Here is a 57,181-nt window from a genome sequence, read left to right as displayed (position 1 = left end):
CGTTCGACGTTGACCGGATCCAGCGGGACGGCGTGGTCATAGGACAGCGATGAAGCATCCAGTGCGCCCACGCCGTTGCGCAGGATGCGGATCCGGTCGCCATCCAGGCCGCGGATCACCGGGCGACTAGCGCCGGGGCCGAACCAGGTCGAAGCGACGCCGGGCTGTTTGTTGAGGGTCTCGCCCAGGCTGCCTTGCTGTTGATGCAGCAGGTCGTCGCCTTGTAGCACCGTGTTGGGCGCGGCGAATTGGCGATTGCCCAAGGGGTTGGCTGTGATGACCTGAGGTTCTAGTTCCACGGCCTGGCTGGGCATGGAGGCCAGCCAGAGGGCGACAGCGAGGGGGGAGAGGCGCAGAGACATGTGACGCATGGGGGTGTGACGTTCCTTGGCAGAGAGCTTTATTGTTACAATATAACATCTCTATTGCAGCACAAGGGTTCACGCTTTGGCCAGTGCTTCGTGCAAATGCGACTCGCAACGCCGAATCAGCGCCGCCTGTCACTACACTCGTGTAAGGTGCGCATCTTTACCCGCGGGAGCACAGGCATGAGCACGGCCCAACACAACGCGCTGCACGGCAAGACGCTGGAGCAGATCCTCACCGAGCTGGTGGCCCACTACCAATGGCAAGGCCTGGCCGAGCGCATCGACATTCGTTGCTTCAAGAGCAACCCGACCATCAAGTCGAGCCTGACCTTCCTGCGCAAGACGCCCTGGGCGCGGGAGAAGGTCGAGCAGCTCTACGTGAAACTCCAGCGGGCTGGCTGATGCCGCGTCATCCCTGGCTGACTTTCGCCGCGTGGCTCGGCTGGACGGGCCTGGCGATACAGGTCTACCTGGTGCTGTGGGCCCGCTGGGAGGAGCAGGCTAGCCTGATCGGCGGTCTGGTGAATGTGTTTGGTTACTTCACGGTGCTGACCAATACCCTGGTCGCGACAGTGCTTAGCTATGCGGCGTTTGGCCGGGCGTCGAGTGCGCAGCGGTTCTTCCTTTCGCCCGTGGTGGGTTCCGGCATCACCGCGAGCATCGTGCTGGTCGCGCTCGCCTATAGCGTGCTGCTGCGCCATCTGTGGCAACCCCAGGGCTGGCAATGGGTGGCCGATGAATTGCTGCACGATGTGATGCCGCTGGTATGCGTGCTGTATTGGTGGCGTGAGGTGCCCAAGGGCAGCTTGCGGCTGTGGCACTTGGCGGCGTGGACCCTGTACCCAGCAATGTATTTTGCCTATGCCTTGTGGCGGGGGCGGGAAATCGGCGTTTATGCGTACCCGTTCATCGATGTCGCGACTCTTGGCTATGGGCAGGTGCTGCTCAATGCCTTGGGCGTGCTTGTGGGATTCTGGGGGATCGGGTTGGTGTTGGTCGGGGTGGATCGCTGGCGGGGGCGTCGGTTGACGCAGGCCTATTGAGGCAGTGTCGGCCCGTTCGCGCGTAACCCTGCTCCCACAGGTACAGCGGTGTTCCCTATAGCACCGAAGTACCTGCGCAACCGGGTTTACCTGCGAAGAGGACGCTACAGAGCAAGCCAGTTGTACCTGCAATGCATGAGCTGCAGAACATCATTCGTCATCGACACTGCCGTCCTGGCGCCAGTAGGCCGCAGCTTTCAGCGCATCGTCCTTCACACCTTTTTCCAGCAGCAATGCCTTGGCCTGGCGGGTCAGGGTTTTTTCCAACGCAACCCAGGCGTACAGCGCACCGGGCGGCAGCGCCAGTTGCTCGAGCATGGCCAACAGGTCGTCCTGGTGGCGATGCACCCAGATCACCTCGACGTGCGCCTTGCTCGGCAATGGCTGCTGCTCCTGCTCGTCTTCGATCTGGATCAGCGCCAGCACCCGGCGGCCAGCAGGCAATTCTTCGAGACGTCGACCGATGGCGGGGATCGCGGTTTCGTCGCCAATCAGCAGGTAGCTGTCGAATAGGTCCGGCACCACCATCGAGGCGCGTGGGCCGGCGATGTCCAGGGTTTGGCCCGGTGCAGCCTGCGCCGCCCAGGTGGACGCCGGGCCATCGCCGTGCAGCACGAAATCGATATCCAATTCATTGGCCACCAGGTCGATGCGTCGGGGCGTGTACTCGCGCATGGTCGGACGAGCGCCACCATCGCGACCGAGATTGCGGGCGTCGATGGCCTGTTGCTCTTCGGGGGAGAGGGCGAACAGCAGCTTGATGTGATCATCGCTGCCCATGCTGGTGAAGCCTTGCAGTTCTGGGCCGCCCAAGGTGATGCGGCGCATGCGCGGGGTCAGGTCGGTGACCCGCAGCACCTGCAGGCGGCGTTGGCGGATTTCATGGTTGACGCGATGGATGGTATCGCTCATGGGGAGTTCTCCGTAACAGCCTCGGTGGGGCCTGAGGCGATGGCCTTGGCAGTGTCGTTGAGCAGGGTGCGTACCCGCTCGATCTCCTCGAGCGTCCAGCGACCGCTATGCATGTGCAGGGCGTGACGCAGGTTACCGACTGCTTCGTGGATCTCTGGCGGGCGATCGTGCCCACGCAGGGCGCGTTTGCTGACTTCGATGCGCATACGCACGCCATCGAGCGCCACCGCCTGCTCGGCCAAGGCCTCACGCCCCGCTTCGGTGATGACGTAGAGGCGCTTGCTGCCCTGGACCTGGCCGGTGATCAGCTCGGCTTCTTCGAGAAAATTCAGGGTCGGGTAGATGACCCCCGGGCTTGGGGTATAGCTGCCGTCGAACAGGCTTTCGATCTGGCGGATCAGGTCATAACCGTGACCGGGCTGCTCGGCCAGCATCGACAGCATCAACAGCTTCAGATCGCCAGGGGCGAAGACCCGCGGGCCACGCTCGCCCCGGGCGGGGCGGCGTTCGAAGGGGTCGTGTGGGACGTGGTCGCGCATGGAGAGACGGCTCCGTGTGTTTCGATATATCGAAAGATATTACTCAAGATATATCTAAACACAAGCGCCAAAATGCGGATGATTCTTATCTGTATTTTCGATGAGTCGTTGCATCACGGCGTATGCATCGCCACCTCCGGGGCCTTGCATTCGGTGGCGCTGCCCGGCTCCAGATACGGCATGAGAATCGGCGCCATCCCCTTGAGCACCTGCACCGGCAAGGCCGAGGTAAATGTGAACGCCTCGGCCGAACGCCCCGGGACGAAGGCGGTCAGGGTGCCGAAGTGGTTCTCGCCGAGGAAGAACACGAACGTGGCGGTACGGTTGAGCGAGCGCGAACCGATCAGGCGGCCCCCAGCACCGAAGCTTTCGATGCGGTTGTCGCCGGTGCCGGTCTTGCCGCCCATCACCAGCGACGTGCCGTCATGCAGCTTGAAGCTGCCGGAGATCCGCCGCGCTGTGCCGGCATCCACCACCTGCGACATCGCGCCCTTCAGGGCCCTGGCCACTTCCACGGGAAGGATCCGCTGGCCGCGGTCCGGGTCGCTGATCAGCTTGGTTTCGTAGGGGGTGTTGGCGGCAAAGTGCAGGGTGTCGATGCGCAAGGTCGGCAGGCGAACGCCGTCGTTCTGGATGATCCCGACCAGCTCGGAGAGTGCGGCCGGGCGATCACCGGAACTGCCAATGGCGGTGGCCAGCGACGGCACCAGATGATCGAACGGATAGCCCACGCGCTTCCAGCGTTGGTGAATATCCAGGAAGGCTTCGATCTCGACCATGGTCCGGATGCGGCTGTCGCGGGCGCCCTGATGGCGGCTCTTGAACAGCCAGCTGTAGACCTCCTGGCGCTCGAATCGGCTGGCGTTGACCATCTCGGTGAGCGAGGCACCGGGGTTCTTGAGCAGATAGCCCAGCAGCCACAGGTCCAACGGGTGCACTTTGGCGATGTAGCCCTGATCGGGCAGGTCGTACTTGCCGGGCCCATAGGCCTCGTACATCTCCGACAGACGACCATCGGTGAGCTTGGCCAGGGCCTTCTTGTCGTTGGCGCTATGGGCGCGGACGAAGGCGTTGAAGGTTTCCTGTCCGGCCTCCGGGAACAGGTAGCGGTGCACGGCGGCCAGGCGCTGCGGGGTGACGCGCATGCTGTCGAGGAAGGTGTCCAGGCGCTGCTGGGAGGTCTTGCGCTGGTACTTTTTCCAGAACCGCATCAGGTAGTTGGTGCCTTCTTTGTCGGCAAAACGCGCCAGGTATTCCTGGCGCCGTGGGTCGGAATCGTCCTTGAGCAGCGGCTCGCGGTTGAACGGCTGCTGATAGGTGACATAGCGCACCAAGTCGCGCATCAGGCGGATGAACGGCAGGTTGATCGACTCGCGCAGGGCGATCTTGAGGGTCGGGTTTCGGCTGTTGTCTTCCTTGCGGAAGTTGTTGAACACGTGCATGCCGCCGCCGGTGAAGAAGGCTTCGCCGGTGTTGGCCGAGTACTTGCGCTCCAGTGCTGCGTCGAGCATGGCATCCAGGCTCTGGTCCTTGGGGTTCTGCATCAGCCATTCGAGCGACCATTGAGTGATGCGGTCGAGCTCGGCCACCGGGACCTTCTTGAGCTCCGCGGCAGGCTTGCCGGCGTACTTGTCGTGGAGTTCGGCGATGATTTCCAGGTAGGTGGTCAGTACCCGCAGCTTGGCTGTGGAGCCCAACTCCAGCTTGCTGCCTTCGTTGATATCGAAGGGCTGGTCGGTGCTGTCGGTCTGCACCCGTACCCGCGAGCCATCGGCGGTGCGCTCGAACAAGGTGAAGCTGTAGCGCACCTGGTCGGTGGTTTTGGTCGTGAGCAGGCGTTCGCCAATCAGGCCCATCTGGGCAGCGAACTCAGGGTCGGAAAGGTTTTTCAGGTACTGGCTGACCTGCATCTGCAAGTCGGCCTGCAAGGTGCTGGTGGCCGAGACGTCGAGACGGTCGAGGTCGTAAAGCGGCCGGTTGAGCATGGCTGCCAGGCGGTTGCGGGCCAGGCTGATACCCTTGTTGGTAATGATCGGCACGATGGTCGGCTGGGCCACCCAGTCGCGGTACACCGCCTTGCTGGCCAAGGCGGCATCGGCCAGGGGACGGTCGATCACACCATTGGCGGCGAGCACGCGAATGTGCGCGTCAGTGAGCTCGGCCAGCTCCACCCGGCCCTTGGTCAGGTAATGGGAGGGCCGGCGCTGGGCGATCATCAACGACAGTACCTGGCGCAAGGCCAGGCCGCGCGCTGCCATGGAGTCCGGGTCGGTGGCGGTACCGGCCAGCGCCTGGTTGACCTGGTCGAAATCGGCGCCATACCAGACCCGCAGCCCTTCGGCCATGCCGTGAACCTCACCGTGGCCCGGCACCGCCGACAGCGGCACGCTGTTGAGGTAGTCGCGCACGATGCGTTCACGCGCCACCGTGGTATCCGGCCCGCCTTGGTAGGCGCGCACGCTGGCGGAAATCATCTGGCGGATCTTCTCGGAGCCGGACACGGTCAAGCCGTCGGGGGAGTGGCGATACTTTTCCAACTGCGTGGCCAAGGTACTGCCGCCAGCCGACTGGCCGGGCAGGGCAAGGTACTTGGCCACCTGGCTGTAGGCGGCCTTGGCAAAGCGCGGCCAGTCCACCGCCGGGTTATTGCGTGGGTCTTGCGGGTCGAGCAGGTCGCGGTTTTCGATGAACAGCAGGCTTTTGACGATGATCGGCGGGATCGAGGCGAAATCCGGGTACAGGTGCTGCGGGTAGTTGTAGTGGTACAGATCCTGGCCGCGGCAGTCGGTAATCGACAGGCCGGCCTGGATCTTCTCCACGTAGGGAACGAACAGGCCGTGCTCAACGTAGTTCATCAGCGCCGGCGAGAAGCGCACTTGCTGGCTGATCAGGTAGTCGCGCTTGAGCAGTCGTGGCAGGAACTCGCCCAGTGCGCTGTAGCCCAGACGCTTGTCGAACGGGCCGTCGCCCGGGTAGATGATCGCATCGCTCGGGCCAGGCTCCAGGGAGTAGGTGAGGGTGCCGGCCAGACGGCTGAATTCCCTGGATTGCAGCTTGGAGGTGCGCATTTCGTCGTAGGCGGCGAAGCCGATGACGATGGCAGCGAGCAGCACGATGAGCACGATGAGCCGCCACCATAGGCGACGCTGGCGGGGAGTCTTTGGTAGTGGCGCTTCAGCCGGAGAGGTTTCGGGTGCTTCCGTTCTGGTTGGTTCCGATTGCCACAGTGCGCCCATAGTCTTCAATCCGGCCAGGTACTTTTCGTCTTGCTTGTCTGAAGCTTAGACGTTAGGCGGGGTTGGTGAAAAAATTGTAAGAAGCCTCGCAAGCTGGAGTCGGAATATCCGCCTTTGGTGCAGCTTCCATTCTGCGGCAATGTTGCTATGGTAGCCGCCCCATTCTCCTCGAGAGGGGGGCGAGAGGGATTTCTCTCTTCCGCGAAAGGGATTTTGGTCCAGAACTCTCTCCAAATTTCCCTGTTTATATAGTGAAAAGCCCTGCGGGCGGATTCCTATACTGCTCGACCCCTTCGTCCGCCGGATTCGGTGGACAGGCGGGCCCACAAGGCTCACTTGGCAAGACGACGCCACGCCCATCGGCTTGGCCGGCGCTGCACGAAGGTCATATCCAATAACAAAATGAGGTTGTATTGCTATGCCAGTCGGCAACCACCCTGCCCATGGTGAGACCGCCCAGGGCGGCCCACTCAAGCGCGAGCTGGGCGAACGGCACATCCGTCTGATGGCGCTGGGCGCCTGTATCGGTGTAGGCCTGTTCCTCGGTTCGGCCAAGGCCATCGAAATGGCCGGTCCTGCGATCATGCTTTCCTACATCATCGGTGGCCTGGCCATCCTGGTGATCATGCGCGCGCTCGGCGAAATGGCCGTTCACAACCCTGTCGCCGGCTCCTTCAGTCGCTATGCCCAGGATTACCTCGGCCCGCTGGCGGGCTTCTTGACCGGCTGGAACTACTGGTTCCTGTGGCTGGTAACCTGCGTGGCGGAAATCACGGCCGTGGCCATTTACATGGGCATCTGGTTCCCTGACGTACCCCGCTGGATCTGGGCCTTGGCAGCACTGGGCAGCATGGGGGCGATCAACCTGATCGCGGTCAAGGCGTTCGGCGAGTTCGAGTTCTGGTTTGCCCTGATCAAGATCGTCACGATCGTTGCCATGGTCCTGGGCGGCATCGGCATCATCGCCTTCGGCTTCGGCAACGATGGCGTGGCGATGGGCATCTCCAACCTGTGGAGCAACGGCGGCTTCATGCCCAACGGTGTGACCGGCGTGCTGATGTCGCTGCAGATGGTCATGTTCGCCTACCTGGGCGTCGAGATGATCGGCCTGACTGCCGGTGAAGCACGCAACCCGCAAAAGACCATTCCCCAAGCCATCGGCTCGGTGTTCTGGCGCATCCTGCTGTTCTATGTGGGCGCATTGTTCGTGATCCTGTCGATCTACCCGTGGAACGAAATCGGCAGCCAAGGCAGCCCGTTCGTGATGACCTTCGAGCGTCTGGGCATCAAGACTGCCGCTGGCATCATCAACTTCGTGGTGATCACTGCGGCGTTGTCCTCCTGTAACGGCGGCATCTTCAGCACTGGGCGCATGCTCTACAGCCTGGCGCAAAATGGTCAGGCTCCTGCGGCTTTCGCCCGTACCTCCAAGAGCGGCGTGCCGCGTAATGCGCTGCTGTTGTCGATCGGCGCGTTGCTGCTGGGCGTGCTGGCCAACTACCTGGTACCTGAGAAGGTGTTCGTCTGGGTGACTTCGATCGCCACCTTCGGTGCGATCTGGACCTGGGTGATGATCCTGCTGGCCCAGCTCAAGTTCCGCGCCGGTCTCTCCACCGCTGAGCGTCAGGGTCTGAAGTACCGCATGTGGCTGTGGCCGCTGAGCTCCTACCTGGCCTTGGCCTTCCTGGTGCTGGTGGTCGGCCTGATGGCCTACTTCGAGGACACTCGCGTGGCCCTGTACATCGGCCCGGCGTTCCTGGTGTTGCTGACAGTGCTGTACTACGCGTTCCGCCTGGCTCCGAAAGAGACGCAGGGCGTGACAAGTACCGCCTCCTGACGAACGAAGCCCCGGCCAGCGCCGGGGCTTTGTTTTTCGACTGTGCTGAGCGTCAATGACCTGTGGAACTGACCGTTGCCCTGTTGCTGGCTGGCAAACGCGCACGCCGCTGACGGCGAAGCAGACCTTCTGCCAATACCATCAGGCTCACGCCCAGCAGCGCCAGATCCTTGATCAGAAAGCTGCCGGCGCGGTTGAGCCAAGGGAAACCACCTGACGCGACCTCCCAGATCGGCACGGCAAGCATGATCGACAGCGTCGTGGCGAAGGTGAGCGCGCAAAGCCCTCCACCGGCAATGGCGGCTTTGGTCGACCATCGGCTGGCCAAGACCAGCACGGCGGCCAATATTTCCACTACCCCCAGCACGTAGGATGTCCCTGCCACGCCAAACACGGCATACAACCAGCTCAGCCAAGGTGTCTGGCTGATGAGCGGTTTGAGGGCTTGTACTTCGATCGATGTGAATTTGAGCAGGCCGATCATCAACATCGGCATGACAACGCCCAGCACGGCGATCTGCCTGGCGAGCGCCAGCAGGCGCTGAGACCTGGAGACCGAGCAGGTTTCTGGAAAGTTTGGATTGTTGGTCGACGACATGATGTGCACTCCTGAATGAGAGGCATCGAGCATGTCGGGCATTGATTAACGACTATTTAATGGGTGGGTAGGAGGCGGCTCGGCGCATTGTAGGACATTGCTCTAAATCACCCGATGTGCCTGGCCCAGCGCAGGCACATCAAATGGCAAGGCCTTCAGGCGGCGACCTCGGTGTGCGGCTCGAAACTGTCTGCCCGGGCCATCTGCCACATGCGCGAATAGAACTGCCCGTTCACCTCGCCGGTGAGCAATTCGCCCGGCTTGAGGAACACATGCATCTGCGAGAACAGTTTGATTTCGGTGGCGGAGATGCGCCGAACCAAGTGCTTGGCCTCCAGTTGCGCCGGATGCTCCAGGCCTGCCGCAGCCAGCATTTCGGCCAACGCGCGCAGCGTGTTGTGGTGGAAGTTGAGTACCCGCTGGGCTTTGTCCGGCACTACCAGGGCACGCTGACGCAGGGCATCCTGGGTGGCCACACCGGTGGGGCATTTGTTGGTGTGGCAGCTCTGGGACTGGATGCAGCCAATGGCGAACATGAAACCTCGGGCCGCATTGGCCCAGTCGGCGCCAATGGCCAGCACGCTGGCGATGTCGAAGGCGCTGACAATCTTGCCGCTGGCGCCGAGCTTGATCTTGTCGCGCAGGTTCAGCCCCACCAACGTGTTGTGCACGAACAGCAAGCCCTCGCGCAGCGGCACGCCCATATGGTCGGTGAACTCCACAGGTGCAGCACCTGTGCCGCCTTCCTTGCCGTCGACGACGATGAAGTCCGGCAGGATGCCGGTCTCGAGCATGGCCTTGGCGATGCCCATGAACTCCCAAGGGTGGCCTAGGCAGAACTTGAAGCCCACCGGCTTGCCGCCGGACAGCTCACGTAAGCGGGCGATGAACTGCATCATCTCGATGGGCGTGGAGAAGGCGCTGTGGCGTGAAGGCGAGATGCAGTCCTCACCCATCAGGACGCCGCGGGTCGCAGCAATCTCTTCGGTGACCTTGTGCTTGGGCAGGATGCCGCCATGGCCGGGCTTGGCGCCCTGGCTCATCTTGATCTCGATCATGCGCACTTGCGGGTTGCGCGCCTGCTCGGCGAAACGTTCGGGGTCGAATCGTCCGTCCGGGGTGCGGCAACCGAAGTAGCCTGAGCCCAGCTCCCAGACCAGGTCGCCGCCATTTTCGCGGTGGTAAGGGCTGATGCTGCCTTCGCCGGTGTCGTGGGCGAAGTTGCCCAGCTTGGCGCCCTGGTTCAGGGCGCGGATGGCGTTGGCGCTGAGCGAGCCGAAGCTCATGGCCGAGATATTGAAGATGGATGCCGAGTACGGCTGGCTGCACTGCGGGCCGCCGACCACCACGCGAAAGCTCGATGGGTCCGCCAAGGGCGCCGGGCGCATGGAATGGCCAATGAATTCGAAGCCCGATTCATAGACGTCGATCAGCGTACCGAAGGGTTTGTCGGACGCTTCGTTCTTGGCGCGGGCGTAGACCAGCGAGCGCTGGGCCCGGGAGAAGGGCAGGGCATCGCTGTCGGCTTCTAGCAGGTACTGGCGGATTTCCGGGCGAATGGCCTCGACCAAGTAGCGGATGTTGCCAAGGATCGGGTAGTTGCGCCGCACCGCGTGGCGCTGCTGCAGCAGGTCGAACAGGCCGATCAGGCTGAGCACGCCGGTGGTCAGGGTGAAGGGCCACAACCATTCGTGGTGCAGGAAGGGCAGGCTGGCCAAGGTGAACAGCACACAGGCGGCGAAAAAGGCATAGCGGCTGAGAAGTGACAGGCTCATACGGGGTCCTTGCGATGGCTCGGTCAGGCTCAGGGGCCTGGGTCAAACCCCGACCTTAGCCCCATTGCGTGGCGTATTGCCAGTCGATGGCCCGCTGTACACATGAAAGATTGGTCATGCTCAAGGGCCACTGCACGACCCTGCGCAGGCTTGGCCAGTTCTCACAAGGCTTTGTGGCATGCAATCGGCAGATGCCTGCGAAAGGGTGCGAAGCGGCTTCAGGGCCTGTCACGCAACAACTGCTGTCGCCAGCTCTCATGTTCTGTGGTCGGCGCTTCCAGCAGGAACTCATAACGCCCCGCCACCCGGGTCGCCACCGGCACGCCATCGCGGTACAGCAGCCGATTGCCACCCGCCGCGGCCACTTTGTTTCCTGGCAGCAACGTTCCCAGCAGGTTCAGCGGGTCGCAGGCGCTGACCATCACCCGCTCGCCTTGTGGCGTGCGCTTTCGTACCTGGCGCAGCAAACCGACCGCCTCGGGCAGGGCGAATTGCTCTCCGGCCAGCCCGGCGATGAAGCGTCCACCGCGGATCTCCCCGCGTGCCTCCAGGCGATGATAGCAACGCAGCAAATCACGCCAGGGCGGTAGCACGTCGCTTTCACGTTCCAGCAATCGCCAACAGATCACCCCGTATCGGCGCAGTAGCGTACGGGCGATGTGTTCCAGGCGCTGCTCTGGTTCCTGCGTCTGGCTGCTTCGGCGCAGCAGTGCCCAGCGCCCGGCGTGGGCCATGCTGCTCGAAAGCGGCGGATGGCCGCGGCGAATGTTGCGTGAACTGCGCTTGGCTGCGGGAGCGATCAGGCTGCGCAGGCCGGTGAAGCTGTCCGCACTGATCAGGCCTGCGCCCACCAATTGCTGCAGGGCTGTTTCGAGTTCGCTGGGTAGCAGATGCGTTTCTTGAGCCAGCTCATCGAAGAACAAAGCACCTTGTTCTTGGAGTGTCTGATACACACGTTGTGCCCTGGGGCTGAGTGTGTCGGGCGCCGGAGCGGGGGCCAGGCTGCGCCACAGACCGAGGTGCTCGCGGGGCAACAGTACCAGCGGTGTGCTCGACAGCGTGCTGGCGGAGACGGTCGATGCCAGTCGGCTCCAGGCCCACTGGCCGCTGCGACAGGCATCGTCTAGCCAGTGCGGGCTGTAGTCCTTGATGCGGGCAGGCAGCAGCTCCGCCTCCCAGGCTCCGGCCGCACTCGGAAAACCTTGCAATTGATCGAGCACCAGGGCCACTGCCTGCGGGCCTTGCACGCGCTCGCTGGTCGTCACGTGCTGCCAGTCGAACAGAAAGCGCATGAAGTCTTGCAGGGTGACCGGCTCGATCTCCCGGCGCAGGCGCTTGACCGTGTAGCGATGGATACGCGCGAGCAGATGCCGCTCGCACCACTGCTGGGTGTGCTGGCCAGGGCTGAAATGCCCGCGCAGTACGTAGCCTTCGACCTCCAGGCGGGCAAGGGCCTGTTCGATATCGCTGCTGGGCAGGCCCAGGGGCGCGGCGATTTGCGCCACGGTCAATGGGCCAAAACCGCTCAGACGCGAGCGCAGCAGTTCGGTCAGCGCGGTGTCTGGCTCGATCGGGTGGTCGAAGCCTGGCAACAGCTCGAATGCAGGCGCCAGGTGGGCGTGCGGATAACACGCAAGCACCAGGTTCTGGCGTTCGCGGGCAAGCCACAGGTTGTGCTCGCCGTGGTGCAGTCGGCAGGCGCGACCGGCGTCTGCCAATTGTCCAAGAAGGTCAGCCCACGATGCGTTGGCCTGCACCTCGGCCTGGCTGATGGCACCCAGGCTCATCAAGGCTTCGTGCATTTCATCGGCATTGCTTGGTTGCGGCCAGGCTTCGGCCTGCACGGCGGCGATGGCGTCGATGTCCAGCGCGCCCAGATCGTCGCTGCCCTGGACTTCGTTCCAGCGGCGGTTGAGCACCGCCTGGGTGCGGCGCTCCTCCAGAGGCGCATCGTCCAAGAAGGTGTAAGGCCGGGCATTGAGGATGGCCGAGGCCAGCGGTGATGGCGCGGGCAGATCGCGGGCAAGCAGGCGTATCTGCCCGCTTTCCATGCGCCGCAGCAGGGCCAGCCAGCCCTCGCTGTCCATGGCTTCGTGCAGGCAGTCGTCCAAGGTCTGCTGCACCAGCGGGTGATCGGGGATCTGCCGCTCGCCCGCGATGTTTTCGAGGCATGCAATCTGGTCGGGGAACACGGCGGCGATCAGGTCTTCGCTTTTCATCCGCTGGATCTGCGGCGCCACCTTGCGTCCACCGACATAGCGTGGCAAGGCCAGGGCCACGCCAGCGTTCCAGCGCCAGCGCACGCCGAACAGCGGTGCGTCGAGCAAGGCCTGGATCAGGATCGGCTCGGCGCTTGTGCTGGACAGATACCGCCAGACATCGTCCAGCGCGAAGCTATGGCTGGTCGACAGCGACAGCACGATGGCGTCTTCACTGGCCGCGGCCTGCAGTTCGAAGTTGAACGTGCGGCAGAAGCGCTTGCGCAGGGCCAGGCCCCATGCCCGGTTGATACGGCTGCCGTAGGGCGAATGGATGATCAGTTGGGTGCCGCCGGATTCGTCGAAGAAACGCTCCATGACTAGGGTTTGCTGGGAGGGCAGGGCGCCAAACACCTGCCAGGTGCGGCCGAGGTAGTCGAGCAGTTGGCTTGCGCAGGCTTCGTCCAGCGCTAAGGCGTCCTGGAGCCAGGCCAACACCGGGGCAAAGTCGCCGCCGCTGGCCTGCAGGCGTTCATCGATTCGCGCCTGCAGACGGGCAACGGCAGCGGACAGCTCATCGCTGCGCCCCGGTGCTTCACCGAGCCAGAATGGAATGGTCGGGGGCAGGCCGTGGGCGTCTTCGACCCGTACCCGACCAGGCTCGACCCGCAAGATGCGATAGGACGCGTTGCCTAGCTGGAAGATGTCGCCGGCGATGCTTTCCACCGCGAAGTCTTCATTGACGCTGCCGATGTTAAGCGACTGCGGCTCGAGCAACACCGCGTAGTCGGCGGTGTCCGGAATGGTCCCGCCACTGGTCAGGGCGGTCAGCTGGCTGCCCCGGCGTCCGCGCAAGGTGGCGCTGACCGCATCGCGGTGCAGGTAGGCACTGCGTATACCCTGGCGTCCGTTGTAGCCCTCGGCGAGCATGCGCAGCAATGCCTGGTAATGGTCCTGGTCCAGGGCGCTGTAAGGCGTGGCCTGGCGCAGGCAGTCGTAAAGCGCCAGTTCCGACCAGGGCTGGTTGGCCACTTCAGCGACGATCTGCTGGGCCAATACGTCCAGCGGCGCCTTGGGAATGTGCAGCTCATCGAGCTCGCCGTGATGAATGCTGTCGAGCAAGGCCACGCATTCGATCAGATCGTCTCGCGAGGTCGGGAACAGCCGCCCCTTGGGCACCCCTTCCACCTGGTGGCCGGAGCGCCCGACCCGTTGCAGGAAGGCTGAAATCGAGCCGGGCGAGGCGATCTGGCATACCAGCTCAACCTCGCCGATGTCGATGCCCAGCTCCAGCGAGGCGGTGGCCACCAGCACCTGCAGCTCGCCCGCCTTCAGACGCTGTTCGGCGGCGAGGCGGTACTCCTTGGCCAGGCTACCGTGGTGCGCGGCCACTGCAGTCTGACCCAGGCGTTCGCCCAGGTGACGGGTCAAGCGTTCGGCCAGGCGCCGGGTGTTGACGAAGACCAACGTGGTGCGGTGTTCGCGGGCGAGCGTGGCGATGCGGTCATAGACCAAATCCCACACATCGGTGGCCATCACTGCCCCCAGCGGGACCGGTGGCACTTCTATGGCAAGGTCGCGGCGGCGGGCATGGCCGACGTCGACGATAGCGCACGGGCGCTGGTGACCGACCAGAAACTGCGCCACCCGCTCCACGGGACGCTGCGTAGCGGATAGGCCGATGCGCCGCAGGGGGCGTCCACACAGCGCTTGCAGGCGCTCCAGGGTCAAGGCCAGATGGCAGCCGCGCTTGTTGCCGGCCAAGGCGTGGATCTCGTCGACGATGACCGTGTGCACGCTGGCCAGGCCCTCGCGGCCAGAGGCCGAGCCCAGCAGCACGTAGAGTGACTCGGGGGTGGTCACCAGGATGTGCGGCGCCTGCTTGCGCATGGCGGCGCGTTCCTTTTGCGGGGTGTCGCCGGTACGCACTTGGGTGGTGATGCGTGGCGCCTGTAGGCCTTGGTCCTGCAATGCCTGGCTGATGCCCGCCAGCGGTACGTCCAGGTTGAGACGGATGTCGTTGGACAGCGCCTTGAGCGGCGATACATAGACCACCTGGGTCTGCGCGGGCAGTTCACCGCCCTGCGCCAGGCCCTGGCAAAACAGCTCATCGAGCACGGCAAGGAAGGCGCTCAACGTCTTGCCCGAGCCGGTAGGGGCGGCGAGCAGCATCGACTGGCCGCCGTGGATCAGCGGCCAGGCCCGGGCCTGGGCGTCGGTCACGGTGGCGAAGTGTTGCCGGAACCAAGTGCCGACGGCGGGGTGGAACAGGTCGAGCACCGGATGGTGCTGGGCGGGAAGGTTCATGTGTCGTTTATGGAGGGTGAGGCGGCCATTGGCAAGGGGCCGTTCGTCATGAACTTAGCGGTTCCTTGTCCATACCCTGCGCCCGTGGGATCCTTGCTGCCTTTTTACCTGTAAGCGAGTTCCCATGTCCCAGATCATCCGCATCGCCGCCGCCCTGCTGATCGACCCGCAAAGTCGTACCCTGCTCGTACGCAAGCGCGGCACCCAGGCCTTCATGCAGCCTGGTGGCAAGATCGATGCCGGTGAGTCGCCCCAAGCGGCGCTGGTGCGTGAGCTGCATGAGGAGTTGGGGCTGCGGCTGGACCCCGCACAAGCGGTCTATCTGGGTCAGTTCAGCGCACCGGCTGCCAACGAGCCAGGCTTCGAAGTCCTGGCCGAGCTGTTTCGGGTCGACAGCGCCGAGGACGTCGCCCCGGCGGCAGAAATAGAAGAAGTGGTCTGGCTGGCCGCTGACCAGATCACGGATCTAGAGTTGGCGCCCCTGACCCGCGACCTGATCCTGCCGCTCTACCGCCAGGCGGTCAGCGCACCGCGCTGACACCATCGAGGGTAGAGAAGGACGTGTCCTTGGCCGTCAGCAGGAAGTCGCGCATGTAAGGCGCATCGAGCATGTCGGTGCGCACTGCCGCGTGCAAGGTGGCGAACAGGCCCTTCTCACCCAGGCGTTTGCCTTTCACATAGCCGCGCGAGCTGTATTCGTGCAGTGCCCAGTGCGGGATACCGCACACACCACGGCCACTGGCCACCAATTGCATCATCATCACCGTCAGCTCCGAGGTGCGCACCGCGGCGGGCTCGATGTCGGCCGGTTCCAGAAAACGGGTGAAGATGTCCAGGCGATCGCGCTCCACGGGATAGGTGATCAAGGTCTGGTCGAGCAAGTCCTGGGGCACGATGTAGGGCTTGTTGGCCAACGGATGCTGGTTGGCGACCGCGAGCATGGCTTCGTAGGTAAACAGCGGCACGTAGGTGATCCCTGGCAGATCCACAGGGTCGGAAGTCACCACCAGGTCCAGGTCGCCGCGGGCCAAGGCTGGCAGTGGGGCGAAGGCAAAGCCTGAAGCCAGGTCCAGCTCCACCTCAGGCCACGCATCGCGGAACTGGTCGATGGTCGGCATCAGCCATTGAAAACAGCTGTGGCACTCGATGGCCATGTGCAGGCGGCCTGCGGTACCACCGGCCAGCCGGGCGATGTCTCGTTCGGCGCCGCGCAGCAGGGGCAGGGTGGCATCGGCCAGTTGCAGCAGGCGAAGGCCCGCGCTGGTGAAGCGGATCGGTTTGGTCTTGCGCACGAACAGTGCCATTCCCAAGCGTTCTTCCAGCTCCTTGAATTGGTGTGATAGGGCCGACTGGGTCAGGTGCAGGCGTTCGGCGGCCTCTACCAGGCTGTCGGCTTCGCGCAGGGCATGAAGGGTTTTCAGGTGACGGATTTCCAGCACGGCGGCTCCGAGGGCATTCATGGGGGTAACAACGAGTGTTGTTGAGTTTCCCTCATGTTGAGCGCGTTGTCGACGCGGGAAAAAGAAGGGCACCTGAACAGGTGCCCACAATAGCTAGAAGTGCGGTGAGAGGTGTTTCTGAGCCTGGGCACGACTCAGGTCGCCGCGCCAGATGGCCTCTACATGGCTGATTTGCCATTCCCGGCCCAGATAGCGTTGGGCCGGTGTCTTCAGGTGCGCCTTGACGAAGTCGTCGAACGCAGGTGTTGGCTTGTTGAAATGCACATGGGCGTACCACAGAACCTTGGTCAGGTCCTGGCGCTTATCGATCACTTTGAATTCCTGCAGGAAGTCTCGACGTCCATCGGGGAGCCGCTTGAGCTCGACCAAGGCGCCCACTTTCTCGATCTTCACGACATCCTGCTCAACCAGGTAGTCGAGCTGCGCACCCTTGGGCTCCTGAGTCTTCACGATCTGTTCGATACGCAGGGTCCGGCCGCGTTCGACAAGACGCTCGGAAGCCTCGCGTAGGCGGGGCAACGAAGGGTCGTTGGAATCGAGCTGGGTGATCCGGCTGACAATATCATCAAGGTCTGCTGCCTTGAACTGCATCAGGTCTTGCAGGCTTGCCCCGTCCATGTCCTGTGCTGCGTACTGCTCGATCTGACGCTTGAAGGCCTCTAGCGCGCCGAGCTGGCGATTCGCTTCAGCCTGCAGTTCCTTGAGGGTTGCCTTGCGTAAGTGCCTCAGGTCGGTGGGGGCCGGGTTGGTGAGGACGAACTTGCCGGAGGCGTCCTGTCGATAGGTTTCTGTGCGGCCGTTCGCGCCTGTGACGTGGTAGGTGTTGGCCTGTTGCCGGTCACGGGTGCCGATCAGGTAATCGTCCTGCACGGTTTCGAATACCCGTGGTTGGTTGGGTCCCTGAGCGGGGCGTTGTGGTTGCTGGTGGGGATCTGGCTGCTTGGCGGCCTCCTGCAGCTTTCTGGCATAGGGCATATAGGCATCGAGCTTGGCTTCCAGGCGTTTGACTCGGGAAAGGTCCAAGTAGTCGGTGTAGCTGAGCTTCCAGTACCTCAAACTGCTTTTGAATTGCCCTATCAGGTCGATCGATCTGGTGACGATGACGCGGCGTTGACGGTTGCTGGCCTGCACATTAGGCAGTTCATGCAGAAGATAGAGGGCACGATCCAGATCCGCTTGTGGCGCTGCCATCAGAACGCGGAGATTGAACCAGCCGCCATCGGGGGAATGTACGGGTTTGAGCAACAGGTCTTGCAGTTGGGAGATCTCCATGTAGTCCAGAACAGGGTCTGTCAGCCTCTGCATACCGGCATCTATGGTGGCGATATTCTTATGACGCGGCTGGGTGTTCGTGATTGCATTACGCCATGTGCGTAGCGTTTGTATGTGTTGGCGAAACTCGTCCAGTTCTGCCAGCGCCTTGACACGCTGGGTGCTCATTTGTTGGCGAATGGCCAAGTACTCCTGGAGTTTGACCTGGAACAGCGAGCTCTCCATTTCAGGACGCAGCTCAAACGCTTTTGCGTGGCTCGCCTGCCTGAGATTGCCCAGTTCGTCCAGTATTTCCAGGTAGCGCAACTGACTGACTTGTATCAGTCGGTAGTGGCCGTCAACGATCATTATTGCCGCCTCATTCGCGTCAGCCGTGCTATTGGCTCTGACGCGCCCGGACGATACTTCTTCCAGACTCAGGCAGTCCGCATGGAGGCGTTTGGCCTCCTTGATGCACGCTTTGAGCTCGGCGATCAGATCGGTATCGCGGAAATGTACCGATAGCGAAGGCTCCATACGATGCTTGAGCGCTTCAGCCCTAGCTTGCAACAAGTTCCACTCGCGCGGAATGCTCTCACGAAGGCGGTTATGCAGCCGGTAGGCCCGGTCGCGCCACCAGCGAGGCAGTTGTTCTTTGATGAAGGCGGGCCATATGGGGTCCAGTGTGTCGGCAAGAAGGCCCAATGCCTGACCACCGCCTGCGCCTCCACCCAGGCGGTGGACGCCGTACAGGGCAAAGTGCGTGTTCCAGTTATCCGTGTCATCAAGCGCGATTGCCCGTTTGAATGCGCTGCCGGTGTCGCCGGTCAGTTCCCAGGTATGACTGGTCTCGTCCCACCGTACCTTGTACTGGTGGCCCTGCACCACGATGTAGTTGCCTTGGGAATGACGGTAAATGCCTCGGTAACGGCCCTCATTGGCCGGAGAGAGTCCTACCAGGGAGACGGGTTCGCTGACCCGATAAGCGGCCAGTCCGGCAAACGGTTCCGGCCTGGGGGTTGGCAGGTGGGGCGATGTTGCGCCTGCTGTCGACAATCGTCCTAGTTGGTATCGCCTGGCTGAACGGCGCAGCGCGGGGGCGCGGATGTCCACGCCACTGCCCAGCACATCCATGGCGACATCGATCAGGCTGGCCAGTACATTCTCGATGGCATCGAGCACATTGCCTGTCTGGCCATCGGCCAGGGCTCTAACCAGTTCCGCAGAAGCGTCGTACAGATCATAAAGACTTACCGGTAAGCCCAGGACGGGGATCAAGCCCAATGCGATCTTGAAGCCCAGCAGCAGTTTTCCAGCTTGCGCGGCGAGGTTTTCGATATGCAGGTCAAGGTTGCTTCGTGAGGTATCGCGATGTGCCTGGAGCAGTTGCCCCATATGGGTATCGAGCTGCAACTGAGCAAGCGATTGGGTTGCGGGCCACTCGGCGCCAATGCCGATAATGCCGTTGAAACGATGTTGATGGGCCTGATTCAGCCGCGAATGGTGAGCTCTTGAATTTCCCCCCAGGGCCCGGCTGACCAGATAGTCGCGCTCGCGTGCGTCCACGCTGCCCTCGAACAGGCTGATCGTTTCTTGGCCCGTAGAGGCCAGATGGGTCTCAAGCGCTTCACGCGTGGCGTAGCCCGTGAAGGCCGTTGTCTGGTCCGGCGAGTAGAGCACCTGGGGCGCTTCGCCTTCGAGGCTGATGACCAAGGCGCCGGGTTGGCTCGAGGGCACTTCGAGCTGCACCTTTTTCTGGTTGTGGATCAACCACTCTGGATTTTCCAGCAGGCCGATCACCGGCGCTCGATACTCGACGTCCAAGGTGCCTTGATCCAGCACGATATCCAGCGTGGCCAGGAAATGTGCTCGGTATTGCTGGCGGGCGAACTCACGCCGGCTCAAGGTCGTCCCTTCGGCGCGCGCGTCCCAATACGCCTGCCAGCGCTTGCTCACCGCCGTTGACAGGTCAAACACGGCGAGGCGGGCATACAGTTCGTTCGGGCGTAGCTGGGTCAGCTGGCGATTGGCGTCGGATTTGCCCTTCACCTTGGCCTTGGTGTTCAGGTCCTGGGGTGGTGTCCGATGTTGATCGGCGAACACGCACAGTTGGGTCAGGTTGACGAACTGGCTATCGGACTCCAGCACCAGGCCGGTATGTTCCGGATCGCTGGCGAGTGCGCTTTGCAGCACGTCATTGACCGATTGGCGAACGCCAGGCGCAAGGCTCAGCAGACGGTTGAAGGTCTGGCGTGCCTGGCGCCACTGTGCAAGGGCACGGCGAGTCGACGGGGTATCGGCTAACAGGGCACGCGAGTCATCGTGAGGGGGCAGGTAAAATGTCGTCGTAACGGTCATGAGGATTCCATCAAACGTTCGGCCGGATTGGCCGGAATCATTGAAGGGCAACCGCGTAGGAGGGATGAGGTACTCAGATATGGCAGGACCGCCCGGCAGGGTTCACGAAACTGTCATGCTTTTGTGGCAGCGCGCCCGAACGGTTTTCATCAGACTCGCGTTCTACTGGGGATCTGCATTCTGGTGTTTCATTCATGCGGGCTTTTTTGGTTTTCTTGTTTTTGTCACTCAGCACGCCGGCGAGCTTCGCCGAAGGACGCTGCGACACGCGTGCGCCGGTACAACGGGCCGAACTGGGCGAGTTGAGCCTGGTTTACCAAAGCGTGGGAGCACCGTCGGACCCTGTGTTGCTGTTGGTCATGGGGCTGGGTGGGCAATTGATCCACTGGCCCGACGATGTGGTCGAGGCCCTGTGTCGCCAAGGTTTCCGTGTCGTTCGTTATGACAACCGCGATGCCGGGCTGTCGCGTTGGAACAAGCTGCCAGCCTCGGCCAACCTGACCGTCGAGTTGTTGCGTTACAAGCTGGGGCTGCCCGTTTCGGCCCCGTATACCTTGACCGACATGGCCACCGATGGCTTGCGCCTGATGGATGAGCTGAAGGTCGAGCAATTCCATGTGCTGGGGGTGAGCATGGGCGGCATGATTGCCCAACACCTGGCGGCGATGGCGCCGGAGCGTGTGCGCAGCCTGACGCTGGTGATGTCGAGCTCTGGCGCCGAGGGCCTGCCGGCGCCAAGCGCTGCATTGGTGCAACTGCTGGCCCGGCGTGATGCGCCGAATCGTGAAATGGCCATCGAGCACCAGGCGGACCTGCTGGCTGCGCTGGGTAGCCCGACGATCACCGACGAGCGCACGGTGCTGTTGGACCAGGCGGCTGTGGCTTATGACCGGGCGTTCAATCCAGAAGGGGCTCAGCGGCAGATCATGGCCATTCTGGCCGAGCCCAGCCGGGTGGCGCTGCTCAATCAGTTGCGTGTCCCCACGCTGGTCGTGCATGGCACGGCCGATCCGCTGTTGCCGGTGATGCATGGGGTGCACCTGGCCGCGCATATCCAGGGCAGCCAGTTACGGCTGATCCCGGGGCTGGCGCACCGTTTCCAGGAGCCGTTCAAGGCGCCGCTGTTGGCGGCGGTGCTGCCTTACTTGAGCTCGCACCGCGAAGATCCGAGGCATGTGGCCGGCCTTTGACCTGTGATGCCCTTCTGGTGAGGAAGCCGTACCCACAAGGATCACGAGGCGCGGCTGCTCAGTGAAAGCGCATCCACAGCGTGACCAGCACTGTCGCTGCCGCCAGCCAGGCCACCGTGGCCAGGGCCAGCGAGGCTTCCAGGCGCAGCCGGTCGACCAGAACGTACAAGGTGGCCAGGTAGACGAAGTACGGGATGATCGACCACATGCCGAACAGGATGGTGGCCTTCAGGTCCACCAGCGACCGGCTCTTGCCCACGATGTAGTGGGCGATCAGCGCAAAGGTCGGAAACAACGGCACCAGCCCCGCGATGTAGTAGTTGCGGGTCTTGGAAAGGATCGCCAGGAGCACCACGACGGCGGCGCCCAGGCTGGCTTTGAGTATGAGGTCCACGGGCTTCCCTTGGCCTCAGCTGAGGCCGTACTTCTTCACTTTGTCGAACAGCGTGGTCTTGGCCATGCCCAGCTCCTGGCTGGCCTGGCTGAGGTTGCCGCCGGTGCGCTGTAGAGCGTCGCTGAGCAGGTTGCGCTCGAAGGCTTCCACGGCCTCGGCAAAGCCCAGGCCTTGACTGGCGCCGCTGGCGTTCTTCTTGAAGGCTGGCAGGCCAAGGGCATAGCGCTCGGCCACGTTGCGCAACTCACGCACATTGCCTGGCCAATCGTGGGCCATCAGCCGTGACAGGGTCTGGCTGTCCAGCTCCGGCACCTCACGGTCGAAGCGCAGCGCCGATTGCTCGAGAAAGTGCTCGAACAATTGCAGGATGTCCTCGCGGCGTTCGCGCAGAGGCGGCAGCTCCAGGGTGACGACGTTCAGGCGGTAGTACAAATCGCTGCGAAACTGCCCGTTCTGGCCCATGGCGTCCAGGTCCGACTTGGTCGCGGCGATCACCCGGCAGTCCACCGGAATGCTCTGGTTCGAGCCCAGGCGCTCCAGCGTGCGCTCCTGCAACACGCGCAGCAGCTTGATCTGCAGATTGATCGGCATGCTCTCGACTTCATCGAGGAACAACGTCCCGCCATTGGCATGTTCGATCTTGCCGATGCGCCGTTTGCCGGCGCCCGTGAAGGCATTGGCCTCATGACCGAAGATCTCGCTCTCGAACAGGTTCTCCGGCAGGCCGCCGCAGTTGAGCGCCACGAAGGGCTGCCCCTGGCGACGACTGAAATCGTGCAGGCAACGGGCGACCAGTTCCTTGCCGGTGCCGGTCTCGCCTTCGATGAGCACGTTGGCTGAGGTGTCGGCCACGTTGGCGATCAGTTCGCGCAGGTTCTGCATCGCTGGCGAGCGGCCGATGATGCGGCCTTCCAGCGTGCTGTGGCCGGCCAGCTGGCGACGCAGCGCATGGACCTCGCGGGACAGGCCGCGTTGCTCCAGGGCGCGGCGGACCACATCCACCAAGCGCTCGGGGGAGAAGGGTTTCTCCATGAAGTCATAGGCGCCGTTGCGCATGGCGCCGACCGCCATGTCGATGTCGCCGTGGCCGGTGATCAGCACCACCGGCAGGCTACGGTCGCGGGCCTTGAGCCGGCCGAGCAGCTCCAGGCCATCCATGCCGGGCAGGCGGATATCGCTGACGACGATACCGGCGAAATCATCGCCGATGCGTTCCAGCGCTTGCTCGGCGCTGCCCACGCCTTCGCAGGCGATGTCTTCCAGGGCCAGAGCCTGCTGGCAGCCCAGCAGCACATGGGGGTCGTCTTCGACGATCAGGACAGTCAAGGGCACTTGGTTCATACGGACCCTGCGTTCATAGAGGTTCTACCGAATTGCCGGTGGGCGTGACCAAGGGCAGGGCGAGCACGAAGGCTGTCCCGCCACTGGCAGGATGCTCGACGCTCAGCGAGCCCTTGGCAGCGGCGGCGAGGCTCGCCGAAAGGGTCAGGCCCAGGCCCAGGCCATGCTCGCCCGGTTTGGTGGTGAAGAAAGGTTCGAACAGGTGCTTGCGCGCCTCGGCATCGATGCCGTGACCATTATCGCGCACCCGCAGGCGGTATTTGTCGCCCTGCAGCTCGCCCTCGAGCCAAAGCTGCGGTGTGGGCTGGTGGGTCATGGCGTCCAGGGCGTTGCCGACCAGGTTGACCAGGATCTGCTCCAGGCGTGTCTGGTCGATGGCCAGTTGCTGGTCCTCGAATTGGGTGTGCAGCTGTAGCTTGCAGCCGGCGATGCGGTTGGCCAGCACCTGCAAGGAGGCATCGACGGCCTTGCTCAACGAGGCCTGGCCACTGTCATCGCCACGCCTTGCGAAGGAGCGCAGGCTAGCGGTGATACGGCCCATGCGGTCGATCAAGTCGTTCATGGTGCGCAGATTGGTGCTGGCCGTTTCCAGGGCACCGCGTTCCAGGAAGCGCACAGTATTGCCAGACAACGTGCGCAGCGCCGCCAGAGGCTGGTTCAACTCGTGGGCGATGCTGGTGGACATTTGCCCGATGGCCGCCAGTTTGCCGGCCTGGACCAGTTCGTCTTGAGCGTGGCGCAGGGTCTGCTCGGCGTGCCGACGTTCGCGGATCTGCCCCTTGAGCCGCTCGTTGCTGGCGCGCAGATCAGCGGTACGCTCGGTGATGCGTCGCTCCAGTTGGCTGTTGGCCTCTTCGAGGGCTTCGCGGGCGGCCAGGCGGGTGGCGATCACCTTGCGGCGCTCGTTCCAGGCGATCGCCAGGATGGTCAGCAGGGCGAAGGCCACACCCACCAGGATGCCCTGGACCATGGACTCACGGTGCAGGTCCTGCAGGGGCGTGAGCAAGGTGAAGTGCCAGGGGGTGTCCACCAGGCGCCGGGTCTGGGCCAGGTAGGCCATTTCACGGGGCTTGCCCTGGCCGATTTCGCTGTTGGCAGGGAAGGTGAGTTTTTCCACGCCCTCGGACAGGGTTTCCCGGGCCAGTGGTTGCAATTCGTTGAGCGGCCACCAGTAGTACTGCAGGCTGCGCGCCAGGCGTTCCTTGATCTGCGGGGTCAGCGGGCGCACCGACTTGAGCCGGCGGGCCGGGTCGCTGGAAAGAATGATGATGCCATTCTCATCGCTGACGAAGGCTTCCAGGCGGGCGCGTTGCCAGCGTTCTTCTAGGGTGTCCAGGCGCACCTTGATCACCGCCACGCCGATGATCTTGCCGTGCTCTTCCAGCCCATGGGCCAGGTAGTAGCCTGCTTCGCCAGTGGTGCTGCCGATGCCGTAGAAGCGGCCAGGCTCGCCGCGCACGGCATCCTGGAAGTAGGCGCGGAACGACAAGTCCTCGCCAAGGAAGGAGTCGGCGTCGCGCCAGTTGCTGGTGGCCTGGACGCGACCGGTGGTGTCCAGGACGAAGATGGCCCGGCTACGGCTGCGCCGGTTCAGGCCTTCGAGGTATTCGTTGACGGTCTGGCGGTAGCCGCCATCGGGGTCGGTGAGCAGTTTCGAGACGCTGTCTTCGAGTTCCAGCAGGCTCGGCAGGTAGGTGTATTTGCTGATCTCGCTCTCGACGGTGCGTGCGTGGAGCTCGAGCTGGCGTTCGCCGTTCTCGCTCAAGGCGCGAATGCCGTTGCTCTCGCTGATCAGGTAGCCAGCCATCCCCAGGCCGACCATCAGCAAAATGATCAGGGGTGGTAGCAGCAATTGACGGATCAGGCGGGATTTCACGGCAGGCTGGGCAGGGCGAAGGAGCGAGGGGTCGCATTTCATCACAGTGGCCTTGTCACGACCAGCGTCCGCTGCCCGGATCGCCGGGCAGCGGCATGGCCGACTCAGTGCTGCAGGATCTTGCTGAGGAAGTGCTGGGTGCGCTCGTGGCGGCCTTCGGGGTTGCCGAAGAAGTCTTCCTTCTGGCAGTCCTCGATGATGCTGCCCTTGTCCATGAAGATCACCCGGTTGGCCACCTTGCGAGCGAAGCCCATCTCGTGGGTCACGCACATCATGGTCATGCCTTCATGGGCCAGTTCGACCATCACGTCCAGCACCTCGTTGACCATTTCCGGATCCAGCGCCGAGGTCGGTTCGTCGAACAGCATGACGATCGGGTCCATCGACAGCGCACGGGCGATCGCCACACGCTGCTGCTGGCCGCCGGAGAGCTGGCCAGGATGCTTCTTGGCGTGCGCGCCCAGGCCTACGCGGTCGAGCAGGGCCAGACCTTTCTTGGTGGCTTCGGCCTCGCTGCGGCCCAGAACCTTGCGCTGGGCGATGGTCAGGTTCTCGGTGATCGACAGGTGCGGGAACAGCTCGAAGTGCTGGAACACCATGCCGACGCGCGAACGCAGCTTGGGCAGGTTGGTCTTCGGGTCGGCGATGGAGGTGCCGTCGACCACGATGTCACCCTTCTGGAAGGGCTCCAGGGCATTGACGCACTTGATCAGCGTGGACTTGCCCGAGCCGGATGGCCCGCAGACCACCACCACTTCACCTTTCTTGACCTCGGTGCTGCAGTCGGTCAGCACCTGGAAGTCCCCGTACCACTTGTTGACGTTCTTGATGGAAATCATACGGTGATCCTTTTTTGCAGGCGCTTGACCAGCCACGAAGCGGAGAAGCTGATGAGGAAGTACACGACCCCGGCGAAGATCAGGAACTCATGGGAGCGCCCGATGATGTCGCCGTTGGAGCGTGCCGAGTTGAGGAAATCCACCAGGCCCACGGTGTAGACCAGCGAGGTGTCCTGGAACAGGATGATGCTCTGCTGCAGCAGCAGGGGGGTCATCTTGCGAAACGCCTGGGGCAGGATGATCAGGCGCATGGTCTGGCCGTAGGTCATGCCCAGTGCCTGCGCGGCGCCCATCTGGCCCTTGGAGATCGACTGCACGCCGGCCCGCACGATCTCGCAGAAGTAGGCGGCCTCGAACATCATGAACGCCACCACACAGGAGGTGAAGGCGCCGACCGGGGTGTCCTCGCCGGTGATCCAGCGCAGCACGAACGGGACTGCCAGGTAGAACCAGGTGATCACCAGCAGCAGCGGGATGGAGCGGAAGTAGTTGACGTAGGCGCCGGCCAGATTCGACAGCAGCTTGCTCGATGACAGGCGCATCAGCGCCAGGATCGTACCCAGCACGATACCGCCGACCACGCCCATGACCATCAGTTGCAGGGTCATCACCATGCCTTCCCAGAGGGCCGGCAGGGCGGGGATGATTTCGCTGAAATCCATGTCCATTTACTTGCCCCCCACGGAGATCAGGCCAGGTACCGAGACTTTCTTCTCGATGAAACGCATGAACAGCATCAGCCCCATGTTCAGGGTGAAGTAGATCAAGGTGGCCAGCGTGAATGCTTCGAACAGGTTCGCGGAGAACTCGGCGGTCTGCTTGGTCTGGGCCAGCAGTTCCATCAGGCCGATCAGCGACGCCACGGAGGAGTTCTTGAACACGTTCAAAAATTCCGAGGTGAGCGGCGGGATGATGATCCGGTAGGCCTGGGGCAGCAGCACGTTCATGTAGATCTGCGGCAGGCTGAAGCCCAGCGCCCGGCCAGCCGATTCCTGACCGCGAGGCAGGGCCTGGATGCCGGTGCGTACCTGCTCGCAGACCCGCGCGGCGGTGAACAGGCCCAGGCAGATGACCACGCTGATGAGGGCGGAGGTGGTCGGGTTGAGGTCTTGCTTGAACCACTCCTGCAGCCCTTCAGGCAGCAGGTCCGGCACCAGGAAGTACCAGATGAACAGCTGCACCAACAGCGGCACGTTGCGGAACAGTTCCACATAGGCGGTGGCGATCCCCGATACCACACGGTTCGGCACGGTGCGCATCACGCCGAGCAGCGAGCCCAGCAGCAAGGCGATGATCCAGGCGGTCACGGCAATGGCGATGGTCCAGCCCAGACCGGTGATATACCAGTCCAGGTAGGTTTCGCTGCCCACGCCGGTGGACTTGAAGAATACGCCCCAGTCCCAGTTGTAATTCATCGGGATTTCCCCTCAGACGGTTGTTTCACGGGCACCTTCGAGCAACCGAGGGCGGCGAGCGCCCTCGGTTGAAAGGTTAGACACTAATGAGTGGCCTGTCGGGTTGATTGCTGCTCGGGTCGAGCAGTAGGCCACTGGCTGGGGATCAGGACTTCTTCTCGTCCGCCGCCTTGTCGGTCGGCTCGGCGATCAGCTTTTTCAGCTCTTCGCTCATCGGGAAGTTCAGGTTCAGGCCTTTTGGCGGAATCGGCTGCTGGAACCACTTCTCGTAGCTCTTGTTGACCGCGCCAGACTTGAAGTACGCCACGATGGCGTCATCGACCGCTTTCTTGAAGGCGTCGTCACCCTTGCGCACCATGCAGCCGTAGATCTCGTAGGACTGCGGGGTGCCGGTGATGACCCAGTCGGCAGGTTTGCGCGCCTTGGCCATTTCGCCGGCGAGCAGGGCGTCGTCCATCATGAAGGCCACGGCGCGGCCGCTTTCGAGCATGTTGAAGGCTTCGCCGTGGTCTTTTGCGGAGATCACGTTCATCTTCATCTGCTTGTCGGCGTTCATCGCCTTGAGGATGCGTTCGGAGGTGGTACCGGCGGTGGTCACCACGTTCTTGCCGGCCAGGTCCGGGAAGTCCTTGTAGGCTGGCTGACCGTCCTTGACCTTGGTCAGCAGGCGGGTGCCGACTTCGAAGATGCCGACCGAGAAGCCGACCTGCTGCTGGCGCTCGACGTTGTTGGTGGTGGAGCCGCATTCAAGGTCCACGGTGCCGTTCTGCACCAGCGGGATGCGGGTCTGGGAGGTGACCAGGTTGTAGCGGACCTTGATGTCCGTACCCAGTTGCTTTTTCAGCGCATCGACGACGGCCAGCTGGATGTCGTGGGAATAGCCCACAGGCTCTGGCTTGCCGGCCAGGTAGGAAAATGGAATGGAGGAGTCGCGGTGGCCCAGGGTGATGGTGCCCGAATCCTTGATCTTCTTCAGGGTGCCGGTCAGTTCTTCGGCCATGACAGGCGATGCGATGACAGCGGCCGCGATGGCGGCGCCCAGCAATTGACGAACGATGCGCATCAAATTTTCCTCGACGTGTTTGTTTTTTTTATGGAGCCGTTGGCGGACTCTTCGTTCCACGAATACAGCAGCAAACGTGGTGCATTCGGCTACCAAGTGTAGAGCATGAGTCGTGCCAAGCCCTGCTGTCGATCATATCGCCGCGAAATTACTGGTTTTGAGGCTTTTTTTTACCGTTTTTTGCCAGAGCAGATGTGCGGATTTCCGAATGAATACCCTCTGCGTGTTCGGAAATCCGAATGAGGGGCCTGGGTAGTACCCCGGTACTGCGCCACCGGGGCAAGCAATTGATGAGATCGAGCTTTTCAACTGCTCGAGATTGCACATGCCTGATTCCGCTCCATCTGACGACTCCATCGACACCTTGTTCGCGCAACAGATGCCAAGCTGGTTGCGCCGTGAGGACGGCCACCTGCACTGTATCGATCGCCTGCGTGCGTTTCACAAGGCATTGCTCAGGCAAGAGCGTGCGGTAGCCGCCTTGCGCCCGGTGCTGGCGCAGATTCCTTCGATCGAGGCGTTCGCCGAGCCGCTTTTACGTGAAAAGCTGGTGCAACTGGGTGAAGCGGCTCCTGACGTCAGGCACAGCCAGGTGTGTATCTGGCGGCGTCCGGTCATGCCGTCCTTTGCTTTAATACTTTCGACGCGCCAGTTCGTTCCATCATCGACACAAAGCCTATTGGCCGCTGCGCTGCACAACTTTCATCTGGTCGAGACCCGGCCTTCCGACACTCGCAAAGGGTATCTGCGCACGCGTTCGGGTAAGCGGATGGCCTTGGGGTTTCATGCCTTTGCCGGGCGCTGCCGAGAGCTGGACATCGGCGCGAAGTACCAGGAAAAACTCAAGGCGGTTCTCAAACCCAAAGACGGCGCTGAGGCCGTGTATCGCCTGTTCCAGGAGAACCAGCAGGCGCACCTTGAGGTCGCCGTGCGCTCGGCGCAGCTCAAGGGCGAGCTGGATGAGGACAGCTTCCAGTGCATGCTGGCCTTGATGGCGTTTCCGTCAATCGTGCCGGCAACCTCGTCCAACGTGGAGCTTCGGCACCTGTATATATTGGGCGTACCCGTTCATGGCGTGGTCTGCGCAGCGGCCAGTGCGGCTGATGGTGGGGCGTTGCAAGGTGTGATCGTCTGGGTGCCCAATGATCCGGATTGTCCGGTGAAGCGTTTTGATTCCTGGCAGGCAGTCTACGACGGGCTGGCCAGGCGTTTGGTCAGCCGTCGTTATCGGCAGTTTTTTGCCCGATTCGTCAGCGAGGCCGACCGCGTCAAGTTCTTCACCCGTCTGGCCGAGCAGTCCAAGGGCTGGACGCACGAACGGTTGGCGACATTGACCGGCGGACATAAGCCGATCATTGCAAAAAAGGACAAATCGATAGGAGAGCGGTTGAGAGTCTTTCTGGCTGACTCGCAGATAGACAAGATTTTCGACGATGCACGTGTGCTCGCTGTGCCGACAGGTCAGGAAGACGAAAACGATCGTAACGAACGGCTAAGCGGTTACGAGTCCTTGGGCCTGAATGTACTCAATATCGCTTCGCTGTTCGTTCCGGTATTGGGGGAGGCATTGCTGCCTGTGGCCCTGGTGCAGATCGCCAGCGAGTTCTATGAAGGTTACGAGGATTGGAACCTGGGCGATCGTCAGGGAGCTATCGCCCATGTGTTTGGGGTGGCCGAGAGCATGGTCGCTGGAGCGCTGCTGGCTAAAGGGGTATCGGTGGCGGTAAAGGCGCTCAAGCCAGTGGCATTCATCGATAAGCTCAGCCTGGTTCGCACCCGTCAGGGCAAGGTGAAGCTGTTCGACGGCTCGCTCGAGGGTTACCGGCTAGACCCCGCCAGCCACAATGCTCAAACCCCGCAAGAACAATGGTTGCTGCATGACGACAATCAGCTCTACCGGCTGCAGACCGAGCGTGGCGGGCGCCTGCGTCATCCCACGCGTGCTGATATGTACACGCCGCGTATAGAAGACAACGGAGCAGGGGGCTGGCGCCACGAATTCGAGCAGCCGCGGACCTGGAGCGGTGCCGGTACCTTGGTTCGGCGGCTGAGCGGGCGCTTGTCTGACCTTTCCGATGAAACGGCAAAGCATTTGTTGCAGGCGACCGGTTACAGCGAGGCGCAGATACGCCGATTGCACCTCGAAAACCAGGGGGCGCCTGCGCGATTGCTCGATGCGCTGGAGCGTCATCAACTGCATCAGCAGCATGCTCATCTGGGGGGCGCTGAGCTCGAGGCGCTGTTCAAGGAGCGCGAACCCATGGCCGGTCCAGCGCAAAGCAAATTGCTGCGGGATTTTCCGGGGTTGTCGCTTCGTTGTGCGCGGGAAATCTGTGCCCAGGCCACTGGCGCCGAAATCACCCGCCTGGAGAGCAGCGAGCGAGTGCCGTTGGCATTGGCCGAACGTGCTCGATGGTATCTGCGCGAGAGCCGTCTCGACCGCGCCTGCGCCGGGCTGCGCCTGTTCAGGGCGACCAATGCCGACACCCAGCGTCTGGCGCTTGAGTTGATCGAGTTGCTGGCGCCCTGGCCTGCGGATTTGCGGATCGAGATTCGCGAAGGCTCGATCGAGGGACCGCTGCTGGCCAAACAGGGCAAGGCGCAGGCTGCCAGGCGGAGGTCGATCATCCGTTCAGGTAATCGATACGCGCTCCAGGGGCACAAAGGCGAGCAGGATTTGATGTCGTTGTTGTTCGGCCTGTTGAGCGACGGGCAAAAACGTACGTTGGGTATTGCGGGAAAGCAGGTCGACGCCCTGGAAAATCGCTTGGCAGCGTATGCCAGCGAGTCGCGTGATCGGGTTGCCAAGTGCCTTGGTATGGGCGATGCGAAGGCCCTACGTGCCCCGCTGCGCTTCGGCGATGGGCAGGCGGGGTATGCGCTCAGCGGAAGAGGGGCTGTCGATGGATCGGCCATCGTGCGAGGCATCCATCGGATTTTCCCGACGTTGAGCGCCCTGCAGCTCGATGCCTACATTCGTGAGCTGCGCACCCGTCATTTGGGGTTGTACGAGCACTTTTCGATGTTGTCGCTGCATCTGGAGCAGTTGCGCACGGGGCTGGAGGCTTGGCGCAACGAGGCCAGCGGGCTGTTCACTCGTCTGCGTCGTCGTCGGGTCGCCGACCAGATCAGGCGTAGCTGGCGACGCAAGATCGTCAATGAAGATGGCTCCTACGTCCTGGTGATCGACGGAGAGCGGGTCGGCGGGCTACCGACCTTGCCTGAAGGGGTGAGGTTCGATCACGTCGAGCGGCTGGTTCTGCGCAACATGGAACTGTCCGACATCGAGGCGGATTTTCTGCACCGCTTCGCCAATGTGCGTGAGCTCGATCTGAGGGGTAACCGCCTTGGCCGCGTGCCTCAGGGCCTGGAATACCTTGGGCAGCTCAGGTGGCTCGATCTGTCGCGTAATCACATCGTCATGGATGAAGCCGGGGAACACTGTCTGCGCGGCCTGGCGCGCCTTCAGCATCTCAACCTCAGCCATAATGGCGAACTCGGCCGCGCGCCGGACCTGAGCCACCTGCGCCACCTGCGCGAGATGCGCTTGCGGGCGACGGGGTTGATGGCGTTGCCGGAGCGACTCCCACTGGCTGCACTGGTGGATTTGCGCAGCAATCGTATTCAGTTGCTGCAGCGTGACAACCACAGGCTTCGCCACCGACTCGAGCGGGTGCTGCTGCACGATAATCCGCCCTCGCACAGCGGCAGCGAAGGGTCCTCCAGCTCGGGCGATGTGTCGTTGGCGCCGGTGAGGGCGATCGCGGGCGAGGATGTCCAGGAGAATCCCGGTTACCAGCATGCTGTCGTCGACGCTTCGCTGCGCGCGCGGTGGCTGGATGAGGGAGCGGATGAACAGAGCCTGCGCAGGCAGGCACTCTGGGAGACGTTGCAGGAGGAGCCTGGTTCGGCATCGTTGTTCCAGTTTCTGGCTGACTTTGCCAGCTCGCGGGATTTCACGAGGAATCCGCAGCGCTTTCGCGCCCGCATCTGGTCATTGCTGCAAGCGTGTGCCGAGCGTGAGCCCTTGCGCCAGCGGCTGTTCATGATGATGGATGGCCCCCGCGGCTGTGATGACAGATTGTTGCTGACGCTGCGTCACGCCGAAGAGGCCGTGCTTGCCGAACAGGCCATTCTCGGCGTTGCGAAGGATCAGGTGGAAAGCACCTTGCTTGGCCTGGCACGTCCATTTTTCCGACTGGATGAGATCGACCAGATCGCCACGGAACACGTCGCCCGGCTGGAGTCTGAACGGGAAATGCAACTTGCCCTGGGGCAAGAGACGGGTGTGGTGGATCCGGTTGAGACGGAGCTGGCTTACCGGGTCGCGCTCTATGAATGGATCGGTCTGCCGCTGCAGAAGGACTGGATGCATTTCGGGCGTTTTTCCAGGCTTACCAAGCACGACGTGGAAATCGCTCAAGCGCGGGTGCTCTCGCTGGAAAATGATGACGCCTTAATCGACTCGCTCGCTCAACGCCCGTTCTGGGCGCACTACGTCAGGGAACACTACGCGCAGCGCTTCGAGGCGGTGCATCAGGCGTCTTGGGGAGAGCTGGATTCGCTCGACGATAAGCTGGCTGCGGACCAGATCACAGAAGGGGAATACGCAAGACGGCTGAAGGAGATGGCTGATGAGTTCAACCGGGCCGAACGTGAGCTGGTGAAGGCGCTGGCCCGGGAGGTCTACATGCGCGCCAAGCCATAGGCTGGCTGTCAGCCCCCTGGCTGCGCGGGCGCCATGCCAGGGGGCTTGATTGAGGGTCAGGCTGCCTGCTCGGCGGCTCGGTTGGAGTGGGCGCGGTGCAGGTAATCGGCCAGTGCCTGCTTTTCAGCCGGGCTGGTGAACAGCCCCAGCTTGGTCCGGCGCCAGAGGATGTCATCGGCTTGCACCGCCCATTCCTGGGCGATCAAATAGTCCACTTCACGGCTGAACAAGCCGCCACCGATTGGTTGGCCCAGGTCCTCGGGCCCACTCACGCCTTCGATCAGGCGCCATACCCGGCTGCCATAGGTCACTGCCCAACGCTTGGCGATATCCACCGGCAGCCAGCCGTGGCGGGCCAATACCGCATCGACCAGCGCCTGAACCGTCGTCATGTTTTCACCGCCTGGGAGTGGGGCGGTGGCCGTCCAGCTATCACGCATCTGGGTGAAGAATGGCTTGAGTTCGCCCATGGCCGATTCGGCCAGCTTACGGTACGTGGTGAGCTTGCCGCCAAAGACCGACAGCAGAGGTGCCTGGCCGTCGCTGGCCGACAGCGCCAAGGTGTAGTCGCGGGTGACGGCCGACGGATTGTCGGATTCGTCGTTGCACAGCGGGCGTACCCCGGAATAGGTGTGCAGGATATCGGCGCGGCTGAGCTGATGGTTGAAATGCTCGTTGACGATCTTGAGCAAGTAGTCGGTTTCCATCTCGGTGATGGCTACCTTGGCTGGGTCGGCGCTGTACTCACGGTCGGTGGTGCCGATCAGGGTGAAGCGATCCAGGTACGGGATGGCGAAGACGATGCGTTGGTCTTCGTTCTGCAGGATGTAGGCGTGTTCGCCTTCGTACAGACGCGGAACGATGATGTGGCTGCCCTGGATCAGGCGGATGCCGTAAGGCGCGTCGAGCTTGAGATCGTCCTTGATGAAGCTGGCTACCCAAGGCCCGGCGGCGTTGACCAAGGCGCGGGCGCGGATGGTGCGCTGGCTGCCGTCGGCCTGTTGCAGTGCCACCTCCCACACCCCATCGACGCGCTCTGCGCGCAGGCAGCGGGTATGGGTATGAATGTGCGCGCCTTTTTCACGGGCAGCCATGGCATTGAGCACCACCAGACGCGCGTCGTCCACGGCGCAATCGGCGTACTCGAAACCTCGGGTAATGACGGGCTTGAGCGGATTGCCAGCGCCGAAGCGCAGGCTGCGAGAGGCCCCCAGGCGCTTGCGCTTGCCCAGGTGATCGTAGAGGAACAGGCCCGCGCGGATCATCCAGGCTGGGCGCAGGTGTGGGCGGTGGGGCAGGACGAAACGCATGGGTTTGACGATATGCGGTGCCTTGGCCAGCAACACCTCGCGCTCTGCCAGGGCCTCACGGACCAGACGGAACTCATAGTGCTCCAAGTAGCGCAGGCCGCCATGAATCAACTTGCTACTGGCCGAGGACGTATGGCTGGCCAGGTCGTCTTTTTCGCAAAGGAACACCTTCAGGCCGCGTCCCGCTGCGTCGGCGGCGATGCCCACGCCATTGATGCCTCCCCCGATCACAGCGAGGTCGTAACAATCGGCGAGGGGCGGCTGGGACGAAGCGGGCTGGGACACGGCAAGGCCTCCTGGGGGCGCAGTTCACATCGAAAGTGAACATTGATGTTCATTTTCGAAAATACTAGCGCAACGAATAGCCGTTATCCAGTCAGTCTCTATAGAAAAAACTGATCAGAGAACAAGAAAATGAACGATAGCGAACATAGAACGCGCCGTATTCGGCGCATGCGAGCACTGGGGGTGGGCCGGTGAGGACCTGACCTGTAATGGGCTGCAAGGCAGCCCAGGATCTGCTGGATTCCGACGCCCGGATCAGACGACTTCTAGGCGAATCTTGTGCTGGTTGAGCAATTGGGTGAGGGCGGGGGTTGGGGGCTGGTCGGTCACCAGGCAGTCGACCAGGCTGATCGAACCCAGGCGAACCATGGCATTGCGGCCGAACTTGCTCGAGTCGGCAGCCAGGATGACCTGACGGGCATTGTTGATGATCGCCTGGGAAACCCGTACTTCCTGATAGTCGAAATCGAGCAGGCTGCCATCTTCGTCGATGCCACTGATGCCGACCAGGGCGAAGTCGACCTTGAACTGGTTGATGAAGTCGACGCTTGCCTGGCCCACGACCCCGCCGTCGCGGCGCACGGTGCCGCCAGCCACCAGGACTTCGAAATCGTCCTTGGCGCCGAGTATCGCGGCCACATGCAGGTTGTTGGTGATGACCTTGAGATGGTTGTGATTGAGCAGGGCGCGGGCGATCGACTCGGTGGTCGTGCCGATATTGATGAACAGTGAGGCATGATCGGGAATCTGCCGGGCCACGGCTTCGGCGATGCGTTGCTTCTCATCGCGCATCTGGTCTGCACGCATGGCGTAGGCGGTGTTCTCGATGCTCGAATCGTAGGCTGCGCCGCCGTGGTAGCGTCGCAGCAGGTTGCCCTCGGCGAGCTGGTTGATGTCACGGCGGATGGTTTGTGGGGTGACGACGAACAGCTGCGCCATTTCTTCGATGCTGACGTAACCGCGCTCGCGCACCAGTTCGAGGATTTGTTGTTGGCGGGGAGGCAGATTCATGGGCGGTCCTTTGGGGCTGCCGGACAAATTCTGCAATGAAACCAAAGGCGGCTATAAGCTACAAGCTACAAGTTACAAGCCATAAGAAAAAGCAGCGTTCGGTTGGCCGACGTGCCTATGCTTGGCTTGCAGCTTGCAGCTTGCAGCTTGCAGCTTGCAGCTTGCAGCTTGCAGCTTGCAGCTTGCAGCCTACTCTTCCCAGTCGCGGGTGCGCTCCACAGCCTTTTGCCAGCCTTTGTAGAGCTTTTCTTTCTGCGCTTCTTCCAGTTGTGGGCTGAACTCGCGCTCGATGATGGCCTTGTCCCGCAGTTCGTCCAGTCCGCTCCAGAAACCACAGGCCAGGCCTGCCAGGTAGGCTGCGCCCAGGGCTGTGGTTTCGCGCATTTTCGGTCGTTCGACGCAGGTGCCGAGGATATCGGCCTGGAACTGCATGAGGAAGTTATTAGCCACTGCGCCCCCATCGACGCGCAGTTCGCTCAGGCGCTGGCCGCAATCTTGCTGCATGGCATCGAGCACGTCGCGGGTCTGGAAGGCGATCGATTCCAGGGCTGCCCGGATGATGTGATCGACCTTGACACCGCGGGTCAGCCCGAACAGCGCGCCACGGGCATAGGGGTCCCAATAGGGGGCGCCGAGGCCGGTGAAGGCGGGTACCAGATAGACGCCATTGCTGTCCTTGACCTTGCTGGCGAAGTATTCGGTGTCATAGGCATCGTTGACGATCTTCAGCTCGTCGCGCAGCCACTGCACGGTGGAGCCGCCGTTGAACACCGCGCCTTCCAGGGCATAGGCCACTTCCCCCCGCGGGCCGCAGGCGATGGTGGTGAGTAGGCCGTGGGACGACTTCACCGCCTGCTTGCCGGTATTCATCAGCAGGAAGCAGCCCGTGCCGTAGGTGTTCTTGGCCTGACCGGGCTCGACGCACATCTGGCCGAACAGCGCCGATTGCTGGTCGCCGGCGATACCGGCAATGGCGATGCCGCTTTTGGTGTGACCATAGACCTCGGACGATGGGCGTACCTGGGGCAGCATCTGGCGAGGAATACCCAGGATCTGCAGCAGTTGGTCGTCCCATTGCAGGGTATGGATGTTGAACATCAGGGTGCGCGAGGCGTTGGTGTAATCGGTGACATGGACCTTGCCGCCCGAGAATTTCCAGATCAGCCAGGTATCGATGGTGCCGAACAGCAGTTCGCCCCGTTCGGCACGCTCACGGACACCTTCGACGTTGTCGAGGATCCATTTGAGCTTGGTGCCGGAGAAATAGGGGTCGGTGACCAGCCCGGTGGTTTCGCGGATGTACGCCTCATGGCCTTCGCGTTTGAGCTGCTCGCAGATCTCGGTGCTGCGCCGGCACTGCCAGACGATGGCGTTGTACACGGGGCGGCCGGTTTCCTTGTCCCAGACCACAGTGGTTTCACGCTGGTTGGTGATGCCCAGCGCGGCCACCTGGGCATGGCTGATGCCAGCCTGGGCCAGCGCCTCGACCATGGTCGCGCTCTGGGTGGCGAAGATTTCCATCGGGTCGTGCTCGACCCAGCCAGCCTGGGGGTAGTGCTGGGCGAACTCGCGCTGCGAGGTGCCGACCACGTTAGCGTCGCGGTCGAAGATGATGGCCCGCGAACTGGTGGTGCCCTGGTCCAGGGCGATGATGTAGTTCTTGTCCTGGGTATCTGTCATGTCGGTGGCCTTGCACAAAATTGGGGGAAGTCAGGGCTGGTCGGGCAATTGGCCCGGCGGCGGCATCAGGAGACCTGGGTCTTGCCCTGAGGATTATCGTCTGTTTGTAGGTTCGCGGGTTGCACCGTCGGCAAATTGCGGGCGATCAGGCCCCGGTACAGGGCGGCGCCCAGGCAGGCGCCTAGGATCGGTGCGAACACCGGAACCAAAAAGTAGGGGATGTCACGCCCGCCGGTGAAGGCGATTTCGCCCCAGCCAGCCAGGAAGGCCATCAGCTTGGGCCCGAAATCCCGAGCCGGATTCATGGCAAAGCCGGTGAGCGGGCCCATGGCGCTGCCGATCACTGCGATCAGCAAGCCAATCAAGAGCGGTGCCATGGCGCCTCGGGGCAAGCCGTTGTTGTCGTCGGTCAGCGCCATGATCACGGCCATGAGAATGGCGGTAATCACTACTTCGACCACTACGGCCTGGGCAATGGACAGAGACGGGTGTGGATAGGTGGAGAACACCGAGGCCAGCTCCAGACTGGCCTGGCTGCCACGAACCATCGCGTGGGTCTGTTCGAAATCGAAGAACAGGTTGCTGTACAGCGTGTAGACCAGCGCTGCGGCACAGAAGGCGCCACAGACTTGGGCGAGGATGTAGAAGGGCAGTTTGCGCTTGTCGAAATCGGCGAACAGGCTCAAGGCAATGCTCACGGCGGGGTTCAAGTGAGCCCCTGAAATGCCGGCGGTGAGGTAGATCGCCATGCTGACGCCAATGCCCCAGATGATGCTGATCTCCCAGAGGCCGAAACTGGCACCCGCGACCTTGAGAGCGGCGACGCAACCGGTACCGAAGAAGATGAGCAAGGCGGTGCCGAGGAACTCGGCCAAGCATTGGCTTGAAAGGGTGGGTTGTCGTAGAGCAGTCGTCATGTGAAACCTCGTTTCTTGTTGTTGTGAGGCACTGGGCGCTCGACAAAAGGCTCGGTGTCTATCCCCATAAACCCCGGGCGAATGTAGGAAACGCACCTTTAAAGGGCGCCATTTATTCAAAAACGAAAAAATATAGACAAGAAACGCTGATGTCAAAGGTCGAAAGTGAACCGTCATTCACAATCTGACTGCCTGTATCAAGCGTGAATCCGCGAGCCAGACACGGTGGAGCTCGGTTCGCTGGTCGCTCTGTGGGATTTGCCCTAAAGTAGCCGGCGACTTGCCATCGACTGGAGCCGTACATGACCCCCGCCCTCGATCTTTTGAAGAAGGCGCGTGCCGAACACCGCGTGCACAGCTACGAACATGACCCCAAGGCGGCCTCCTACGGCTTGGAGGCCGCAGAGAAGCTAGGGCTCGACCCGCAGCGGGTGTTCAAGACCCTGTTGGCCAGCAGTGAAAAAGGTGAATTGCTGGTGGCAGTGGTGCCCGTGGGAGGCACGCTGGATTTGAAGGCGTTGGCCCATGCGGCAGGGGTGAAGAAGTGTGAGATGGCCGACCCGGTGGCGGCGCAGCGTGTCACGGGCTACCTGGTGGGTGGGATCAGCCCGCTGGGCCAGAAGAAGCGCCTGCGTACCTTCATCGACGATTCTGCGCAGCAGTTCGAGAGCATCCATGTGAGCGCCGGGCGACGCGGGCTTGAGGTGGAGCTGGCGGCGGCGGTGCTGGCCGAGCACACCCAAGGGAAGTTCGCCGGGATCGGGCGAGGCTGAACCCTAGCGGATTGGATGGAGGGAAGCAGGTGCTCCGGACAATCAGGAATGGGCCGCCCAGCGGCCCTTGTCGGGTGGCTCAGGTTGCCGAGCTGTAGCGGCGAACCCCGTTCTCCTGACGTGGCAACTGCGCCGCCACGCTGCCTGGTACCGGGAAAAGTACCAGGTGATCTGCTGCCACGCTGATGCCGACATCCTGACCGACCTGATGGTCGATATGGCTCGGGAAGATCGCCTCGAGCTGGCTACCGGTGGGCAGCTGCAGGCGATACAGCGTCGACGCGCCGAGGAAGCTTTTGCCGATGATGGTTGCCCGCAAATCGCTGTCCGGCGCGTGGATGATGTCATCCGGACGCAACAGCACGTCCACCGAGCTGCCCAGCGCCATGGTGTAGGCACGATTGCCGCGCAACTCACCCAGTTCGGTATTGACCGCATCATGGCTGCTCATCTGGCCACGGATGAAGTAGCCCTGGCCGATGAAGCTGGCGACGAACGGCGTCTGCGGTTCGTGATAGAGGTTGTAAGGGGTATCCCACTGCTCCAGGCGGCCTTCTTTGAACACGCCCACGTGATCGCTCACGGCGAAGGCTTCCTCCTGATCGTGGGTAACCAGGATGGCGCTGGTGCCGCGGCTCTTGAGGATATCGCGCACCTCATGGCTCAGACGCCGGCGCAGCTCCACGTCCAGGTTGGAGAAGGGCTCGTCAAGCAGCAACAACTGGGGTTCCGGCGCCAAAGCCCGGGCCAGGGCGACCCGTTGCTGCTGGCCGCCGGACAGCTCGTGGGGGTAACGACTACCCAGGCCGCTGAGCTTGACCAGCTCCAGCATTTCGTCGACCACCTCGCCCTGACGGGGATGCTTCCCGATACCGAAGGCGATGTTCTGCGCGACGGTCAAATGGGGGAACAGTGCATAGTCCTGAAACACCATGCCAATGCGGCGTTTCTCCGGCGCCAGGGTGAAGCCTGCGCGGGAGATGACCTCGCCGGCCAGCTGGATCTCGCCCTCATGCACCGGCTCGAAACCGGCGATGGCGCGCAGTGTGGTGGTCTTGCCGCAGCCTGAAGACCCCAGCAGGCAACCGATGTCGCCTGCATTGAGGTGCAGATTTAGGTTCTGGACGATGCGCTGGTCGCCATAGCCACAGGCCAGGTTGCGCAGGTTAAGCAGTAGCGGATGACTCATGCGTGGTGGTAAGCCGGTTCTACAAGGAATTCCAGAAGGGCCTTCTGCGCATGCAGGCGGTTTTCAGCCTGGTCCCAGGCGACCGAACGTGGGTCGTCGAGCAGGTCCTGGCTGATTTCCTCGCCACGGTGGGCGGGCAGGCAATGCATGAACAGGGCGTCGGGTGCCGCCAGGTCGAGCAGTTCGCGGGTGACCTGGTAGGGCGCGAAATGCGCCAGGCGCCGTGCAGTTTCCTCCTCCTGGCCCATGGAAGTCCAGACATCGGTGGTCACAAGGTGTGCACCGCGCACGGCTTCTTTGGGGTCGCGGACGATGGTCACGCGATCGCCACCCAGTTGGAGGAAGCGCGGATCGGGCTCATAGCCTTCCGGGCAGGCGATGCGCAGTTGGAAGTCGAATTGGTGGGCGGCTTCGATATAGGAGTTGCACATGTTGAAGCCATCGCCGATCCAGGCCACGGTCTTGCCCTGGATCGAGCCGCGGTGCTCGAGGAAGGTCTGCATGTCGGCCAGCAACTGGCACGGGTGCGACTCGTCGGACAGGGCGTTGATCACCGGGACGCGCGAATAGGCGGCGAATTCGGTCAGGGTGCTGTGGGCGTGGGTGCGGATCATCACCACGTCAAGCATGCTCGACAGGACGATGGCGCTGTCGCTGATCGGCTCGCCACGACCCAGTTGGGTGTCACGCGGCGAAAGGAAGATCGCCTGGCCGCCCAGTTGGATCATGCCAGCCTCGAAGGAGACACGGGTACGGGTCGAGGATTTTTCGAAGATCATCCCCAGTACGCGATTCTTCAGTGGCTCGAACAGCACGCCTCGTTTGCGCAGATCCTTCAGCTCGATGCCTCGGCGGATCACACCGAGCAATTCGTCGGTGGTGAAATCCAGCAGGGAGAGAAAGTGCCTAGCGCTCATGATTGACTACCTTATCTGCAACGGTTTGCAGGTCGACCGTATGGTTTTGTTGACAACGGGAGTGACCTGCGGCGTAAGCCGCACGAGGCGGACGGAATAGGGGGAGGCGCAATACTATAATTAAATGTCGCCTCAAACCAAGAGGGGAAACAGCTGCTCTATTACTGCGGGTGTCATAACCCTTTGTAGGGCTGCTGTTTTTTATTTTCTACAGGGGTTGTACACGGCTTGCCGGCGGTTTGGCAAACCCCTTGTCGCGAATCGCGTGCCACAGGTCGGAGGATGTTCAAAGCATTGCGCGGCGTCGATACCTATGTGAAGGCCGCTGTGGTGCCGGCAAGGCCGAGCATGCTGCTCGGCTTTCCGTTACAATGCGTCACCGTGCCGACGATTGCGTCGGAAAGTTCAGCCGAGGTGCTTCATGGATATCATCGAAACAATCAAAGAGCAGATCGCCAACAACACCATTCTGCTTTACATGAAAGGCTCGCCGAATGCCCCGCAGTGCGGCTTCTCGGCGCGCGCTGCGCAGGCCGTGATGGGTTGTGGCGAGAAGTTTGCCTACGTCGACATCCTGCAGAACCCGGAAATCCGCGCCAACCTGCCCAAGTACGCCAACTGGCCAACCTTCCCGCAACTGTGGGTCGGTGGTGAGCTGGTCGGCGGCAGCGACATCATGCTCGAAATGTTCGAGAAGGGTGAGCTGCAAACCTTGATCAAGGAAGCCGCCGCCAAGGCCAAGGCCTCCGAAGCCTGATCTTGCCGCCAGCCCCGCGATAGAGCAATCCGGCGGGGCTGACAAGGTTTGACAGGTATGAAAAAGCCCCGCATATGGCGGGGCTTTTTCGTTGCTGGCGAAACTTATTCTTCGCCCATCTGCGATTGCAGGTAGTTCTCGATACCAATTTTTTCGATCAGGCCCAATTGGGTTTCCAGCCAATCGATGTGTTCTTCCTCGGACTCGAGGATATCCTCGAGCAGGTCGCGAGAGCCGAAGTCGCCTGCGGTCTCGCAGTGGGCGATCGCAGCCTTAAGGTCGGCCAAGCCCTTCTGCTCGATCTTCAGATCGCATTCGAGCATTTCCTTGGTGTGTTCGCCGATCAGCAACTTGCCCAGGTCCTGAACGTTGGGGATGCCTTCGAGGAAGAGAATACGCTTGATCAGTTTATCAGCGTGCTTCATCTCATCGATGGACTCCTTGTACTCGTGCTTGCCGAGTTTGTTCAGGCCCCAGTCTTCATACATACGTGCGTGCAGGAAGTACTGGTTGATTGCGACCAGCTCGTTTCCGAGGATCTTGTTGAGATGCTGGATGACGCTTACGTCGCCTTTCATGTCGGGTTCCTGCCCTTGTTGAAGTGTGTCAATACAAGAAGTCTGATCCCGCCAACGGCCTCTGTCAAACCTAAGTAATTGAATAGTAAGTGAAAATTAATAGAAATAAGAATGTTTGTGAACCGCGTTAGGACGCTAACTTCTTGAATTCTGGGCATAAAAAAACCGGACACTGGGTCCGGTTCTTCTTGATTGGGTGTGTTCAGGCCGCGTTGAATTCAACAGGGTATGGCAGGGCAGCGTGCTGGGTGGCCTGAAGTTCAGTCAACGTCTCGCGAACGACCTGCTTGGCAAGGCAGGCGCATTTGCCGCACTGGCTGGCCACGTTGGTGGCGGCTCGGACTTCCTTGTAGCTGCAGCATCCTTCATAGATCGCATCGCGGATCTGTCCGTCGGTGACGCCGACACAAAGACACACATACATAGGGGAGACCATCGCTGGTTAGGCTCGATGGGTTGGAGCTTAATGGTAATGAGAATGCGTGTCAAAGAACTTTCGGTAAGCGTCCGTCTAGAGCGACCGGTGGTTGGATTCGGCCTGTCACCAGAAGCCGTGTATGATGGGCGACCTTTGCTGGATGCCGGGCGGCCCGCCCACCCAGGCATCGGTATTTCACCACCCTCAGGAGATCACGAATGAGCGTACTCGTTGGTAAACAAGCCCCTGACTTCACCGTTCCAGCTGTGCTGGGCAACGGCGAGATCGTCGACAGCTTCAACCTGGCTTCGGCCATCAAAGGCAAGTACGGCCTGGTATTCTTCTACCCGCTGGACTTCACCTTTGTCTGCCCGTCCGAGCTGATCGCCCTGGACCACCGCATCCCTGACTTCCAGGCGCGCGGCGTGGAAGTGATCGGCGTGTCGATCGACTCGCACTTCACCCACAACGCCTGGCGTAACACCCCAGTCGACAAAGGCGGCATCGGCCAGGTCAAGTACACCCTGGCAGCTGACATCGCCCACGACATCTGCAAGGCTTACGACGTCGAATCCGAAGGCGGCGTGGCCTTCCGTGGCGCCTTCCTGATCGACAAGAACGGCGTTGTCCGTTCGCAGATCGTCAACGACCTGCCTCTGGGCCGTAACATGGACGAATTGCTGCGCCTGGTCGATGCTCTGCAGTTCCACGAAGAGCACGGCGAAGTGTGCCCGGCCAACTGGAAGAAAGGCGACAAAGGCATGACCGCTTCGCCAGAGGGCGTTGCTGCTTACCTGAGCGAGAACGCTGGCAAGCTGTAATTGCCAAGCGCATAAAAAAACCGGCCTTCGTGGCCGGTTTTTTTATGCGTCGGATTTGAGCTCAATCGTTGAAGTCGCGCCAGCCGCCCATTTCCTTCCAGCGGTTGACGATGCCGCAGAACAGCTCGGCGGTCTTCTCCGTATCGTAGCGGGCCGAGTGGGCCTCGCGGCCGTCGAAGTCGATGTCGGCGCTCTGGCAGGCCCGTGCGAGTACGGTCTGGCCGTAGGCCAGGCCCGCCAGAGTGGCCGTGTCGAAGCTGGAGAATGGGTGGAACGGATTGCGCTTGAGGTCGGTGCGCGCCACCGCGGCATTAAGGAAGTTCAGGTCGAAGCTGCTGTTGTGCCCGACCAGGATAGCCCGTTTGCAGCCATTGGCCTTCAACGCCTTGCGCACGCCGCGGAAGATGTCGGTGAGCGCCGTTTCCTCGCTCACCGCCATGCGCAGCGGATGGTCCAGCTTGATGCCAGTGAATTCCAGGGCTGCCGGCTCGATGTTGGCCCCTTCGAAAGGCTCGACCCGATAGAAGTAGGTGTGCTCCGGGAACAGGAAGCCCTTTTCGTCCATGCCGATGGTGACTGCGGCGATTTCCAGCAAGGCATCGGTCGCACTATTGAAACCGCCGGTTTCAACGTCCACCACGACGGGCAGGTAACCGCGGAAACGCTCGGCCATCGGATGGCGAGCGCCGCTGCCTTGACCTTCCTGGTCTTCTTCGTAGAACGCTTCGCTCACGCCTGACCCTCCAGCAGACGCCAGCGCAGCTTCTCGCCTGCGCGCAGGGGGATCACGGTATTGTCGCCCAGTGGCAGGCTGTCCGGGGCAGTCCACTCCTCGCGTACCAGGGTAATGGTGTCGGTGTTCGCCGGCAGGCCATAGAAGGCCGGGCCGTGGAGGCTGGCGAAGCCTTCGAGCTTGTCCAGCGCATTACGTTGCTCGAACGCCTCGGCATACAGCTCGATGGCGGCATAGGCGGTGTAGCAGCCGGCGCAACCGCAGGCGGCTTCCTTGGCATGACGGGCGTGCGGTGCCGAGTCGGTCCCCAGGAAGAACTTGCTGTTGCCGCTGGTGGCCGCATCCAGCAAGGCCACCTGGTGGGTGTTGCGCTTGAGGATCGGCAGGCAATAGAAGTGCGGACGGATACCGCCCACCAGCATGTGGTTGCGGTTGTACAGCAAATGCTGGGCAGTGATGGTCGCGCCGACGTTGGCCGGGGCCTGCAGGACGAACTGCGCGGCATCGGCGGTGGTGATGTGCTCGAACACCACTTTCAGAGTCGGGAAACGCTCGACCAGGCGAACCAGGTGCTCGTCGATGAAGCGCTTCTCACGGTCGAACACATCGACCTCGGGGCGGGTCACCTCTCCGTGCACCAGCAGCGGCATGCCGGTCTCGGCCAGGGCTTCGAGCGCTGGTGTGATGTTGTCCAGGCTGGTCACCCCCGAGTCGGAGTTGGTCGTGGCGCCGGCCGGGTACATTTTGGCGGCATACACGAATCCGCTGGCCTTGGCCGCGTGGATGTCCTCGGCGCTGGTTCGGTCGGTGAGGTACAGCACCATCAAAGGCTCGAATCGGCTGCCGGCCGGACGTGCGGCCAGGATGCGCTCACGATACGCTCCGGCCTCGGTGGCAGTGCGGACCGGTGGGACGAGATTGGGCATGATGATGGCGCGGGCGAAGGTGCGCGCCACGTCGCCAACGGTGTGGGGCAGGACGGCACCATCGCGCAGATGGATGTGCCAGTCGTCGGGGCGCAGGAGGGTCAGGCGATCGGACATTGGGGATTCCAGGCGGGTCGAACTCGTGTGCCAATGCTACCGGAAAACCCTCGTTCGAGCACGGCTATCAAGTTTTCCTGCCAGCGTCCGATAGCTTGCAGGTAAGCCGTCAGAATCAATGGAGCCGCCCGTGCGCCAGCGTTACCTAGCCCTGTTCATCCTGTTTGCCAGCCTGCCGGCCGGGGCATTGACCTTCCAGACTCGCGTGGAGAACGTTACCTGGAACGTCGAAGGGGATCAGTTCGAGTGCCGCCTTGTCCAGCCGATCGACGGTTTCGGTAGTGGCGAGTTCGTGCGTCGGGCCGGTGAGCAGCCGATCTTCCAATTGCGTTCGGACACCAACGCACTGGGAGCCGGCGGTGCGACTTTGCTGGCGGCAGCGGCGCCTTGGCAACCAGGTCGCGGTGATATCAATCTCGGCTCAGTGCGCATGGGCCGCACGGGGGTGTTGTTCACCTCGTCCCAGGGCCAGGCCAGCCGACTGATCAATGGCCTGCTCGATGGTCGCAGCACGGTGGTGCGCAACTACACGGGCGAAGCTGGCAGGCCCATGGAAGTGCGTGTGCTGCCTGTGAGTTTCGCCAAGGCTTACAGCGACTACCAGGTGTGCGCCAGCAAATTGCTGCCGATGAACTTCGACCAGATTCGCCAGACGCAGGTGAGCTTCCCCCGTGGGATCGAGCTGGACAGTGCTGCCAGGGCGCGACTGGATGTGATCCTCGATTACCTCAAGGCCGACCCTTCGGTGAATCACATCGAGCTCGATGGCCATTCCGACAACAGCGGCAATCGGCTGACCAACCGCGACACGTCGAGGCGCCGGGCCCTGGCGGTCGCCGATTACCTCAAGGCCCATGGTGTGCCACAGGAGCAGATCACCGTGCGCTTCCACGGCGAGCGATACCCGCTCGCGCGCAACAACAGTGCCGCCAACCGGGCGCGCAACCGCCGGGTGAGCATCCAGCTGGATCGCGTCGCGCCGGTGGAAAAACCCGTGGAAGCCCCCACCGACAAGCCCGCTGGCCAACCGCCAGCGACGCCTCCCGCCACCGCCCCAGCGACCCCGGCTGCTGCCGTGGCTGGCCCGCGCACGGGTAAAGCTGTCTGAATGCGACCGCTGGTCGCGGTCTTGACTGTTCCTGTCGCTTTGTCGTCACAAGCTGTCGCCCCATTGTAAATATTTCAATGGGGCCGGTAGAATCAACCGCTTTCCGTACAACCCCGTGGAGTGATGGCATGGCGGACGTAAAAAAGGTCGTACTGGCGTATTCCGGCGGCCTTGATACTTCGGTGATTCTCAAGTGGCTGCAGGATACCTACAACTGCGAAGTGGTGACTTTCACCGCTGACCTGGGGCAGGGCGAAGAGGTCGAACCGGCCCGCGCCAAGGCTCAGGCGATGGGCGTGAAAGAAATCTACATCGATGACCTGCGCGAAGAATTCGTGCGTGATTTCGTTTTCCCGATGTTCCGCGCCAACACCGTCTACGAAGGCGAGTACCTGCTGGGTACGTCCATCGCCCGTCCGCTGATCGCCAAGCGTCTGATCGAAATCGCCAACGAAACCGGCGCCGATGCCATTTCCCACGGTGCCACCGGCAAGGGTAACGACCAGGTGCGCTTCGAGCTGGGCGCCTATGCGCTCAAACCAGGCGTAAAGGTGATTGCACCCTGGCGTGAGTGGGATCTGCTGTCCCGCGAGAAGCTGATGGACTACGCCGAAAAGCACGGCATTCCGATCGAGCGCCACGGCAAGAAGAAATCGCCGTACTCGATGGACGCCAACCTGCTGCATATCTCCTACGAAGGCGGTGTCCTGGAAGATACCTGGACCGAGCACGAGGAAGACATGTGGCGCTGGAGCGTGTCTCCGGAAAACGCCCCGGATCAGCCCACCTACATCGAGCTGACCTACCGCAATGGTGACATCGTCGCCATCGATGGCGTCGAAATGACCCCCGCCACCGTACTGGCCGAGCTTAACCGTATCGGCGGTGCCAACGGCATCGGTCGCCTGGACATCGTCGAGAACCGCTACGTGGGCATGAAGTCCCGCGGTTGCTACGAAACCCCTGGCGGCACCATCATGCTCAAGGCTCACCGTGCCATCGAGTCGATCACCCTGGACCGCGAAGTCGCTCACCTGAAAGATGAGCTGATGCCGAAGTATGCCAGCCTGATCTACACCGGCTATTGGTGGAGCCCGGAGCGTCTGATGCTGCAGCAGATGATCGACGCTTCCCAGGTCAACGTTAACGGTGTCGTTCGCCTGAAACTGTACAAGGGCAACGTGATTGTCGTAGGGCGCAAGTCGGACGATTCGTTGTTCGATGCCAACATCGCGACCTTCGAGGAAGATGGCGGTGCCTACAACCAGGCCGATGCCGCGGGCTTCATCAAGCTCAACGCCCTGCGTATGCGCATTGCAGCCAACAAGGGCCGTTCGCTGCTCTGATCTTTGCGAGCGCCTCGAAAACCCCGGCCGTGTGCCGGGGTTTTTTTTGCCTGGATTTCAGGGCTGCTCACGTTTTTCGTTTGTGCCCTCGACATTGATCGAGAGATGGATGCGAACACCGGTCTCGAGGTTTTCGAGAACCCAACTGCGAGGGAGCGTATGAGGTTGGTTGAGAGCACGCAGAATGTGGGGTTCGACGATCTTGCGTGTGTCTGGGCCGGAAAGGGTGATGCTCAGGGGCTGTTCTGGCGAGACGTATTCAGGAGGGGATGAAAGGGAGCTCTGAGGGTCGGTCTTTTCTGCCGTCTCCGGCAGGGGAGGTTGATACAAAGATTGATTGTTGAAGTTCAAGGTCAGGAAAAACAGCATAGTCAGGAAGAAGGGAAAGCCTACCAGGAACCACGTGTAGATTTCCTGACTGTTCTCACTGAGAAAAGGCAACGTCGCCAGCGCAGAAGCTTCGATGATGCCTGCAAAGATGGCGATGATAGCCAAGGGGCTGATGGAGTCTGTTTGCATGGTGCTTGCCCACGAATGTTTGCCTATCTTTCGCCTGTTTTGGGCCTGATGAAAAGATAGAGCTGTTTCCCGTGGAAGCGACATGACGCTTCATGTCATCTGCATTTTTCTAAAGTTACCCCGCCTGAATCGAGAATTCCTTCAAGTTAGAAGCGTTATGGAAGTGGGGTTTTATATTGCTTATTGTTAGTTTTATAGGCGGCGCCTGGGTGCAAAAGTTTTAAGTAACTAGGCTTGTAGGAAAATTCTTTAATTTATGTAGGGGCTCTCTCTGCTTGGTGATGAGCGGCAATTCGCTGCGCCATAAGGCAGTCAGCTCGGTTATCGTAATGCTTTGGAGTTGTAATAGTGAACCAATGGATGCCGCATGAATAAAGTGCTTATCGTGGATGATCATCCGGTAATTCGTCTGGCCGTACGCATGCTGATGGAACGGCACGGGTACGACGTGGTGGCGGAAACCGACAATGGTGTGGATGCCTTGCAATTGATCCGGGAGCACCTTCCGGACATCGTGATACTCGATATAGGTATTCCGAAGCTGGATGGGCTGGAAGTCATCGGCCGTATGGCATGCATCAGTCCAGGCAGCAAAGTGTTGGTACTGACCTCGCAGGCGGCGGGACATTTTTCGATGCGTTGCATGCAGGCCGGTGCTGCCGGGTATGTGTGCAAGCAGCAAGACCTGACGGAGTTGCTCAGTGCGATCAAGGCCGTGTTGTCTGGATACAGCTATTTCCCCAATCAGGCGCTACACAAAGCTCGTGGATGCGTGAAGGGCGGCAGCGAGGAGGAAATGGTCCAGCGCCTCTCCGGCAGAGAGGTGATGGTGTTGAAGGAGCTGGCCAGCGGCAAGAGCAACAAAGAAATCGCCGACAGCATGTTCCTCAGCAACAAGACGGTGAGCACTTACAAGACGCGTCTATTACTCAAGCTCAATGCCCATTCGCTGGTCGACCTCATCGAGCTCGCCCAGCGCCATGGCTTATCCCGTCCCTGAAACACGAAGCCTCCGCAAGGGAGGCTATCTAGGATATCCGACCCGTCATAGGTCGTAATCAAAATCGGCGAGTTGCTTTTGCAAACGCCGCTCCTCGAGAAGGTTGTCGATGGTGCGGCGCTTGCTCAAATTGGTCTTTGCAGGTTCCACCTGAGGCTCTGCGTCGTCTTCCGAGGTGGAAAATTCATCGTCGATTGACAGCTCGTCTTTATCGGTACTCATGAGTCACTCCAAGCCAAGGGGCCGTTGGCCGTCCTTATAGCGAGAAACCCGATTCCGGTAAAAAAGATTTTTTCAATCGTGTAGAACCCTTTCTTTCTATTGCATCAATCGTCAGAAGTCTTGTGTTTGTACTCGCACAAGTCTTCGATTCGACAGCTGCCACAGCGAGGCTTGCGCGCCTGGCATACATAGCGACCATGAAGGATCAACCAGTGATGAGCGTCGAGCAGGTAGTCTCGGGGCACGAACTTCATGAGTTTCTTTTCTACCTCCAGCACCGTCTTGCCAGGGGCGATGCCGGTGCGGTTGCTGACCCGGAAAATATGCGTATCAACCGCCATGGCGGGCTGACGGAAAGCGGTATTGAGCACTACGTTCGCGGTTTTGCGACCCACGCCCGGCAGTGCTTCCAAAGCTTCACGAGTTTGTGGCACTTCGCTGCCGTGGTGCTCAATCAGTAAACGACAGGTTTCGATGACATTCTTGGCTTTGCTGTTGTAGAGGCCGATGGTCTTGATGTATTCGCTAAGCCCTTCGACACCCAGTGCGTAGATCGCCTCGGGGGTATTGGCCACCGGATACAGGCGAGCGGTGGCCTTGTTGACGCTGACGTCCGTTGCCTGGGCGGACAGGATTACGGCGATCAGCAATTCGAAGGGCGTAGTGTAGGCCAGTTCGGTTTTCGGATCGGGATTGTCTTCGTGCAGCCTGCGAAAAATCTCCAGGCGTTTGGCAGCATTCATGGGCTCAACGGCTTCCTTGACAACGTGAGGGGGCAGCCCCCGGATGCAGGCGATTGTACAGGGCCAGCAGCAGGCCAAGCAGCATCAACCCCCCAGGCACAAGGCCCGCCAAATGAAGACCTGGCCCTGTTGCCAGCCATTGACGACAGGCGCCAAGCAGTACGCATAGCATTGACAGAGCGCTCACGTGAACCGCGAGATAGCGCCACCGCCCCGTGGTGGGGAGCAGGTAATCTACCGCGAGGCTCTGCACGCTCAGCAAGACCGGGTAATGGCCGAGCGCCAGGGCCAGGGGTAGCGCCCAAGCGTTCAAACCTAATTGCAGGCAACTGGCCAAACCGGCGAGCAGCAGCAGGCTGGCCAGCAAACGGGGGAGGCCAGTCAGAGTTTTGCGCAGAGGGAGCATCAAGACCTGATGAGTGATGATCATCCCGGCCGCGCAAAGGCCGATCATTATCCCTTGCGCCAGGGTCGAGGTCGCACCGACCAACGTCACCACGCTCACCCCCAGCAATCCGAACCTATTCATGTGCACTTTCCTCCAGCAATGCGGTTCGATGGGTGTCGAAATAGCGCAATGCGTCCTGCAGGGCGTCGATTACCGCGCGTGAGGTGACGGTAGCGCCTGCCAGCTGGTCGAAGTCCCCTTGATCACGTTTCAATGCCCATCGGCTGGTCTGGGCGTGGCCTGAAAATTGCTCCAACCAGTGCACCGCAGGATCGATCAGCCGCGCCCCCAGTCCAGGGCTTTCCTTTTGTTCCAGTACTCGGATGCCCAGCAGACGCCCATCGGGAGCGATCGCGATTGCCAAGATTATCGGGCCGGCATAACCCTGGACCTGACTGCGCAGCAAGATGGCGCTTGGGCTTGCGCCCAATGTGGCACGGTAGCCGGCGAGTAACTCGCTATGGGGCAGACGGGTATCGCGCAGGGCGAGGGGCGCTTGCAGGGGCTGGTTGTCATAGCTGCTGTCAGGAAGCACCGAAAGCCATTGACGGCTTTGCAGCTGTTGCTCGGCTTGCTGGATGGCCGAGAGCGTCCAATGCCTCCAGATCAATGTCATGCCCAGTGACAAGGCGCCGACCACGACAACCAACAGGACACCACGCGCTGTACGGTTCATGGGGCGGCCTGCGTGAGACGTGCGGCGTATCGTTCCAGAGCCGGCACGGCAAGGTTCATCAGCAAGATGGCGAACGCGGTACCGTCGGGGTAGCTACCCCAGGTTCGGATCAAGTAGATGAGCAGCCCAGTGCCGAAACCGAACAGTAGCCGCGCCGGAGGACTCTTGGGGCCAGACACAGGCTCAGTGGCGATGAAGAATGCGGCCAGCATGGTCGAGCCGGAAAACCAGTGCAGCAGCGGCGAGCCATTGGAGTCGGAACCTGATCCGTTCCAGCACAGCAGGCTGAACAGGAACAATCCGCCGAGCAAGCCTGCCGGCGTGTGCCAGCTGATGACCTTGCGCTGAAGCAGAAACAGCCCGCCCACCAAAAAACCGACATTCACCCATTCGCTGCTTCGACCTCCAATCGCGCCGAATCCAGGGTGCTGGGCGAACAGTTCATCGATGGTCAGGCTGCGATTGTGGCGCAGGCCATCGAGCACTGTCGGGGTAGCCCAGGCGTCGATGTGTCCGGTGCTGGCCCAAAGGCTGTGCAGGCTTTCCATGAGCCCGGGCGAGTGGCCCGGCCATTGGTTCATCTGTAGGGGGAAGCTCAGGAGCACGAAGGCATAACCGACCATCGCGGGGTTGAAGGGGTTGCGGCCGACCCCGCCAAAAGCGTGCTTGCCAACGCCGATGGCGACGCTTGTGGCGATGACCGGCAACCACCAAGGCGCATGGGGGGGGAGTGAGGCGGCCAGCAGTACGGCGGTTACCAATGCGCTTGCATCGGCCAACGCCGGTTGCGCAGGTTGGCTGCGCAGGGCCAGGAGTAACGCTTCGCAGGCCAGCGCAGTGCTTGCGCAAAATAGCAAGTTGAACAGTACGCCCCAGCCGTGCAGCCAAAGCAGCCCTAGCAAGCCTGGCACACAGGCCAGCAGCACTTGGCCCATGGCGCTGCGCAAGCGCGGCTCAGGCGCGGGCATGATCCGCCCCGGCCTGAAGGGCGTCGAGGTGCTGTTGGGCGTCTTTGGCGGCTTTTTCCAGGAGGTTTAACTGGGCGTGCTGCGCCTCGTTCGGTGCGGCGCCGAATGCGCTGCGGGCTTTGTTCAGTTGCGCGCGGCTCATGGCCGCTGCGATCTTGGCTTGCTTGAGGGCGGCATCGTTGTGGGCGGCCTTTTGTGCCTTGACCCGTTCGATAGCGGCTTTGATCGGGTCGGATGCGTCGCCACTGGCGGTCGGATTGCTCGCAGCACGCTGGCTGCGTGCCATACGTTCGGCCTGGCGACGTGCTTCCTCGCGCTGCAGTCGGGCATTGCGTTGTTCGTGGCGATGACGGGCGTGGTCACGACGTTTGGCGCGGGCATCGAGTTGTTCGGCAGTGTGAGCCAGGCCGCCGACGATAGGTACGATCTTGTCGGGCAGGGGCAGCAGGTCGATACAATCGACCGGGCAAGGCGCCAGGCAGAGGTCACAGCCGGTGCACTCGCTGGCGATGACCGTGTGCATCAGCTTGGCAGCGCCGACGATGGCATCCACTGGGCACGCCTGGATGCATTTGGTGCAACCGATACATTCGGCCTCGCGAATAAAGGCGACTTGGGGCGGTGCGTTACCACGCTCGGTGTCCAGTGCAATGACCTGTACCTTGAGCAGGTTGGCAAGGGCGGCGATGGTTTCGTCGCCGCCGGGTGGGCATTTGTTGATCGCTTCGCCCGCGGCCAGCCCTTCGGCATAGGGCCGGCAACCGGCATGGCCGCACTTGCCGCATTGGGTTTGCGGCAGCAGGGCATCGATGCGTTGAATCAGACTCATTGTGTAAATAATCCGTTGAAACCGGAAAATGCCATGGTCATCACTCCGGCGCCGATCAGGTCGATGGGAAGGCCACGCAAAGCACTGGGGAGGTCTGAATGATCGCTGCGTTGGCGCAGGTCATCGAACAATGCCAGGGCAAGCCAGAAGCCCAATCCACCGAATACGCCCCATCCCCACACCGCCAACCATCGATCATTCGCATGGATGACCTGTAGCAGCAAGCCTAGCACCAGGGCGTTGCAGAGCAGCCAGGGCAGCAGGTCCTGCAATGGCCAGGTCGGCTGTATCCGCTGGAGCGCATTGGCGATGCCCCAGCCCAGTAACAGCAACAGCGGTAGGAACAGGAACAATTGCAGGTCCTGCAGGCCCAACGCATTCAACACTTGATCATGCAAAAGCTTTCCAAGCGGCAGGCCCAAAAGCATGAGTAAGGCTATGGATGCGCCGAGCAAGTGAATCCGCAGGCGAGAGACCGGCGTCCTATGCAAGATCAGGTGATTGATCAACGCAGCGCTGACCAGAACCAAGACGTAGTCGTTCATGGGGATGCCGATGGCCGGGGCTGCCGTCATTATCCGGTAGGCGGCCGGGGATGGAAATGCCCCGGCACTGGGCCGGGGCAGAAACGCGGACGCTTACTTGATGCGCTGGCCAGGCTTGGCGCCGCTGTCAGGGCTGAGCAGGTAGATATCTTCGCCACCCGGGCCGGCCGCCATGACCATGCCTTCGGACACGCCAAAGCGCATTTTCCGTGGCTTGAGGTTGGCGATCATCATGGTCAGACGGCCTTCGAGCTTGGCTGGGTCAGGATAGGCCGATTTGATACCGGAGAACACGTTGCGACGCTCGTCGCCAATGTCCAGGGTCAGGCGCAGGAGCTTGTCGGCCCCTTCAACGGCCTCAGCTTTGACGATCAGCGCCACGCGCAGATCGACCGCGGCAAAAGTGTCGAACTCGATTTCTGGCGACAGCGGGTCTTTGGTCAGCTCACCGTTGCCTGCCGGGACCGGGGATTGGGTGGCAGCCAGGTCTTCCTTGCTGGCGGCGACCATGGCTTCGACCTTAGCAGGCTCGATGCGATTCATCAGTGCCTTGAATGGGTTGAGCTTGTGGTTTTCCAGGCGCGACAGGTGGTCATTCCAGGTCAGCGGCGCGACGTTGAGGAAGGCCTCGGCATCGGCAGCCAGCAGCGGCAGCACAGGCTTGAGGAAGATCACCAGTTGGCGGAACAGGTTGATCCCCTGGGCGCAGATGGCCTGGACCTCGTCCTGCTTGCCTTCCTGCTTGGCCAGGGACCAGGGGGCCTTGTCGGCAATCCAAGCGTTGGCGCGGTCGGCCAGTGCCATGATTTCACGCATGGCGCGGGAGAAATCACGGTTCTCGTAAGCTTCGGCGATCGACGGCGCAGCCGCGAGGAAGGCCTCGCTCAGTTCGGGTGCGGCATCGCCGGCGACCAGGACGCCCTCGTTGCCCTTGTGCACGAAGCCTGCGCAGCGGCTGGCGATGTTGACCACTTTGCCGACCAGGTCGGAGTTGACCTTCTGCACGAAGTCGTCGAGGTTCAAGTCCAGGTCGTCGACGCCACGGCCCAGCTTGGAGGCGTAGTAGTAGCGCAGGTACTCGGGGGCCAGGTGGTCCAGGTAGGTACGCGCCTTGATGAAGGTGCCGCGCGACTTGGACATCTTCGCGCCGTTGACGGTCAGGTAACCGTGCACGTTGATGCCGGTTGGCTTGCGGAAGCCCGCGCCTTCGAGCATGGCCGGCCAGAACAGGGCGTGGAAGTTGACGATGTCCTTGCCGATGAAGTGGTACAGCTCGGCCTTGGAGTCTTCTTTCCAGAACGCGTCGAAGTCCAGTTCCGGACGACGCGCGCAGAGGTTCTTGAAACTGGCCATGTAGCCGATCGGCGCATCCAGCCAGACGTAGAAGTACTTGCCGGGTTCGCCTGGAATCTCGAAGCCGAAGTACGGCGCATCACGGGAGATGTCCCACTCCTGAAGGCCCGAATCCAACCACTCGGCGAGTTTGTTCGAGACCGCTTCCTGCAGGGTGCCGCTGCGGGTCCACTGCTGCAGCATGGCCTGGAAATCCGGGAGCTTGAAGAAGAAGTGCTGGGAGTCGCGCAGCTCCGGCGTGGCGCCGGAGATTGCCGATTTTGGGTTCTTCAGCTCGGTGGGTGCGTAGGTGGCGCCGCATTTTTCGCAGTTGTCGCCGTACTGGTCTTCGGCCGCGCACTTGGGGCAGGTGCCCTTGATGAAGCGGTCGGCCAGGAACATGCCTTTCTCGGGGTCGTAATACTGGGTGACCGAACGGGTGGCGATGTGGCCGGCGTCGCGCAGGCGGGTGTAGATCAGGCTCGACAGCTCGCGGTTTTCTTCGCAGTGGGTCGAGTGGAAGTTGTCGAAGTCGACCAGGAAGTCGGCGAAGTCGCTGCTGTGCTCGGCCTGGACATTGGCGATCAGTTGTTCGGGTGTGATGCCTTCCTTTTCGGCGCGCAGCATGATGGCCGAGCCGTGGGCGTCGTCGGCGCAGACATAGATGCACTGGTTGCCGCGCAGCTTCTGGAAGCGCACCCACATGTCCGTCTGGATGTACTCGAGCATATGGCCAAGGTGGATTGAACCGTTGGCATAGGGCAGGGCGCTGGTGACGAGAATCTGGCGTGGCTCGGACATGGTGGCTCGGCTACTTAATCTGGCGACAGGATGGAAAAATAAAGATGATCGGCAACTATAAAGGGCTGACGAATATATTTCACCCCAAGGACGCATCTGCTGACGATTGACGGGTTAGCATAGGCATCTGTTCGATCTAAAGCCTGCCAATGGGAGCCTCCATGAGTGCCGTCACACGTGCCGCCGTCGAAGGCGTGCTTCGCCAGTACACCGACCCCTATCTGAACCAGGATCCGGTCAGCGCCGGTTGCGTGCGCGCTATCGATATCCAGGGCGGCCAGGTCAATGTGCAGTTGCAGTTGGGCTATGCGGCCGGGCTGTTCAAGAATGGCTGGGCGCAGGTGCTGGGCACGGCCATCGAGAACCTGGACGGCGTCACGGCCGCACAAGTGTCCGTCGAGTGCGTGGTCGTGGCGCACAAGGCCCAGGCTCAGGTCCCGGCCATGGCCAACGTCAAAAACATCATCGCCGTGGCCTCGGGCAAGGGCGGGGTGGGCAAGTCCACCACCGCTGCCAACTTGGCCCTGGCCCTGGCCCGCGAAGGCGCCCGGGTCGGCATCCTGGACGCCGATATCTATGGCCCGAGCCAAGGTGTCATGTTCGGTATCGCGGAGGGCACCCGCCCTCAGATCCGCGAGCAGAAGTGGTTCGTGCCGATCAAGGCGCACGGCGTGGAAGTCATGTCGATGGCCTTCCTCACCGATGACAATACCCCAATGGTCTGGCGCGGCCCGATGGTCTCCGGCGCGCTGCTGCAACTGGTGACCCAGACTGCCTGGGATAACCTGGACTATCTGGTGATCGACATGCCGCCTGGCACCGGCGACATCCAGTTGACTCTGGCGCAGAAAGTGCCGGTGGCAGGTTCCGTGATCGTCACCACCCCGCAGGATCTGGCGCTGCTGGATGCGAAGAAAGGCGTGGAGATGTTCCGCAAGGTGAACATTCCGGTGCTGGGTGTGGTGGAAAACATGGCCGTGCACATCTGCTCGAATTGCGGTCATGCCGAGCATTTGTTCGGCGAGGGGGGCGGGGAGAAGCTCGCCGCTCAGTATGGCGTCGACCTGCTGGCCTCGCTGCCCCTGTCGATGTTGATCCGCGAGCAGGCCGACAACGGCAAGCCGACCGCCATTGCCGAGCCGGAAAGCCAGATCGCCATGGTCTACCAGGAACTGGCCCGCCAGGTAGGGGCGCGGATCGTGCTGCAGGAAGCTGCGGCGCCTGCGATGCCGAACATCACCATCAGCGAGGACTGAATCCGCAGGACCGACAGGTTTGCTTCACGGGTAAACCCGCTCCCGCCGCTGTGGTAGCGGGTTCAATCCGCGAAGAAGCCTGCAAATTTCTGCGTCAGGCATAAAAAAACCCGCCATATGGCGGGTTTTTTTGAAGCGCGAAAGAAGGATTAACCTTCGATGCGAACTTCTTCAGCCTGCATACCTTTCTGGCCGCGGGTAGCGACGAAAGTAACAGCCTGGCCTTCTTTCAGGGTTTTGAAGCCGTC

At 61.7% G+C, this 57,181-nt stretch carries 48 protein-coding genes and 1 pseudogene (2 of these 49 cut by a window edge); 13 read left to right on the top strand and 36 right to left on the bottom strand.

Annotated elements, in window-relative coordinates:
- Positions 1 to 371, bottom strand: partial view of a TonB-dependent receptor gene (locus J5X93_RS20765; RefSeq protein WP_102081818.1) — the 5' end (the start) only. 1,669 nt of this gene lie to the left of the window's left edge; 371 of the gene's 2,040 nt are visible here — the first part of the coding sequence; it begins with the start codon at positions 369 to 371; its stop codon lies beyond the left edge, outside the window.
- 177 nt (positions 372 to 548) lie between these two features.
- Here J5X93_RS20765 and J5X93_RS20760 point away from each other — a divergent pair, with 177 nt between their 5' ends.
- Positions 549 to 770, top strand: coding sequence for a VF530 family protein (locus J5X93_RS20760; protein ID WP_043206489.1), 222 nt, complete (start codon positions 549 to 551; stop codon positions 768 to 770).
- On the top strand, positions 770 to 1,411 hold the full coding sequence (locus J5X93_RS20755; protein WP_043206490.1) for a Pr6Pr family membrane protein: 642 nt from the start codon (positions 770 to 772) through the stop codon (positions 1,409 to 1,411). Before J5X93_RS20760 ends, J5X93_RS20755 begins: the two co-directional genes overlap by 1 nt.
- A gap of 150 nt (positions 1,412 to 1,561) precedes the next feature.
- On the opposite strand, the gene J5X93_RS20750 is transcribed toward J5X93_RS20755, so the two are convergent.
- From J5X93_RS20750 to J5X93_RS20740, 3 genes are all read right to left on the bottom strand, one after another.
- On the bottom strand, positions 1,562 to 2,323 hold the full coding sequence (locus J5X93_RS20750) for a siderophore-interacting protein (RefSeq protein WP_043206491.1): 762 nt from the start codon (positions 2,321 to 2,323) through the stop codon (positions 1,562 to 1,564).
- Complete coding sequence (locus tag J5X93_RS20745) at positions 2,320 to 2,862, bottom strand: PadR family transcriptional regulator (RefSeq protein ID WP_102081819.1); 543 nt, start codon at positions 2,860 to 2,862, stop codon at positions 2,320 to 2,322. The genes J5X93_RS20750 and J5X93_RS20745 overlap by 4 nt, the downstream gene beginning before the upstream one ends.
- A gap of 113 nt (positions 2,863 to 2,975) precedes the next feature.
- Entirely contained in the window at positions 2,976 to 6,098 is a 3,123-nt protein-coding gene (locus tag J5X93_RS20740; RefSeq protein WP_197852805.1) for a biosynthetic peptidoglycan transglycosylase, read from the bottom strand.
- A gap of 418 nt (positions 6,099 to 6,516) precedes the next feature.
- On the opposite strand from J5X93_RS20740, the gene J5X93_RS20735 reads away from it, so the two are divergent.
- Positions 6,517 to 7,935 carry an amino acid permease gene (locus J5X93_RS20735; RefSeq protein ID WP_090345020.1) on the top strand — a complete coding sequence of 473 codons (1,419 nt, stop codon included), beginning with the start codon at positions 6,517 to 6,519 and terminating at the stop codon, positions 7,933 to 7,935.
- Between the two features lie 52 nt (positions 7,936 to 7,987).
- Here the strand turns inward: J5X93_RS20735 and J5X93_RS20730 are convergent, their stop codons facing one another.
- From J5X93_RS20730 to J5X93_RS20720, 3 genes are all read right to left on the bottom strand, one after another.
- A complete protein-coding gene (locus J5X93_RS20730; RefSeq protein ID WP_090345022.1) occupies positions 7,988 to 8,533 on the bottom strand; it encodes a DUF417 family protein in 546 nt (181 codons plus the stop codon).
- 155 nt (positions 8,534 to 8,688) lie between these two features.
- Complete coding sequence (locus J5X93_RS20725; RefSeq protein ID WP_043206495.1) at positions 8,689 to 10,308, bottom strand: FMN-binding glutamate synthase family protein; 1,620 nt, start codon at positions 10,306 to 10,308, stop codon at positions 8,689 to 8,691.
- 218 nt (positions 10,309 to 10,526) lie between these two features.
- A complete protein-coding gene (locus J5X93_RS20720; protein ID WP_102081821.1) occupies positions 10,527 to 14,813 on the bottom strand; it encodes a DEAD/DEAH box helicase in 4,287 nt (1,428 codons plus the stop codon).
- A 124-nt stretch (positions 14,814 to 14,937) separates the two neighbouring features.
- Between J5X93_RS20720 and J5X93_RS20715 the strand changes: the two genes are divergently transcribed.
- The gene (locus J5X93_RS20715; protein WP_102081822.1) at positions 14,938 to 15,351 is read left to right on the top strand and encodes an NUDIX hydrolase; all 414 of its coding nucleotides are present in this window, start codon (positions 14,938 to 14,940) and stop codon (positions 15,349 to 15,351) included.
- Here J5X93_RS20715 and metR read toward each other — a convergent pair.
- Together metR and J5X93_RS20705 are read right to left on the bottom strand one after the other, a co-directional pair.
- A complete protein-coding gene (metR, locus tag J5X93_RS20710) occupies positions 15,335 to 16,252 on the bottom strand; it encodes a transcriptional regulator MetR (RefSeq protein ID WP_043206532.1) in 918 nt (305 codons plus the stop codon). The genes J5X93_RS20715 and metR overlap by 17 nt on opposite strands.
- 114 nt (positions 16,253 to 16,366) lie before the next feature.
- Positions 16,367 to 19,717 (bottom strand): dermonecrotic toxin domain-containing protein, encoded by a 3,351-nt coding sequence (locus J5X93_RS20705; protein ID WP_180962710.1) that lies wholly within the window; start codon positions 19,715 to 19,717, stop codon positions 16,367 to 16,369.
- A gap of 359 nt (positions 19,718 to 20,076) precedes the next feature.
- On the opposite strand from J5X93_RS20705, the gene J5X93_RS20700 reads away from it, so the two are divergent.
- A complete protein-coding gene (locus J5X93_RS20700; protein WP_102081824.1) occupies positions 20,077 to 21,072 on the top strand; it encodes an alpha/beta fold hydrolase in 996 nt (331 codons plus the stop codon).
- 58 nt (positions 21,073 to 21,130) lie between these two features.
- Here the strand turns inward: J5X93_RS20700 and J5X93_RS20695 are convergent, their stop codons facing one another.
- From J5X93_RS20695 to J5X93_RS20665, 7 genes are all read right to left on the bottom strand, one after another.
- Positions 21,131 to 21,457 carry a GlpM family protein gene (locus J5X93_RS20695; RefSeq protein WP_180962711.1) on the bottom strand — a complete coding sequence of 109 codons (327 nt, stop codon included), beginning with the start codon at positions 21,455 to 21,457 and terminating at the stop codon, positions 21,131 to 21,133.
- A gap of 24 nt (positions 21,458 to 21,481) precedes the next feature.
- Positions 21,482 to 22,807 (bottom strand): two-component response regulator AauR, encoded by a 1,326-nt coding sequence (gene aauR, locus J5X93_RS20690; protein WP_043206502.1) that lies wholly within the window; start codon positions 22,805 to 22,807, stop codon positions 21,482 to 21,484.
- Positions 22,808 to 22,820: 13 nt separating this feature from the next.
- Positions 22,821 to 24,725: a two-component sensor histidine kinase AauS gene (gene aauS, locus J5X93_RS20685; RefSeq protein WP_250033958.1), complete on the bottom strand. Its 1,905-nt coding sequence runs from the start codon at positions 24,723 to 24,725 to the stop codon at positions 22,821 to 22,823.
- Positions 24,726 to 24,787: 62 nt separating this feature from the next.
- Positions 24,788 to 25,522, bottom strand: coding sequence for an amino acid ABC transporter ATP-binding protein (locus tag J5X93_RS20680; RefSeq protein WP_043206506.1), 735 nt, complete (start codon positions 25,520 to 25,522; stop codon positions 24,788 to 24,790).
- Complete coding sequence (locus tag J5X93_RS20675; RefSeq protein WP_043206507.1) at positions 25,519 to 26,190, bottom strand: amino acid ABC transporter permease; 672 nt, start codon at positions 26,188 to 26,190, stop codon at positions 25,519 to 25,521. Before J5X93_RS20675 ends, J5X93_RS20680 begins: the two co-directional genes overlap by 4 nt.
- Positions 26,191 to 26,937, bottom strand: coding sequence for an amino acid ABC transporter permease (locus tag J5X93_RS20670; protein WP_043206508.1), 747 nt, complete (start codon positions 26,935 to 26,937; stop codon positions 26,191 to 26,193). It abuts the gene before it with no gap.
- A gap of 145 nt (positions 26,938 to 27,082) precedes the next feature.
- Positions 27,083 to 28,000 (bottom strand): glutamate/aspartate ABC transporter substrate-binding protein, encoded by a 918-nt coding sequence (locus J5X93_RS20665; RefSeq protein WP_043206509.1) that lies wholly within the window; start codon positions 27,998 to 28,000, stop codon positions 27,083 to 27,085.
- Positions 28,001 to 28,325: 325 nt separating this feature from the next.
- Between J5X93_RS20665 and J5X93_RS20660 the strand changes: the two genes are divergently transcribed.
- A complete protein-coding gene (locus tag J5X93_RS20660; RefSeq protein WP_102081827.1) occupies positions 28,326 to 32,708 on the top strand; it encodes an NEL-type E3 ubiquitin ligase domain-containing protein in 4,383 nt (1,460 codons plus the stop codon).
- A gap of 56 nt (positions 32,709 to 32,764) precedes the next feature.
- On the opposite strand, the gene glpD is transcribed toward J5X93_RS20660, so the two are convergent.
- The 4 genes from glpD to J5X93_RS20640 all read right to left on the bottom strand — a co-directional run bounded on the left by glpD (position 32,765) and on the right by J5X93_RS20640 (position 37,911).
- A complete protein-coding gene (gene glpD, locus J5X93_RS20655; RefSeq protein ID WP_102081828.1) occupies positions 32,765 to 34,303 on the bottom strand; it encodes a glycerol-3-phosphate dehydrogenase in 1,539 nt (512 codons plus the stop codon).
- 255 nt (positions 34,304 to 34,558) lie between these two features.
- Positions 34,559 to 35,314, bottom strand: coding sequence for a DNA-binding transcriptional repressor GlpR (gene glpR / locus J5X93_RS20650; protein ID WP_043206512.1), 756 nt, complete (start codon positions 35,312 to 35,314; stop codon positions 34,559 to 34,561).
- 189 nt (positions 35,315 to 35,503) lie between these two features.
- Entirely contained in the window at positions 35,504 to 36,994 is a 1,491-nt protein-coding gene (gene glpK, locus J5X93_RS20645) for a glycerol kinase GlpK (protein ID WP_043206513.1), read from the bottom strand.
- A 65-nt stretch (positions 36,995 to 37,059) separates the two neighbouring features.
- A complete protein-coding gene (locus tag J5X93_RS20640; protein ID WP_102081830.1) occupies positions 37,060 to 37,911 on the bottom strand; it encodes an MIP/aquaporin family protein in 852 nt (283 codons plus the stop codon).
- Between the two features lie 302 nt (positions 37,912 to 38,213).
- Here J5X93_RS20640 and ybaK point away from each other — a divergent pair, with 302 nt between their 5' ends.
- Positions 38,214 to 38,684, top strand: coding sequence for a Cys-tRNA(Pro) deacylase (gene ybaK / locus J5X93_RS20635; protein WP_043206515.1), 471 nt, complete (start codon positions 38,214 to 38,216; stop codon positions 38,682 to 38,684).
- 79 nt (positions 38,685 to 38,763) lie between these two features.
- Here the strand turns inward: ybaK and J5X93_RS20630 are convergent, their stop codons facing one another.
- Positions 38,764 to 39,873, bottom strand: coding sequence for an ABC transporter ATP-binding protein (locus tag J5X93_RS20630; RefSeq protein WP_043206516.1), 1,110 nt, complete (start codon positions 39,871 to 39,873; stop codon positions 38,764 to 38,766).
- Positions 39,870 to 40,790, bottom strand: coding sequence for an ornithine carbamoyltransferase (argF, locus tag J5X93_RS20625; protein WP_043206517.1), 921 nt, complete (start codon positions 40,788 to 40,790; stop codon positions 39,870 to 39,872). The genes J5X93_RS20630 and argF overlap by 4 nt, the downstream gene beginning before the upstream one ends.
- A 421-nt stretch (positions 40,791 to 41,211) precedes the next feature.
- On the opposite strand from argF, the gene grxD reads away from it, so the two are divergent.
- Complete coding sequence (gene grxD, locus J5X93_RS20620) at positions 41,212 to 41,547, top strand: Grx4 family monothiol glutaredoxin (RefSeq protein WP_043206518.1); 336 nt, start codon at positions 41,212 to 41,214, stop codon at positions 41,545 to 41,547.
- 104 nt (positions 41,548 to 41,651) lie between these two features.
- Here the strand turns inward: grxD and bfr are convergent, their stop codons facing one another.
- Positions 41,652 to 42,125 carry a bacterioferritin gene (gene bfr / locus J5X93_RS20615; protein WP_043206520.1) on the bottom strand — a complete coding sequence of 158 codons (474 nt, stop codon included), beginning with the start codon at positions 42,123 to 42,125 and terminating at the stop codon, positions 41,652 to 41,654.
- A 202-nt stretch (positions 42,126 to 42,327) separates the two neighbouring features.
- Complete coding sequence (locus J5X93_RS20610) at positions 42,328 to 42,549, bottom strand: bacterioferritin-associated ferredoxin (protein ID WP_043206521.1); 222 nt, start codon at positions 42,547 to 42,549, stop codon at positions 42,328 to 42,330.
- A gap of 212 nt (positions 42,550 to 42,761) precedes the next feature.
- Here J5X93_RS20610 and J5X93_RS20605 point away from each other — a divergent pair, with 212 nt between their 5' ends.
- Positions 42,762 to 43,364 (top strand): peroxiredoxin, encoded by a 603-nt coding sequence (locus tag J5X93_RS20605; RefSeq protein ID WP_043206522.1) that lies wholly within the window; start codon positions 42,762 to 42,764, stop codon positions 43,362 to 43,364.
- A 61-nt stretch (positions 43,365 to 43,425) separates the two neighbouring features.
- Here J5X93_RS20605 and rnt read toward each other — a convergent pair whose 3' ends face one another.
- Positions 43,426 to 44,037 (bottom strand): ribonuclease T, encoded by a 612-nt coding sequence (gene rnt / locus J5X93_RS20600; RefSeq protein WP_230387848.1) that lies wholly within the window; start codon positions 44,035 to 44,037, stop codon positions 43,426 to 43,428.
- Between the two features lie 56 nt (positions 44,038 to 44,093).
- Positions 44,094 to 45,140, bottom strand: coding sequence for a dihydroorotase (gene pyrC / locus J5X93_RS20595; RefSeq protein WP_250033955.1), 1,047 nt, complete (start codon positions 45,138 to 45,140; stop codon positions 44,094 to 44,096).
- A 130-nt stretch (positions 45,141 to 45,270) separates the two neighbouring features.
- On the opposite strand from pyrC, the gene J5X93_RS20590 reads away from it, so the two are divergent.
- Both J5X93_RS20590 and J5X93_RS20585 read left to right on the top strand, forming a co-directional pair.
- Positions 45,271 to 46,248: a flagellar protein MotY gene (locus J5X93_RS20590; protein ID WP_043213047.1), complete on the top strand. Its 978-nt coding sequence runs from the start codon at positions 45,271 to 45,273 to the stop codon at positions 46,246 to 46,248.
- Positions 46,249 to 46,376: 128 nt separating this feature from the next.
- Positions 46,377 to 47,594: an argininosuccinate synthase gene (locus J5X93_RS20585; RefSeq protein WP_043213048.1), complete on the top strand. Its 1,218-nt coding sequence runs from the start codon at positions 46,377 to 46,379 to the stop codon at positions 47,592 to 47,594.
- Positions 47,595 to 47,651: 57 nt separating this feature from the next.
- Here J5X93_RS20585 and J5X93_RS20580 read toward each other — a convergent pair whose 3' ends face one another.
- Entirely contained in the window at positions 47,652 to 48,113 is a 462-nt protein-coding gene (locus J5X93_RS20580; protein WP_102081831.1) for a hypothetical protein, read from the bottom strand.
- Between the two features lie 367 nt (positions 48,114 to 48,480).
- Between J5X93_RS20580 and J5X93_RS20575 the strand changes: the two genes are divergently transcribed.
- Positions 48,481 to 49,113, top strand: a complete 633-nt coding sequence (locus J5X93_RS20575) for a response regulator transcription factor (RefSeq protein WP_043213052.1) — start codon at positions 48,481 to 48,483, stop codon at positions 49,111 to 49,113.
- 45 nt (positions 49,114 to 49,158) lie between these two features.
- Here J5X93_RS20575 and J5X93_RS20570 read toward each other — a convergent pair whose 3' ends face one another.
- The 8 genes and pseudogenes from J5X93_RS20570 to metG all read right to left on the bottom strand — a co-directional run bounded on the left by J5X93_RS20570 (position 49,159) and on the right by metG (position 55,677).
- Positions 49,159 to 49,335, bottom strand: coding sequence for a PA3496 family putative envelope integrity protein (locus J5X93_RS20570; RefSeq protein WP_043213055.1), 177 nt, complete (start codon positions 49,333 to 49,335; stop codon positions 49,159 to 49,161).
- Positions 49,336 to 49,439: 104 nt separating this feature from the next.
- The gene (gene nth, locus J5X93_RS20565) at positions 49,440 to 50,078 is read right to left on the bottom strand and encodes an endonuclease III (protein WP_043213057.1); all 639 of its coding nucleotides are present in this window, start codon (positions 50,076 to 50,078) and stop codon (positions 49,440 to 49,442) included.
- Between the two features lie 4 nt (positions 50,079 to 50,082).
- Entirely contained in the window at positions 50,083 to 50,607 is a 525-nt protein-coding gene (locus J5X93_RS20560; RefSeq protein ID WP_102081832.1) for an NADH:quinone oxidoreductase, read from the bottom strand.
- On the bottom strand, positions 50,600 to 51,202 hold the full coding sequence (locus tag J5X93_RS20555) for an RnfABCDGE type electron transport complex subunit G (RefSeq protein ID WP_102081833.1): 603 nt from the start codon (positions 51,200 to 51,202) through the stop codon (positions 50,600 to 50,602). Before J5X93_RS20555 ends, J5X93_RS20560 begins: the two co-directional genes overlap by 8 nt.
- Positions 51,199 to 52,170, bottom strand: coding sequence for an RnfABCDGE type electron transport complex subunit D (locus J5X93_RS20550; RefSeq protein WP_102081834.1), 972 nt, complete (start codon positions 52,168 to 52,170; stop codon positions 51,199 to 51,201). The genes J5X93_RS20555 and J5X93_RS20550 overlap by 4 nt, the downstream gene beginning before the upstream one ends.
- A 4-nt stretch (positions 52,171 to 52,174) precedes the next feature.
- Positions 52,175 to 52,999, bottom strand: a pseudogene (gene rsxB, locus J5X93_RS20545) (electron transport complex subunit RsxB); the annotation flags it as partial.
- Positions 52,996 to 53,544, bottom strand: coding sequence for an Rnf-Nqr domain containing protein (locus tag J5X93_RS20540; RefSeq protein ID WP_102081854.1), 549 nt, complete (start codon positions 53,542 to 53,544; stop codon positions 52,996 to 52,998). The gene J5X93_RS20540 and the pseudogene rsxB, both read right to left, overlap by 4 nt.
- Before the next feature lie 93 nt (positions 53,545 to 53,637).
- Positions 53,638 to 55,677 carry a methionine--tRNA ligase gene (metG, locus tag J5X93_RS20535; protein WP_102081836.1) on the bottom strand — a complete coding sequence of 680 codons (2,040 nt, stop codon included), beginning with the start codon at positions 55,675 to 55,677 and terminating at the stop codon, positions 53,638 to 53,640.
- A gap of 161 nt (positions 55,678 to 55,838) precedes the next feature.
- Here metG and apbC point away from each other — a divergent pair, with 161 nt between their 5' ends.
- A complete protein-coding gene (apbC, locus tag J5X93_RS20530) occupies positions 55,839 to 56,933 on the top strand; it encodes an iron-sulfur cluster carrier protein ApbC (protein WP_043213071.1) in 1,095 nt (364 codons plus the stop codon).
- A gap of 149 nt (positions 56,934 to 57,082) precedes the next feature.
- Here apbC and J5X93_RS20525 read toward each other — a convergent pair whose 3' ends face one another.
- Positions 57,083 to 57,181 carry the 3' portion of a cold-shock protein gene (locus J5X93_RS20525; protein ID WP_043213073.1) on the bottom strand. 114 nt of this gene lie beyond the right edge of the window, so 99 of the gene's 213 nt are visible here — the last part of the coding sequence; the start codon falls outside the window, past its right edge; its stop codon occupies positions 57,083 to 57,085.

This window comes from Pseudomonas sp. BYT-1, assembly GCF_023611805.1.
GTDB classification, from domain to species: Bacteria; Pseudomonadota; Gammaproteobacteria; order Pseudomonadales; family Pseudomonadaceae; genus Aquipseudomonas; species Aquipseudomonas guariconensis.
Note: the sequence above shows the minus strand (reverse complement) of the source record. Positions and strands in the feature narration are given on the sequence as shown.

Bases quoted from the DNA above. Each gene is read 5' to 3' on its own strand.
- J5X93_RS20675 (WP_043206507.1), bottom strand. From the start codon at position 26,190: ATGGACATGGATTTCAGCGAAATCATCCCCGCCCTGCCGGCCCTCTGG.
- J5X93_RS20610 (WP_043206521.1), bottom strand. From the start codon at position 42,549: ATGTATGTGTGTCTTTGTGTCGGCGTCACCGACGGACAGATCCGCGAT.
- J5X93_RS20725 (WP_043206495.1), bottom strand. From the start codon at position 10,308: ATGAGCCTGTCACTTCTCAGCCGCTATGCCTTTTTCGCCGCCTGTGTG.
- metG (WP_102081836.1), bottom strand. From the start codon at position 55,677: ATGTCCGAGCCACGCCAGATTCTCGTCACCAGCGCCCTGCCCTATGCC.
- J5X93_RS20670 (WP_043206508.1), bottom strand. From the start codon at position 26,937: ATGAATTACAACTGGGACTGGGGCGTATTCTTCAAGTCCACCGGCGTG.
- J5X93_RS20550 (WP_102081834.1), bottom strand. From the start codon at position 52,170: ATGCCCGCGCCTGAGCCGCGCTTGCGCAGCGCCATGGGCCAAGTGCTG.
- apbC (WP_043213071.1), top strand. From the start codon at position 55,839: ATGAGTGCCGTCACACGTGCCGCCGTCGAAGGCGTGCTTCGCCAGTAC.
- pyrC (WP_250033955.1), bottom strand. From the start codon at position 45,140: ATGTCCGATCGCCTGACCCTCCTGCGCCCCGACGACTGGCACATCCAT.
- J5X93_RS20605 (WP_043206522.1), top strand. From the start codon at position 42,762: ATGAGCGTACTCGTTGGTAAACAAGCCCCTGACTTCACCGTTCCAGCT.
- J5X93_RS20540 (WP_102081854.1), bottom strand. From the start codon at position 53,544: ATGAACGACTACGTCTTGGTTCTGGTCAGCGCTGCGTTGATCAATCAC.
- J5X93_RS20680 (WP_043206506.1), bottom strand. From the start codon at position 25,522: ATGATTTCCATCAAGAACGTCAACAAGTGGTACGGGGACTTCCAGGTG.
- J5X93_RS20580 (WP_102081831.1), bottom strand. From the start codon at position 48,113: ATGCAAACAGACTCCATCAGCCCCTTGGCTATCATCGCCATCTTTGCA.
- J5X93_RS20555 (WP_102081833.1), bottom strand. From the start codon at position 51,202: ATGAACCGTACAGCGCGTGGTGTCCTGTTGGTTGTCGTGGTCGGCGCC.
- glpR (WP_043206512.1), bottom strand. From the start codon at position 35,314: ATGAATCTGCCTCCCCGCCAACAACAAATCCTCGAACTGGTGCGCGAG.
- J5X93_RS20735 (WP_090345020.1), top strand. From the start codon at position 6,517: ATGCCAGTCGGCAACCACCCTGCCCATGGTGAGACCGCCCAGGGCGGC.
- J5X93_RS20730 (WP_090345022.1), bottom strand. From the start codon at position 8,533: ATGTCGTCGACCAACAATCCAAACTTTCCAGAAACCTGCTCGGTCTCC.
- glpK (WP_043206513.1), bottom strand. From the start codon at position 36,994: ATGACAGATACCCAGGACAAGAACTACATCATCGCCCTGGACCAGGGC.
- J5X93_RS20585 (WP_043213048.1), top strand. From the start codon at position 46,377: ATGGCGGACGTAAAAAAGGTCGTACTGGCGTATTCCGGCGGCCTTGAT.
- J5X93_RS20570 (WP_043213055.1), bottom strand. From the start codon at position 49,335: ATGAGTACCGATAAAGACGAGCTGTCAATCGACGATGAATTTTCCACC.
- ybaK (WP_043206515.1), top strand. From the start codon at position 38,214: ATGACCCCCGCCCTCGATCTTTTGAAGAAGGCGCGTGCCGAACACCGC.
- J5X93_RS20720 (WP_102081821.1), bottom strand. From the start codon at position 14,813: ATGAACCTTCCCGCCCAGCACCATCCGGTGCTCGACCTGTTCCACCCC.
- aauS (WP_250033958.1), bottom strand. From the start codon at position 24,725: ATGAAATGCGACCCCTCGCTCCTTCGCCCTGCCCAGCCTGCCGTGAAA.
- nth (WP_043213057.1), bottom strand. From the start codon at position 50,078: ATGAATGCTGCCAAACGCCTGGAGATTTTTCGCAGGCTGCACGAAGAC.
- J5X93_RS20665 (WP_043206509.1), bottom strand. From the start codon at position 28,000: ATGCGCATCGTTCGTCAATTGCTGGGCGCCGCCATCGCGGCCGCTGTC.
- argF (WP_043206517.1), bottom strand. From the start codon at position 40,790: ATGAGCGCTAGGCACTTTCTCTCCCTGCTGGATTTCACCACCGACGAA.
- J5X93_RS20560 (WP_102081832.1), bottom strand. From the start codon at position 50,607: ATGAATAGGTTCGGATTGCTGGGGGTGAGCGTGGTGACGTTGGTCGGT.
- J5X93_RS20575 (WP_043213052.1), top strand. From the start codon at position 48,481: ATGAATAAAGTGCTTATCGTGGATGATCATCCGGTAATTCGTCTGGCC.
- J5X93_RS20660 (WP_102081827.1), top strand. From the start codon at position 28,326: ATGCCTGATTCCGCTCCATCTGACGACTCCATCGACACCTTGTTCGCG.
- J5X93_RS20750 (WP_043206491.1), bottom strand. From the start codon at position 2,323: ATGAGCGATACCATCCATCGCGTCAACCATGAAATCCGCCAACGCCGC.
- J5X93_RS20640 (WP_102081830.1), bottom strand. From the start codon at position 37,911: ATGACGACTGCTCTACGACAACCCACCCTTTCAAGCCAATGCTTGGCC.
- J5X93_RS20630 (WP_043206516.1), bottom strand. From the start codon at position 39,873: ATGAGTCATCCGCTACTGCTTAACCTGCGCAACCTGGCCTGTGGCTAT.
- aauR (WP_043206502.1), bottom strand. From the start codon at position 22,807: ATGAACCAAGTGCCCTTGACTGTCCTGATCGTCGAAGACGACCCCCAT.
- J5X93_RS20755 (WP_043206490.1), top strand. From the start codon at position 770: ATGCCGCGTCATCCCTGGCTGACTTTCGCCGCGTGGCTCGGCTGGACG.
- J5X93_RS20760 (WP_043206489.1), top strand. From the start codon at position 549: ATGAGCACGGCCCAACACAACGCGCTGCACGGCAAGACGCTGGAGCAG.
- rnt (WP_230387848.1), bottom strand. From the start codon at position 44,037: ATGGCCGAGCGTTTCCGCGGTTACCTGCCCGTCGTGGTGGACGTTGAA.
- J5X93_RS20715 (WP_102081822.1), top strand. From the start codon at position 14,938: ATGTCCCAGATCATCCGCATCGCCGCCGCCCTGCTGATCGACCCGCAA.
- J5X93_RS20740 (WP_197852805.1), bottom strand. From the start codon at position 6,098: ATGGGCGCACTGTGGCAATCGGAACCAACCAGAACGGAAGCACCCGAA.
- grxD (WP_043206518.1), top strand. From the start codon at position 41,212: ATGGATATCATCGAAACAATCAAAGAGCAGATCGCCAACAACACCATT.
- J5X93_RS20700 (WP_102081824.1), top strand. From the start codon at position 20,077: ATGCGGGCTTTTTTGGTTTTCTTGTTTTTGTCACTCAGCACGCCGGCG.
- J5X93_RS20745 (WP_102081819.1), bottom strand. From the start codon at position 2,862: ATGCGCGACCACGTCCCACACGACCCCTTCGAACGCCGCCCCGCCCGG.
- bfr (WP_043206520.1), bottom strand. From the start codon at position 42,125: ATGAAAGGCGACGTAAGCGTCATCCAGCATCTCAACAAGATCCTCGGA.